The sequence below is a fragment of the Actinomadura sp. NPDC023710 genome (assembly GCF_040639875.1).
Classification (GTDB): domain Bacteria; phylum Actinomycetota; class Actinomycetes; order Streptosporangiales; family Streptosporangiaceae; genus Spirillospora; species Spirillospora citrea.
On the sequence record NZ_JBFAGB010000001.1, the window covers coordinates 173015 to 229555 of the forward strand.

The 56541-nt window shown below is 72.2% G+C and carries 52 protein-coding genes (2 of these 52 only partly in view); 33 read left to right on the forward strand and 19 right to left on the reverse strand.

Going from position 1 to position 56541, the window contains the following annotated elements; translation table 11 throughout:
* A protein-coding gene (locus tag AB0H37_RS00800; protein WP_360610402.1) for a bifunctional metallophosphatase/5'-nucleotidase crosses the window boundary here: on the reverse strand, nucleotides 1–74 show its start. The gene continues 1606 nt to the left of window position 1, outside the view; 74 of the gene's 1680 nt are visible here — the first part of the coding sequence; its start codon is at nucleotides 72–74; the stop codon falls past the left edge of the window.
* 159 nt (nucleotides 75–233) lie between these two features.
* Here AB0H37_RS00800 and mshD point away from each other — a divergent pair, with 159 nt between their 5' ends.
* The 5 genes from mshD to pstB all read left to right on the forward strand — a co-directional run bounded on the left by mshD (nucleotide 234) and on the right by pstB (nucleotide 5439).
* Nucleotides 234–1097 (forward strand): mycothiol synthase, encoded by an 864-nt coding sequence (mshD, locus tag AB0H37_RS00805; protein ID WP_360610732.1) that lies wholly within the window; start codon nucleotides 234–236, stop codon nucleotides 1095–1097.
* Between the two features lie 404 nt (nucleotides 1098–1501).
* Nucleotides 1502–2605 carry a phosphate ABC transporter substrate-binding protein PstS gene (pstS, locus tag AB0H37_RS00810; protein ID WP_329095789.1) on the forward strand — a complete coding sequence of 368 codons (1104 nt, stop codon included), beginning with the start codon at nucleotides 1502–1504 and terminating at the stop codon, nucleotides 2603–2605.
* Between the two features lie 92 nt (nucleotides 2606–2697).
* On the forward strand, nucleotides 2698–3678 hold the full coding sequence (gene pstC / locus AB0H37_RS00815; RefSeq protein WP_229810225.1) for a phosphate ABC transporter permease subunit PstC: 981 nt from the start codon (nucleotides 2698–2700) through the stop codon (nucleotides 3676–3678).
* Nucleotides 3675–4580, forward strand: a complete 906-nt coding sequence (gene pstA / locus AB0H37_RS00820; protein WP_329095787.1) for a phosphate ABC transporter permease PstA — start codon at nucleotides 3675–3677, stop codon at nucleotides 4578–4580. Before pstC ends, pstA begins: the two co-directional genes overlap by 4 nt.
* 82 nt (nucleotides 4581–4662) lie before the next feature.
* Nucleotides 4663–5439 (forward strand): phosphate ABC transporter ATP-binding protein PstB, encoded by a 777-nt coding sequence (gene pstB, locus AB0H37_RS00825; RefSeq protein WP_179832263.1) that lies wholly within the window; start codon nucleotides 4663–4665, stop codon nucleotides 5437–5439.
* 108 nt (nucleotides 5440–5547) lie between these two features.
* On the opposite strand, the gene AB0H37_RS00830 is transcribed toward pstB, so the two are convergent.
* Both AB0H37_RS00830 and AB0H37_RS00835 read right to left on the reverse strand, forming a co-directional pair.
* Nucleotides 5548–5898 carry a hypothetical protein gene (locus AB0H37_RS00830; RefSeq protein ID WP_329095783.1) on the reverse strand — a complete coding sequence of 117 codons (351 nt, stop codon included), beginning with the start codon at nucleotides 5896–5898 and terminating at the stop codon, nucleotides 5548–5550.
* Nucleotides 5899–5936: 38 nt separating this feature from the next.
* The gene (locus tag AB0H37_RS00835) at nucleotides 5937–6386 is read right to left on the reverse strand and encodes a DUF6069 family protein (RefSeq protein ID WP_360610405.1); all 450 of its coding nucleotides are present in this window, start codon (nucleotides 6384–6386) and stop codon (nucleotides 5937–5939) included.
* 123 nt (nucleotides 6387–6509) lie between these two features.
* Here AB0H37_RS00835 and AB0H37_RS00840 point away from each other — a divergent pair, with 123 nt between their 5' ends.
* The gene (locus AB0H37_RS00840) at nucleotides 6510–6995 is read left to right on the forward strand and encodes a MarR family winged helix-turn-helix transcriptional regulator (RefSeq protein WP_329095779.1); all 486 of its coding nucleotides are present in this window, start codon (nucleotides 6510–6512) and stop codon (nucleotides 6993–6995) included.
* 20 nt (nucleotides 6996–7015) lie between these two features.
* On the opposite strand, the gene AB0H37_RS00845 is transcribed toward AB0H37_RS00840, so the two are convergent.
* Complete coding sequence (locus tag AB0H37_RS00845) at nucleotides 7016–7483, reverse strand: MarR family winged helix-turn-helix transcriptional regulator (protein ID WP_360610407.1); 468 nt, start codon at nucleotides 7481–7483, stop codon at nucleotides 7016–7018.
* A gap of 186 nt (nucleotides 7484–7669) precedes the next feature.
* Here AB0H37_RS00845 and AB0H37_RS00850 point away from each other — a divergent pair, with 186 nt between their 5' ends.
* A complete protein-coding gene (locus AB0H37_RS00850; RefSeq protein ID WP_360610409.1) occupies nucleotides 7670–8485 on the forward strand; it encodes a hypothetical protein in 816 nt (271 codons plus the stop codon).
* Nucleotides 8486–8497: 12 nt separating this feature from the next.
* On the opposite strand, the gene AB0H37_RS00855 is transcribed toward AB0H37_RS00850, so the two are convergent.
* Nucleotides 8498–9544 (reverse strand): LacI family DNA-binding transcriptional regulator, encoded by a 1047-nt coding sequence (locus AB0H37_RS00855; protein WP_360610411.1) that lies wholly within the window; start codon nucleotides 9542–9544, stop codon nucleotides 8498–8500.
* Between the two features lie 31 nt (nucleotides 9545–9575).
* On the opposite strand from AB0H37_RS00855, the gene AB0H37_RS00860 reads away from it, so the two are divergent.
* Complete coding sequence (locus AB0H37_RS00860; RefSeq protein WP_360610413.1) at nucleotides 9576–10778, forward strand: MFS transporter; 1203 nt, start codon at nucleotides 9576–9578, stop codon at nucleotides 10776–10778.
* Here AB0H37_RS00860 and AB0H37_RS00865 read toward each other — a convergent pair.
* A complete protein-coding gene (locus AB0H37_RS00865) occupies nucleotides 10715–11431 on the reverse strand; it encodes a response regulator transcription factor (RefSeq protein ID WP_179832271.1) in 717 nt (238 codons plus the stop codon). The genes AB0H37_RS00860 and AB0H37_RS00865 overlap by 64 nt on opposite strands.
* 221 nt (nucleotides 11432–11652) lie before the next feature.
* Between AB0H37_RS00865 and AB0H37_RS00870 the strand changes: the two genes are divergently transcribed.
* The 10 genes from AB0H37_RS00870 (at nucleotide 11653) to AB0H37_RS00915 (ending at nucleotide 16803) form a co-directional block, all read left to right on the forward strand.
* Entirely contained in the window at nucleotides 11653–11907 is a 255-nt protein-coding gene (locus AB0H37_RS00870; RefSeq protein WP_179832272.1) for a MoaD/ThiS family protein, read from the forward strand.
* Nucleotides 11908–12019: 112 nt separating this feature from the next.
* Nucleotides 12020–12730: a DUF2993 domain-containing protein gene (locus AB0H37_RS00875; RefSeq protein ID WP_179832273.1), complete on the forward strand. Its 711-nt coding sequence runs from the start codon at nucleotides 12020–12022 to the stop codon at nucleotides 12728–12730.
* Between the two features lie 46 nt (nucleotides 12731–12776).
* Nucleotides 12777–13292 carry a sigma-70 family RNA polymerase sigma factor gene (locus tag AB0H37_RS00880; protein ID WP_329095768.1) on the forward strand — a complete coding sequence of 172 codons (516 nt, stop codon included), beginning with the start codon at nucleotides 12777–12779 and terminating at the stop codon, nucleotides 13290–13292.
* On the forward strand, nucleotides 13289–14026 hold the full coding sequence (locus tag AB0H37_RS00885; protein WP_360610417.1) for an anti-sigma factor: 738 nt from the start codon (nucleotides 13289–13291) through the stop codon (nucleotides 14024–14026). Before AB0H37_RS00880 ends, AB0H37_RS00885 begins: the two co-directional genes overlap by 4 nt.
* Nucleotides 14027–14250: 224 nt before the next feature.
* On the forward strand, nucleotides 14251–14538 hold the full coding sequence (locus AB0H37_RS00890) for a thioredoxin family protein (RefSeq protein ID WP_229810252.1): 288 nt from the start codon (nucleotides 14251–14253) through the stop codon (nucleotides 14536–14538).
* A gap of 117 nt (nucleotides 14539–14655) precedes the next feature.
* Nucleotides 14656–14721 (forward strand): putative leader peptide, encoded by a 66-nt coding sequence (locus tag AB0H37_RS00895; protein WP_360610734.1) that lies wholly within the window; start codon nucleotides 14656–14658, stop codon nucleotides 14719–14721.
* A 77-nt stretch (nucleotides 14722–14798) separates the two neighbouring features.
* On the forward strand, nucleotides 14799–15236 hold the full coding sequence (locus tag AB0H37_RS00900) for a DUF4395 domain-containing protein (protein ID WP_360610419.1): 438 nt from the start codon (nucleotides 14799–14801) through the stop codon (nucleotides 15234–15236).
* Nucleotides 15233–16072, forward strand: a complete 840-nt coding sequence (locus tag AB0H37_RS00905) for a sulfurtransferase (protein ID WP_179832278.1) — start codon at nucleotides 15233–15235, stop codon at nucleotides 16070–16072. Before AB0H37_RS00900 ends, AB0H37_RS00905 begins: the two co-directional genes overlap by 4 nt.
* Before the next feature lie 28 nt (nucleotides 16073–16100).
* Complete coding sequence (locus AB0H37_RS00910) at nucleotides 16101–16409, forward strand: DUF1416 domain-containing protein (RefSeq protein WP_179832279.1); 309 nt, start codon at nucleotides 16101–16103, stop codon at nucleotides 16407–16409.
* 211 nt (nucleotides 16410–16620) lie between these two features.
* Nucleotides 16621–16803, forward strand: coding sequence for a hypothetical protein (locus tag AB0H37_RS00915; RefSeq protein WP_179832280.1), 183 nt, complete (start codon nucleotides 16621–16623; stop codon nucleotides 16801–16803).
* Between the two features lie 136 nt (nucleotides 16804–16939).
* Here AB0H37_RS00915 and AB0H37_RS00920 read toward each other — a convergent pair whose 3' ends face one another.
* Nucleotides 16940–17761, reverse strand: coding sequence for a hypothetical protein (locus tag AB0H37_RS00920; RefSeq protein WP_329095761.1), 822 nt, complete (start codon nucleotides 17759–17761; stop codon nucleotides 16940–16942).
* A 193-nt stretch (nucleotides 17762–17954) separates the two neighbouring features.
* Nucleotides 17955–19382, reverse strand: coding sequence for a DUF1266 domain-containing protein (locus tag AB0H37_RS00925; protein WP_179832282.1), 1428 nt, complete (start codon nucleotides 19380–19382; stop codon nucleotides 17955–17957).
* A 238-nt stretch (nucleotides 19383–19620) separates the two neighbouring features.
* Here AB0H37_RS00925 and AB0H37_RS00930 point away from each other — a divergent pair, with 238 nt between their 5' ends.
* Nucleotides 19621–21054, forward strand: coding sequence for an LCP family protein (locus AB0H37_RS00930; protein WP_360610422.1), 1434 nt, complete (start codon nucleotides 19621–19623; stop codon nucleotides 21052–21054).
* A 170-nt stretch (nucleotides 21055–21224) separates the two neighbouring features.
* The gene (locus AB0H37_RS00935; RefSeq protein WP_329095756.1) at nucleotides 21225–22199 is read left to right on the forward strand and encodes a glycosyltransferase; all 975 of its coding nucleotides are present in this window, start codon (nucleotides 21225–21227) and stop codon (nucleotides 22197–22199) included.
* Between the two features lie 54 nt (nucleotides 22200–22253).
* Here the strand turns inward: AB0H37_RS00935 and AB0H37_RS00940 are convergent, their stop codons facing one another.
* Both AB0H37_RS00940 and AB0H37_RS00945 read right to left on the reverse strand, forming a co-directional pair.
* A complete protein-coding gene (locus tag AB0H37_RS00940) occupies nucleotides 22254–25574 on the reverse strand; it encodes a hypothetical protein (RefSeq protein WP_360610425.1) in 3321 nt (1106 codons plus the stop codon).
* Between the two features lie 105 nt (nucleotides 25575–25679).
* Nucleotides 25680–27173 carry a sulfatase gene (locus tag AB0H37_RS00945; RefSeq protein WP_329095751.1) on the reverse strand — a complete coding sequence of 498 codons (1494 nt, stop codon included), beginning with the start codon at nucleotides 27171–27173 and terminating at the stop codon, nucleotides 25680–25682.
* Between the two features lie 116 nt (nucleotides 27174–27289).
* Between AB0H37_RS00945 and AB0H37_RS00950 the strand changes: the two genes are divergently transcribed.
* Nucleotides 27290–28774, forward strand: coding sequence for a family 43 glycosylhydrolase (locus AB0H37_RS00950; RefSeq protein ID WP_360610427.1), 1485 nt, complete (start codon nucleotides 27290–27292; stop codon nucleotides 28772–28774).
* On the opposite strand, the gene AB0H37_RS00955 is transcribed toward AB0H37_RS00950, so the two are convergent.
* From AB0H37_RS00955 to AB0H37_RS00970, 4 genes are read right to left on the reverse strand one after another with little or no spacing between them, the layout of a single operon-like run.
* Nucleotides 28756–30312: a glycosyltransferase family 39 protein gene (locus tag AB0H37_RS00955; protein ID WP_360610429.1), complete on the reverse strand. Its 1557-nt coding sequence runs from the start codon at nucleotides 30310–30312 to the stop codon at nucleotides 28756–28758. The two genes, AB0H37_RS00950 and AB0H37_RS00955, sit on opposite strands and share 19 nt — an antisense overlap.
* On the reverse strand, nucleotides 30296–31294 hold the full coding sequence (locus AB0H37_RS00960) for a glycosyltransferase (RefSeq protein ID WP_329095745.1): 999 nt from the start codon (nucleotides 31292–31294) through the stop codon (nucleotides 30296–30298). Before AB0H37_RS00960 ends, AB0H37_RS00955 begins: the two co-directional genes overlap by 17 nt.
* A complete protein-coding gene (locus AB0H37_RS00965; RefSeq protein ID WP_360610431.1) occupies nucleotides 31291–32505 on the reverse strand; it encodes a hypothetical protein in 1215 nt (404 codons plus the stop codon). Before AB0H37_RS00965 ends, AB0H37_RS00960 begins: the two co-directional genes overlap by 4 nt.
* Complete coding sequence (locus AB0H37_RS00970) at nucleotides 32502–33827, reverse strand: hypothetical protein (RefSeq protein ID WP_329095741.1); 1326 nt, start codon at nucleotides 33825–33827, stop codon at nucleotides 32502–32504. The genes AB0H37_RS00965 and AB0H37_RS00970 overlap by 4 nt, the downstream gene beginning before the upstream one ends.
* A gap of 134 nt (nucleotides 33828–33961) precedes the next feature.
* Between AB0H37_RS00970 and glf the strand changes: the two genes are divergently transcribed.
* The 8 genes from glf to AB0H37_RS01010 all read left to right on the forward strand — a co-directional run bounded on the left by glf (nucleotide 33962) and on the right by AB0H37_RS01010 (nucleotide 45987).
* On the forward strand, nucleotides 33962–35131 hold the full coding sequence (gene glf, locus AB0H37_RS00975; protein WP_360610434.1) for a UDP-galactopyranose mutase: 1170 nt from the start codon (nucleotides 33962–33964) through the stop codon (nucleotides 35129–35131).
* On the forward strand, nucleotides 35128–37173 hold the full coding sequence (locus tag AB0H37_RS00980; RefSeq protein WP_329095738.1) for a glycosyltransferase: 2046 nt from the start codon (nucleotides 35128–35130) through the stop codon (nucleotides 37171–37173). The genes glf and AB0H37_RS00980 overlap by 4 nt, the downstream gene beginning before the upstream one ends.
* Nucleotides 37170–38039 (forward strand): ABC transporter permease, encoded by an 870-nt coding sequence (locus AB0H37_RS00985; protein ID WP_360610436.1) that lies wholly within the window; start codon nucleotides 37170–37172, stop codon nucleotides 38037–38039. Before AB0H37_RS00980 ends, AB0H37_RS00985 begins: the two co-directional genes overlap by 4 nt.
* Before the next feature lie 3 nt (nucleotides 38040–38042).
* Nucleotides 38043–38873 carry an ABC transporter ATP-binding protein gene (locus AB0H37_RS00990; RefSeq protein WP_360610438.1) on the forward strand — a complete coding sequence of 277 codons (831 nt, stop codon included), beginning with the start codon at nucleotides 38043–38045 and terminating at the stop codon, nucleotides 38871–38873.
* Between the two features lie 63 nt (nucleotides 38874–38936).
* The gene (locus AB0H37_RS00995; protein ID WP_329095734.1) at nucleotides 38937–41612 is read left to right on the forward strand and encodes an HAD family hydrolase; all 2676 of its coding nucleotides are present in this window, start codon (nucleotides 38937–38939) and stop codon (nucleotides 41610–41612) included.
* Nucleotides 41602–42699 (forward strand): class I SAM-dependent methyltransferase, encoded by a 1098-nt coding sequence (locus tag AB0H37_RS01000; protein WP_360610440.1) that lies wholly within the window; start codon nucleotides 41602–41604, stop codon nucleotides 42697–42699. The genes AB0H37_RS00995 and AB0H37_RS01000 overlap by 11 nt, the downstream gene beginning before the upstream one ends.
* A 119-nt stretch (nucleotides 42700–42818) precedes the next feature.
* On the forward strand, nucleotides 42819–43709 hold the full coding sequence (locus AB0H37_RS01005; protein WP_179832295.1) for a class I SAM-dependent methyltransferase: 891 nt from the start codon (nucleotides 42819–42821) through the stop codon (nucleotides 43707–43709).
* Nucleotides 43710–43953: 244 nt separating this feature from the next.
* Nucleotides 43954–45987 (forward strand): hypothetical protein, encoded by a 2034-nt coding sequence (locus tag AB0H37_RS01010; RefSeq protein WP_360610443.1) that lies wholly within the window; start codon nucleotides 43954–43956, stop codon nucleotides 45985–45987.
* 16 nt (nucleotides 45988–46003) lie between these two features.
* On the opposite strand, the gene AB0H37_RS01015 is transcribed toward AB0H37_RS01010, so the two are convergent.
* Both AB0H37_RS01015 and AB0H37_RS01020 read right to left on the reverse strand, forming a co-directional pair.
* Entirely contained in the window at nucleotides 46004–46192 is a 189-nt protein-coding gene (locus AB0H37_RS01015; RefSeq protein WP_329095726.1) for a DUF397 domain-containing protein, read from the reverse strand.
* Nucleotides 46183–46992 (reverse strand): helix-turn-helix transcriptional regulator, encoded by an 810-nt coding sequence (locus tag AB0H37_RS01020; RefSeq protein ID WP_329095724.1) that lies wholly within the window; start codon nucleotides 46990–46992, stop codon nucleotides 46183–46185. Before AB0H37_RS01020 ends, AB0H37_RS01015 begins: the two co-directional genes overlap by 10 nt.
* Before the next feature lie 141 nt (nucleotides 46993–47133).
* On the opposite strand from AB0H37_RS01020, the gene AB0H37_RS01025 reads away from it, so the two are divergent.
* The gene (locus AB0H37_RS01025; RefSeq protein WP_360610446.1) at nucleotides 47134–47532 is read left to right on the forward strand and encodes an ATP-binding protein; all 399 of its coding nucleotides are present in this window, start codon (nucleotides 47134–47136) and stop codon (nucleotides 47530–47532) included.
* A gap of 19 nt (nucleotides 47533–47551) precedes the next feature.
* Here the strand turns inward: AB0H37_RS01025 and AB0H37_RS01030 are convergent, their stop codons facing one another.
* Nucleotides 47552–48496 carry a LysR family transcriptional regulator gene (locus AB0H37_RS01030; RefSeq protein ID WP_360610448.1) on the reverse strand — a complete coding sequence of 315 codons (945 nt, stop codon included), beginning with the start codon at nucleotides 48494–48496 and terminating at the stop codon, nucleotides 47552–47554.
* A 176-nt stretch (nucleotides 48497–48672) separates the two neighbouring features.
* Here AB0H37_RS01030 and AB0H37_RS01035 point away from each other — a divergent pair, with 176 nt between their 5' ends.
* Complete coding sequence (locus tag AB0H37_RS01035; RefSeq protein WP_360610450.1) at nucleotides 48673–49365, forward strand: phosphotransferase; 693 nt, start codon at nucleotides 48673–48675, stop codon at nucleotides 49363–49365.
* 80 nt (nucleotides 49366–49445) lie between these two features.
* Complete coding sequence (locus AB0H37_RS01040; RefSeq protein WP_360610452.1) at nucleotides 49446–52451, forward strand: ATP-binding protein; 3006 nt, start codon at nucleotides 49446–49448, stop codon at nucleotides 52449–52451.
* Nucleotide 52452: 1 nt separating this feature from the next.
* Here AB0H37_RS01040 and AB0H37_RS01045 read toward each other — a convergent pair whose 3' ends face one another.
* Together AB0H37_RS01045 and AB0H37_RS01050 are read right to left on the reverse strand one after the other, a co-directional pair.
* Nucleotides 52453–53205, reverse strand: coding sequence for a hypothetical protein (locus tag AB0H37_RS01045; protein WP_360610455.1), 753 nt, complete (start codon nucleotides 53203–53205; stop codon nucleotides 52453–52455).
* Between the two features lie 448 nt (nucleotides 53206–53653).
* Nucleotides 53654–55333, reverse strand: a complete 1680-nt coding sequence (locus AB0H37_RS01050; RefSeq protein ID WP_360610457.1) for a hypothetical protein — start codon at nucleotides 55331–55333, stop codon at nucleotides 53654–53656.
* A gap of 357 nt (nucleotides 55334–55690) precedes the next feature.
* Between AB0H37_RS01050 and AB0H37_RS01055 the strand changes: the two genes are divergently transcribed.
* Nucleotides 55691–56541: the 5' portion of a MurT ligase domain-containing protein gene (locus AB0H37_RS01055; RefSeq protein ID WP_329095712.1), read on the forward strand. It continues 400 nt past the right edge of the window; the window shows 851 of its 1251 coding nt (coding positions 1–851); the start codon lies at nucleotides 55691–55693; its stop codon lies beyond the right edge, outside the window.

The window sequence follows — 56541 nt, forward strand, 5'->3', positions numbered from 1 at the left end:
GCGGGTTGCGCGGCCACGCCCACGACCGTCAGCCCCGCCGCGGCGCAGGCCAGGAAGGTGCGTCGTCGAATCATGCTCAGGACGCTAGATTCGCCCGGCATACGGTCTCCGGCGGCCTGATGACGTTTCCATGACGAATTGATCAGGGAGGCGATGTTGATCAGGGATGATGCGGATCGGGGCGTTCGCCTGGCGGGTGCCGGCCTCGGCATAGGGTGTGGACCGTGAGTGAGCTGCGGGCGCGCGGGACGCTGGGGAACGCCGAGGTGGCCGGGGCGCTGGAGGTGGCCGGGGCCGCGACCGAGGCCGACGGGGTGGGGCCGCTGTCGGAGCACGCCCTGCTGGCCCTGCGGGGCGGCCGGTCCGGGCTCGCGGTGACCGACGGCGGGACCGTCGTGGCCTACGCCCACGTCGATCCGGCGTCCGGGGAGGAGCCCGCGGGCGAGCTGGTCGTCCATCCGGAGCACCGGCGCCGGGGCCACGGGCGGGCGCTGCTGCGCGCCCTGCGCGGTGAGGCCGGCGGTCCGCTGCGGGTGTGGGCGCACGGTGATCTTCCGGCCGCCGCCGCGCTCGCTTCCGCCGAGGGGATGGAGCGGGCCCGCGCGCTGTTCCAGCTGCGGCGCCCGGCGGCCGAGCCGCTGCCGGAGCCGCGCGCCGCCGAGGGCGTGACGATCCGCGCGTTCGAGTCGGGCCGGGACGAGGGCGCCTGGCTGGAGGTGAACGCCCGCGCGTTCGCCGACCACCCGGAGCAGGGCGCCTGGACGGTGGACGACGTCCGCGAGCGCGAGGCCGAGGACTGGTTCGACCCGGCCGGCTTCTTCCTCGCCGAGCGGGACGGGCGGCTCGCCGGCTTCCACTGGACGAAGGTGCACCCGGGCGGCGTCGGGGAGGTCTACGTCGTGGGCGTCGACCCGTCCGCGCAGGGCCTCGGACTCGGCCGCACGCTCACCCTGCGGGGCCTGCACCACCTGCGCGACATCGGCATGGACCAGATCATGCTGTACGTGGACGAGTCGAACGCCGCGGCCGTCCGCCTCTACGAGTCCCTGGGCTTCACCCGCCACGCCGTGGACGTCATGTACGCCACCACCACGTAAACGCCCACGACACCGACAGCACCCCCCTCACCCCACGCGAGCGCCTGACGCCGTGTGGGTCCGGCGCCGTGTGAGACCTGCCGATGAGGTTCTTCAGGGCCCCGTGAGTCGCCCGTCAGCTGGAGAAACCCGCGGTTACCCGGATGCCGGTAGCTCAACCCTGCTCAGGGTCGTCTCGACCGGGATTTTGGGCTGGTGAGCTGCGATGTTAACCCGGCGGCCACGGCAAATCGGGGCATTCTTCGCAACTGTGCTCGTCTGCGTTCATGCGCCGTTCACCTGGATCGGGGCGGCTGGTCACCTCGCCTCCCTAGCGTCGCATTTGACGGCGAACCCGTCGTCCGGTCGACATGGGCCGGGGCGGCTGGGGAGACCCGCCCGACGAAACTCAAGGAGACCCTCCGGTGAAGAACGGTTCCCGACTCGCTGCCCTGGGCGGTGTGGTCGTAGCGGGGGCGCTGGCCCTCTCCGCCTGCGGGAGCGACAACAACACGACGGCGAGTTCGAGCGCTGCGCCGTCCGGCGACATCGACTGCGCGAAGGCCAGCGTCAACGCTGCCGGGTCGAGCGCGCAGAAGAACGCGATGGAGGAGTGGACGAAGCTCTACTCGTCCAAGTGCGCGGGCGCCAACCTGAACTACAACCCGAGCGGCTCGGGTGCGGGCATCCAGGCGTTCACGAGCGGCCAGGTGGCGTTCGCCGGCTCCGACTCGTCCCTCAAGCCCGAAGAGGCCGCCGCCGCGCAGAAGCGCTGCCAGGGGAGCAACGCGCTGAACCTGCCGATGGTCGTCGGCCCGATCGCGGTCGTCTACAACGTGCAGGGCGTGGACGGCCTCAAGGTCTCGCCCGAGACGCTCGCGGGCATCTTCTCCGGCAAGATCAAGACCTGGAACGATCCGGCGATCTCCAAGGAGAACGACGGCGCCAAGCTGCCGTCCGGGCCGATCAAGCCGATCTACCGCTCGGACGAGTCCGGCACCACCGAGAACTTCACGAACTACCTGCACACCACCGCGCCGAAGTCCTGGACGTGGGAGAAGGCCAAGAAGTGGCCGAACGCCACCGGCCAGGGCGCGCCGAAGTCCGACGGCGTCACCAGCCAGGTGAAGAGCACCGCGGGCTCGATCTCCTACGTGGAGATGTCGTACGCGGAGAACAACAAGCTGCAGACCGCGCAGGTCAAGAACGGCGCGGGCGAGTTCGCCGAGCTGTCGCCCGACAGCGCGTCCAAGGCCGTCGCCGGGGCGCAGGTCGTCGGCACCGGCAACGACGTCGCGCTGAAGATCGACTACGCGACCAAGGAGCCGGGCGCCTACCCGATCGTCCTGGTCACCTACGAGATCGCGTGCGAGAAGGGGCTGCCCTCCGAGCAGAGCGGGTTCGTCAAGTCCTTCCTCACCTACACCTCCAGCGCGGACGGCCAGAAGATCCTGACCGCCAAGGGCTACGCGCCGCTCCCGCAGAGCGTGCTGACCAAGGTCCAGGCGTCCGTCAAGGCGCTGTCCTGACAGCAGAAGACGGGAACCGCAGCCCCGCCGCCGAGATCATCGGCGGCGGGGCCGACGCGGGTTCCGGCGACATGATCGAAGGAGGACGTCCCGTGACGAGCGAGACCGGTGTCGGCGCGGCCGCCGGCGTCGACCGCCGTGCCGCCGCGAAGCGGATGAGCACCGGACGGGCCGGAGACAAGATCTTCGTCTCGGCGGCCCGCGGCTCCGGCATCACCGTGCTGCTGATCATGGCCGCGATCGCGGTCTTCCTCGTGTGGAAGGCCGTTCCGGCGCTGCAGGACAACAAGGCGAACTTCCTGACCGCCGAGGAATGGAACCCGAACGCGACGCCGCCGCGGTTCGGCATCGCGCAGCTCGCGTTCGGGACGGTCGTGTCGTCGCTGCTGGCGATGCTCATCGCGACGCCGGTCGCGGTCGGCATCGCGCTGTTCATCTCCTTCTACTCGCCGCGGCGCCTCGCCTCCGGGCTCGGGTACGTCGTGGACCTGCTCGCGGCGGTGCCGAGCATCGTCTACGGGCTCTGGGGCCTGGTCTTCCTGTCCCAGCACATGGAGGGGATCAGCACGTTCCTGAACTCGGTCCTCGGCTGGATCCCGCTGTTCGGGGGCGACTCTCCCGGCAAGAACTCGATCTTCACCGCCTCCGTGGTGCTCGCGATCATGATCCTTCCGATCATCTCGTCGATCTCCCGCGAGGTGTTCCTGCAGGTGCCGCGGCCCAACGTGGAGGCCGCGCTCGCGCTCGGCGCCACCCGCTGGGAGATGATCCGGATGGCGGTGCTGCCCTACGGCCGCTCCGGCATGATCGGCGGCGCCATGCTCGGGCTCGGCCGCGCCATGGGCGAGACGATCGCGGTCGCGATGGTCCTGACCTTCGTCCCCGGGATCAACATCCACCTGCTGGAGAACGGCGGCGCCACGTTCGCCTCCAACATCGCCAACAGCTTCGCCGAGGCGTCCACCACCGGGCGCGGCGCCCTCATCGCCTCCGGCCTGGTGCTGTTCGTGATCACTCTGCTCGTGAACATGGCCGCCCGCGCGGTCGTCGCGCGCCGGAAGGAGTTCGTGTGACCGCCGTCTCCACCCGCAAGCCCGACCCCGGTGCCCGGCTGGCGCCGGTGTCCGCCGGGCGCAAGATCAAGGACCGGGCCGTCCAGAGCCTGGTCTACCTCGCGTTCGCGCTGGCGCTCGTCCCGCTGCTGTCGGTGCTGTGGACCGTGGTCGTGAACGGCGCCGGGCGCCTCGACCCGACGTTCTTCCAGTTCTCGATGAACGCCGTCAGCGGCAGCGACGCCGGCGGCGGCGCCTACCACGCGATCATCGGCACGCTGGAGCAGGTGCTGATCACCAGTCTGATCGCCGTGCCGATCGCCGTGCTCACCGCCGTCTACCTGGTGGAGTACGCCGGCAACGGGCGGCTCGGCAAGGTGATCAGCTTCACCGTGGACGTGATGACCGGCATCCCGTCCATCGTCGCGGGGCTGTTCGTGCTGGCGCTGTGGCTGCTGACGTTCGGCTTCGACTTCTCCGGGCTCGCGGGGTCCCTCGCCCTGACGATCCTGATGATCCCGACGGTGGTGCGGGCGACCGAGGAGATGCTCAAGCTCGTCCCGAACGACCTGCGCGAGGCGTCCTACGCGCTCGGGGTGCCGCGCTGGCGGACGGTCTGCTTCGTCATCCTCCCGACCGCGATGACCGGCATCGTCACCGGCGTCATGCTCGCCGTCGCCCGCGTGATGGGCGAGACGGCGCCGCTGCTGCTCACGATCTTCTTCACCAAGGCGATCAACAACGACCCGTTCAACGGCGCGCAGGCGTCGCTGCCCACCTTCATCTGGGAGCAGGCCGCCGATCCCAACCAGAACTCGATCGACCGGGCCTGGACGGGGGCGCTCGTGCTGATCGGGATCATCATGCTGCTCAACCTGGTCGCCCGGGTCGTCGCGCGGCGCAAGTCGCCCGCGGGGCGCTGATCCCCCCTTGGTCCGACAGCCGCATTCGCAGAGCCCGCTGATTTTGCAGGGCCGCTGATCCAGAGAAAGGAACCCTGACCCCATGGCCAAGCGGATCGAGGTATCCGGGCTGCACGCCTACTACGGCGGCGTCCACGCCATCGAGGACATCTCGATGACGGTCGAGCCGCGCTCGGTGACGGCGTTCATCGGACCGTCGGGCTGCGGCAAGTCCACGTTCCTGCGCACCCTCAACCGGATGCACGAGGTCATCCCGGGCGCCCGTGTCGAGGGCAAGGTCATGCTGGACGAGGAGGACCTGTACGACTCGTCCGTCGACCCGGTCGCGGTGCGGCGCGTCGTCGGGATGGTGTTCCAGCGGCCCAACCCGTTCCCCACCATGTCGATCTACGACAACGTGGCGGCCGGGCTGAAGCTGAACGGCGTCCGCCGCAAGGGCCGGCTGGACGAGGTCGTCGAGGAGTCGCTGCGCGGGGCCAACCTGTGGAACGAGGTCAAGGACCGGCTCGCCAAGCCCGGTGCCGGCCTGTCGGGCGGGCAGCAGCAGCGGCTCTGCATCGCGCGGGCCATCGCCGTCCAGCCCCAGGTGCTGCTGATGGACGAGCCGTGCTCGGCGCTCGACCCGATCTCCACCCTCGCGATCGAGGACCTGATCGAGAAGCTGAAGACGCAGTACACGATCGTGATCGTCACGCACAACATGCAGCAGGCGGCGCGGGTCAGCGACCGCACCGCGTTCTTCAACATCGCGGGGACGGGCAAGCCCGGCAAGCTCATCGAGATCGACGACACCAGCAAGATCTTCGCCAACCCGGAGCAGAAGGCCACCGAGGACTACATCACCGGCCGCTTCGGCTGAGCCTCGCCGCGGTCCGCCCCCGGAGCCGGTCTCCGGCTCCGGGCTGTTCGTCCGGGCGCGGCGGGGCGCTTCGCCGTTTCCAAGGCGTCCAGGGACGAGGCCGGGAATCTAGTCCGGCCGGGCGTGGGCGGGGCAGAGCGTCTTGATCCACGCCCGGCCGGTCTCGCTGCCCGGCTCGCCGCAGACCTCGCAGGTGCGGCGGGACTCGTCCCGGGCGGCCCGCAGGATCGCACTGACCCGAGTGCCGAGCTCGCGGGCGATGCCGAACTCGCCGGTGACGGGGTCGACGTATGCGCCCAGGTTGACGTCCAGCATGCCGTACTTCTCCTTGACCTGGGCCACCTGGTAGTTCGGCAGCACGGCGACGAGTTCGGCGTGGGTTCGCAGCAGGATGCCGCGCCACCCGGGTCCGACGAAGTCGAGGTATTCGGGTATCTGTCTGTCGGCCAGGTTCGTCATGGAAACCGATCCTGCCCGAAGTGCACCGCCGGGCGCCGTCATCGCCTGCTCCCGCTGTCGGCGCGGCGGAGCGCGGCCGTCCGCCAGAAGACGGGGATGAGGACGGCTCCGACGGCCACGTGGGTGAGGGCGAGCACCGCTTTGCTCCCGCCGGAGGCCTGCACGCTGATGATCGGCAGGAACGACACCGCGAGCAGGGTCAGGGCGGCGGCGGTCCAGAGCCGGGCCGCCAGCCGCGTCACCCGCTCCAGCGCGGCCAGCAGCGCCCAGCCGAGCAGTGACGGGGCCAGCGCGAAGACGCCGACGGCGGCCGCCCCCAGGTCCTGCGGCTCCTGTCCTTCCTGCTGGACGACCAGGTCGTGGCCCAGCAGCGGTTCCCCGACCGCCCAGATCGCCAGCGCGGCCGCGACCGCACCCGCCACGGCGAGTGCCCGCGCACGTCGTGGACTCCCGAGGCCGGCGCGCCCGCCCGTGCTCGCTCGCGTCATCGCCACGTCTCCTTCAGCTGCTCGATAGTTCAGATCCTGAAGTTTTGCCGTTCGCCGGGGAGCGTAGCATTTACTTCAGGACCTGAACAGTTCATCGGCTAAAGAGACGGCTATGCTGGCCGCATGAGTCCTGATGCCGGCAGCGGCACCGGAACCGGTGCCGACACGGATGCGGATGAGGTCGTAGCCGAGCTGAGCGGCCTGGTCTTCGAGGTCACCGGGCGGCTGCGCGCCCAGTTCAACGCCGCCGCGGCGGAACTCGGCCTTCCTCCGGCTCAGGCGCTCGTCCTGACCAACCTGTCCGGCCCCGCCCCGATGCGTCAGCTGGCCGACTGGCTGTCGTGCGAACCGTCGAACGTCACCGGCATCGTCGACGGCCTGGAACGCCGCGGCCTGGTGACCCGCAGACCCACCCCGGGCGACCGCCGCGTCAAGCTCGTGGTGCTCACCGAAGACGGCGAGGACAAGCGCCGCCAGTTGCGCTCCAGCACCAACGCGCTGGCCCGGACCGTCTTCGAACTCCCCGGCCCCGACCAGAAGCACCTCCGTGACCTGCTGGCACGCGTCTTGGCCGGCCCACCGGCAGGCGCAGACGCGGAATCCGGCTGAGACGCGAACCCGCAGCGCGGCTAGGGCGCGGTGGGGGTGGTGTTCTGGATCATTCGTTGGAGCACCTTCAGGGTGGTGACGTAGTCGGCGTCGTCTATGCCCTGGTGGATGCGGGCGCGGATCTCGGGCGCGTGCCGCTTGATAGCGGTGCGGGCCTCCTCGCCCGCTTCGGTGATCCACAGGCGTCCTTCGCCGTCGCGGGTCAGCCGGCCGTGCTCCAGGAGGATCTTCGCCTCCGCCTCGAGGTCGTCCTCCGGCCTCAGGTAGGACGTCATGGCCTGCCGGAGTTCGGGGACGGTCATGCCGTGGCCGTCGGGGGAGAGGTCGTGCTTCGACAGATTGCGGAGCAGCCAGAACTGGGGTTGGGTGAAGCCCAGTTCGGCCTGCCTGGCTCTGGTGAACGCGATGAGGGCTTCGTAGGCCACTCCGGTCCAGTAGGCGGCAGGCTGGGCGGCCAGTTCGGCGTCGGAGGGCTGTTCGGTCGTCATGTGCGGTGTCCCCCATCGGATGTTCGCTGATACGGGGACCGTAGGACCTGAAGTTAAGTCGAGGTCAAGGCGCCGAGGGCCGCCCCGTCGCCGAGGACGAGCGTCATCGTGGCGAGCGTGTTGCGGGAACCACTCCGGTTCCCCAAGCGTCGGACGGCCGGAAAACGTCCGACGAGAAGGAGCGCCGTGTTCGACCAAGTCTCCACCGACGTGCCGCCGCCCGACGAACTCTGGGCCCAGGGCGTGGTCAAAGCCATGATGGCCCCCTACCTCGACGACTGTTCCGGACAGGTCCAGGTGGACGACGGCAGCCTGCGCACCGAGGACATCGGGAACGGCTACTGGGCCCTGCGCTGGGTGGAAGGCGGCCGGGCGCTGCTGTACGGCTACGACAACGAGGTCTCCGACACGCACATTCAGGACCTGCCCGTCGACCTGCTCGCCGGAGGCCCGGCGTGGCTGCCCTGGGAGTGGCTTCGGGACCTTCTGGTGAACGAGGACTACTCCGTGGCCTTCCTTCGCTGGTGGGACGGCTCCTGGGACGGTCCACCGCTTCCCGAGCACGTGGACGACGGGCTGTCCATCATCCTGGCCGACGGGGCCGAGCGCATGGACGAGCTCATCGACGGGGAAGGCTCCCCGTCGGCGCTGGCCTACCAGGACCTGATGCGCGCGGTGACCGCCGGGAAAGTCGAGCGTCCCGCCGTCCAGGCGCTGCTGGCGGCACTGGGCGTGCGGGAGGCCGACCCGCGCGAGGCGCTCGATGTGGCCGCCCGGGCGGGTGTCACCCGGGAAGACGGGCTGGTGGAACTGCCCGCCGGCCACGGCGAACCGTCCGATCGCTGGGTCCCGGTGTTCTACCACGACCACCTGCCCACGGTGACGGCCATGGCGAAGCGCGAGGGCATCGAGATCGCCGAGCTTCCCGGCTCCGAGCCGCCCACCCTGAAGGCGCCGCCCCGCTTCTGCTTCAACAGCACGCACGAGCCCTCCGGGGCCTGATCACCCCCGTCGTCAGGGGCGGGTGCTGGTTCTGCGGATGAGGGACCACGCCGGTGTCCGGGGGGCAGGCCGACCCAGAGCGATCAGGGCGCAGGAAGCGCCTTGGTCGCGCAGGGACTGGGCGACCGTGGTCAGCCCCAGTCGTGCCGCCACCGCCGCGTCGTCCCAGCCGGTTATCGCCACGTCGTCGGGGACGGTGCGGCTGGCGGCGCGGGCCGCGCGGACGACTCCGGACGCCTGCTGGTCGCTCATCGCGGCGATCGCGTCGGGTGGTTCCGCGGAGGCCAGGAGAGTCGCCGCGACCCGCTCCGCCTCGGCGGCGTCGTTGCGCGCGCATACCGCGATGGTCACGTCCTGCCAGGGGATGCCGGCGGCCTCGGCCGCTTGCCGGTAGCCCTCCAGGCGTTCGCGCGTCACGGGGAAGGTGACGCCGGGGAGCGCCGCGCCGTTGGTGATCGCGGCTCTCCGGTCCCGGGAGAGCGGGAAGCTCACCAGGGCGGGGCGCTCGGCGCCTGCCCAAGCAACGGCGCCGATCGCGCGGGCGGCCGCGCGGTTGTCGATGCTCACCAGGCCCATGCCGCCGACGGCCGGGCCCCCGTGGACCGCCGCGGGGCGTCGCGTCGCCCGGACGGCCGCCAGGACGGGATCGTCGTCGGACGTGGTCCACACGATGAAGCCGTCGACGGCGGCGTCGGCGATCCGGGCGACGTCGTCGGCGGCGCCCGTGATGGGGACGATGGTCATGCCGCAGCCGTGATCGGTGCAGACGTCGGCGACGCCCGCCAGGAAGGACACCGCCTCCGGGTCCTCGAAGGCGTAGCTCAGATGCTCGCCCAACACCACGCCGAGCGTGCGGGTGCTGCCTCGGCGCAGGGACCGGGCGCTCGGGTCGGGGCCGGCGTAGCCCAGTTCGTCCGCTGCGGCGAGCACCTTCGATCTGGCCTGGTCCGAGACGCGGTTCGGGCGGTTGTAGGTGTAGGAGGCGGTCATGACCGATACGCCTGCCCGCTCCGCCACCTGGGCCAGGGTCACGCGCTTCGCGCCTCCGGACGCTTCCATGGCCTCATGCTAGCTGTGTATCGTTACACACATGAATGTCGGGGCGTCGTGGCGCGCGTTCGTGGGGTTCGCTGCTTTCGGGGCCTTCTGGGGGGTGTGGGGCGCCTCGGTGCCTCGGGTCCAGGAGCAGGCGGGGATCGGGGACGGCGCGCTCGGCTTCGCGCTGCTGTTCGTGGGAGCGGGCGCCCTCCCGGCGATGCTGCTGACGGGGCGGGCGCTGGACCGGTGGGGGCCCGGGGTCGCGGGCGCGGCCGTCGTGGCGTTGGGCGGGGCCGGAGTCGTTGTGGCGTTCACGGCTGTGAACCTCGCCGGCCTGTGCGCGGGGCTTGCCGTGGTCGGCGCTACCAGCGGGGCGGCCGACGTGGGCATCAACGCGGCCGCCGGGCGGGCCGAGAGAGTCGGCGGGAGGGCCGTCATCACCCGTGCCCATGGTGTCTTCTCGGGTTCGGTGGTCCTTGCGAGCCTTGCCAGCGGGATGGCATCGTCGCTGCCGCTCGTGGTGCCGTTCATGGTGGCGGGTGGGGCCTGCCTGGCCGCTGGGGTGTGTCTGTGGGCGTCTCCTGGGGGCTTCGTCGTTCAGCGTGAGGCGGTGGCGCCATTGGGGCGGCACCGGGTCGTCCCGTTGCTGCTGATCGGGGTGCTGGGAGCGCTCGCCTTCGCCAGTGAGAACGCGCATCAGAGCTGGAGCGCGGTCTTCGTCGCCGACGAGCTGCATTCGGGTGGGCTCAGCGCTGTCGCGCCTGCCGTCTTCGCGGGGACGGTGGCGATCACGCGATTCTCGGTGGGCGGGGTGAGAGCCGTCCGCGGGGTCCTTCTCGCGGGGGCGGCGGGGGCCGCGGGCGGGGCCGTCGTCATCGCGGTCGCGCCCACGCTGGTGGTCGCCGGGATCGGGCTCGCGATGGCCGCCACCGGAACCGCCGTTCTGTTCCCCACGCTGCTCCGCCTGGTCGCGCAGAACGTTCGGGACGACCACCGGGGGCGCGCGACGTCGGTCTTCGCGACCGTGTCCTACCTGGGGTTCCTCGCCGGGCCGGTCTATGTCGGGCTCTGGGCGGACGCCGTGGGGCTGCGCGGCGCCATGGTCGCGGTCGCGGCGATCGCGGCCGTCCTGTTCGTCCTGACTCCGGTGCTGCTCCGACTCGGCGGCTTCGCCGGTGGGGAGCAGAGCGGTCAGGCTCGGGCGGGGGTCTTCTCCTCGGCGTCGCCCGGGCGGTGGTCGGGGACGAAGCGGTAGCCGACGTTGCGGACGGTGCCGATCAGGGACTCGTACTCGGCGCCGAGCTTGGCGCGGAGGCGGCGGACGTGGACGTCGACCGTGCGGGTGCCGCCGAAGTAGTCGTAGCCCCAGACCTCCTGGAGGAGCTGGGCCCGGGTGAAGACGCGGCCCGGGTGCTGGGCCAGGTACTTCAGCAGCTCGAACTCCTTGAACGTCAGGTCGAGGACGCGGCCGCGGAGGCGGGCGGTGTAGGTGGCCTCGTCGATCGTGAGGTCGCCGCTGCGGATCTCTCCCGGGACGTCGTCGGCCTCCGTGCCCGCCGCTGCCCGTCCGACGGCCAGGCGGAGGCGTGCCTCGACCTCGGCGGGGCCGGCGGTCTGGAGCAGCACGTCGTCCAGGCCCCATTCGGAGCTCAGTGCGGCGAGCCCGCCCTCGGTGACGATCGCGAGCAGCGGGCAGTCGAGTCCGGTGGTGCGCAGCAGGCGGCACAGGCCCTTGGCCTGGACCAGGTCACGGCGGGCGTCCACCAGGACGATGTCGGCCGGTGGAGCGTCGATGAGCGCGGACCCCTCGGCGGGCGCGACGCGCACGGAGTGCAGCAGAAGTCCCAGCGCCGGCAGTACCTCGTCCGAGGGCTCCAACGCGTTGGTCAGCAAGAGCAAGCTGCTCAAGTGCCGCCTCCCGTCTCTGAAAAGACGTAGGACCCGGGCGGCCCATCCCCAAGACCGGCGCACGGCCGGCGGCTCGAAGACGAGGTGGCCATGCAGGGCCTTTCGGATGAACTCCATGGCCTCGTCGCCCGGATCCCTCACCCCTGAGCATAACCGAGGTGCCGCCATCGGCCATGGCCCGACCTGGCCGGACCGTGTCCGCGAGATGAGAGCCTGTATCCATGGCCAAGGGAACGATGCGGTACTGGGCGGCCGCCAAGGCCGCGGCAGGGACGCATGAGGAGCCGTACGACGCGGCGACGCTGGCGGACGCGGTCGCCGCAGCCAGGGACGGGCGCGGCGACGAGTTCGCCCGGGTCGTCGGGCGGAGTTCGTTCCTGGTCGACGGGGACCCGGTCGGGACGCGGCCGCACGCGTCGGTGGCGCTGCCGGAGGGCGGGGTCGTGGAGGTGCTGCCGCCCTTCGCAGGTGGTTGATCTCACAACGGAGTGATTTTCCGGGCTTCGGGGTCATTCTCCGGAGCGACCCTTTCTGGGCGGTTTGTTCACTATCGTGTGGCGAACGCATGCCGCAGGCCTAAGGAGACACATGCGGAAAGTACTGCTGGTCCTGCTGATCCTCGTGGCCGCGGGTCTGGTGGCCGCGGACCGGCTGGGGGTCAGGGTCGCCGAGGACAAGATCGGCGAGCAGGTGGCCGCGCAGTACAACCTGCAGGAGCGGCCGGACGTCACGATCCACGGCATCCCGTTCCTGACGCAGGCGGTCGGCGGCGAGTACAAGCACATCGAGGTGGCCATCGGCGACTGGACGCAGCAGGGCGTGACCGTCACCGGCGTCAAGGTCGACATGCGGGGCGTCGACGCGCCGCTGTCGGAGGTCACCAAGGGCAGCGCCGCCGACGTGACCGCGCGCACCGCGACCGCCTCGGCCGTCGTCCCCTACGACGTGATCCAGAAGCAGGCGCCCAAGGAGGTCAAGCGGATCGGGCCGAAGGGCGACGACCTGTCGGTCGACCTGACCGGCAACGTCCTCGGTCTCCCGGTGAACGGCACCGCGGTCGTGGAGGTCGAGCCGACCGCCAAGGGCATCGCGATCTCGCCCGTGTCGGTGGGGTCGAACGGCGCCGCGCAGATCCCGCTGGCGCTGGTGAAGCGGCAGCTCACGTGGGTGGTGCCGGTCTCCGACCTGCCCGTCGGATCGCGGATCAGCAAGATCGAGCCCACGGCGGACGGGCTGCGCGTGGCGGCGACCGCCCAGAACGTCCGGTTGAACGATCTCCAGGCGCCCGCGCAGAAGTAATCCCGGAGACCGTGAACCGGTCCGGGGGAGCGTACGTGACAGTGGTGTGGGACCGACCGCCGACGAGGGGCTGCTTCGCGCCCTGTACAGCGAGCACGGGGGCGCCCTCCTCGGCTACGTCCTGCGGCTGACCGGTGGAGACCGAACCCAGGCAGAGGACGTCGTGCAGGAGACGCTGCTGCGCGCTTGGAAGCACCCGGAGGCGCTGGCGGGGCGGCCCGTCCGGCCGTGGCTGTTCACGGTCGCGCGGAACCTCGTCGTGGACGCGCACCGCGCGAGGCGGGCCCGGCCGCCGGAGACGGGCATCGACGAGCACGTCCTGATGACCGCCGACGGCTCCGACGACATCGACCGGGCGCTGGAGTCCTGGACGGTCGCCGAGGCGCTGGCCGGGCTCAGCCCGCCGCACCGGGCCGTCCTGGTCGAGACCTTCTACCGGGGCCGGTCGGTGGCGGAGGCGTCGAAGGCGCTGGGAATCCCGCCCGGCACGGTGAAGTCCCGCACCTACTACGCGCTGCGGGCGCTCAAACTCGCGCTGGAGGAGCGGGGGCTGGCGCCATGACCGACTGCACGGAGGCGCGCACCGCGCTCGGGTCCTACGTGCTCGGCGCGCTCGATCCCGGCGAGCGGAGCCGGCTGGAGGCCCACCTGGAGGAATGTCCCGCGTGCCGCGACGAGCTCGCCGGGATGGCCGGCCTTCCCGCGATGCTCGGACGGGTCGACGAGGCGCAGCTCGAACGGGTCGCCGGGCCGCCGCCCGAGCTGCTGGACGGGCTGCTGGCCAGGGCGGCCGAACGGCGGAGGGGACCGCTCGGACCGCTGGGGCGCCTGGCCGGCGGGCGGGCCGCGGGGTGGGCCCCGACGGCCGCCGCAGCGTGCCTGCTGCTGATCGCCGGGGGCCTGTTCGGCGGCCTGCTGTTCCCCTCTCGGACCGGCGGCACGGACGGCCCGGACGTCAAGCCGCCGCCGTCCGCGTCGTCCCCCGCGCCGGTGGTGGCGGGCGAGCGGATCACCGCGGAGGACCCCAGGAGCTCCGTCAAGGGCTACGTGGTGCTCCACCGCAAGGCGTGGGGGACCGAGGTGGAGCTGCACCTGGCCGGGGTTCCGAAGGGGTCGCACTGCCGGTTGCTGGTGATCGCGCGGGACGGCCGCCGGGACGCGCTCGGCAGCTGGTACGTCCCGTACGACGAGGGCTACGGTGAGTACCGCGGGTCCACGATGTTCCCGCGCGGCCAGCTGTTCTCGTTCGAGATCGTCGGCCTGGACGGGCGGCCCCTCCTCACGATCCCCACCTGACCGGGGCGGCCGGGCGGGTAGAGGGCGGCAGGGAGAGAAGGCGGGCCGCGGGAAGAATGCGCAGGCCCCGGAGGTTGTTGCTGTCGATGATCGGAGCATTGACCGCAGCCGGCGTCCTCCTCGCGGCCACGGTGTTCGGCCTGGTGAGGCGGCGCCGTGACGGGGTGCTGCGCGCCCGGCGGGAGAAGGGCGGGCAGGTGGGCGAGACCGTCGGCCCGGACGACATGGGCGCCGAACTCGGCGACAAGGCCACGCTGCTGCAGTTCTCCAGCGCGTTCTGCGCGCCGTGCCGGGCCACCCGCCGCGTCCTCGGCGAGGTGAGCCAGATGGTGGAGGGCGTCGTCCACGTCGAACTCGACGCGGAGGCGCATCTCGACCTCGTCCGGCGGCTGAACGTCGTGCGGACGCCGACCGTCCTCGTCCTGGACGCCGCCGGCCGCGTGGTCCGGCGCGCCGCCGGCGCGCCCCGCAAACCCGATGTCATCGCCGCTCTGGGGGAGGCCATCAGATGAGCCGCAGCCTCATGACCTGCGCTAAGACGATTGTCACTGTCTCGCAAGGCGAGACGGATGTGACAGCCCGTGGATTGTCGGCTTAACATCGTGTCCGTGCGTTACTGGACAGAGCAGATGCTCACGAAGCGCCGCGCGGTGGACTTCTGCCGCCTGGCCGCCTCGCTCTGTCGCATGGCCTGAGGCATCGAGCCCGTCCGCCCCCGAGCATTTCTCCTTCTAGCTCGTACGCACGCTTCCACTCCGCCAGGAGCACCCCGATGCAGGTCGATCCGCGTGGGCCGCGCTTCGGCGCCTCCGTCACCACGGCCGTCCTCGTCGTGGTGCTGGTGACCGGAAGCTGGGCACTGCTCGCCGCTCAGGCCGTCGTGTTCGCCATCGCGACCTTCCTCGGCCTCCGGTACGCCCCGTACGGACTCGTGTTCAAAGTGCTCATCCGCCCCCGTCTCGCTCCGCCCAGGGAACTGGAGGACGAGGCCCCGCCCCGCTTCGCGCAGGGTGTCGGGTTCGGCTTCGCCCTCCTGGGCACGGTCGGATACGCGACGGGGACCTCCTGGCTCGGCATCGGTGCCACCGCCCTCGCACTGGCGGCGGCGTTCCTGAACGCGGCGTTCGGGTTCTGCCTCGGCTGCGAGATGTATCCGCTCTTCCGCCGCATCACCGCGAAAGTCCGCTCCGAAGGGAAGGTTCCCGCATGAGCCGCTCAGACGTCCTGGTGGACACCGACTGGGTCGAGGCCCACCTTGACGACCCCGGGCTCGTGCTCGTCGAGGTCGACGAGGACGTGTCCGCCTACGACAAGGGCCACATCCGTGGCGCCGTGAAGATCGACTGGAAGACCGAGCTGCAGGACCCGGTCCGCCGCGACTTCGTCGACAGGACCGGCTTCGAGCAGCTGCTGTCGAGCAAGGGCATCGCGAACGACGACCTCGTCATCCTGTACGGCGGCAACAACAACTGGTTCGCCGCGTACGCGTACTGGTACTTCAAGCTGTACGGCCACGACAAGGTGAAGCTCCTCGACGGCGGCCGCAAGAAGTGGGAGCTGGACTCCCGCGAGCTGGTCACCGACGTCCCGAGCCGTCCCGCGACCGACTACAAGGCCAAGGACCAGGACCTGGCGATCCGCGCCTTCCGCGACGAGGTCGTGGACGCGATCGGCAAGCAGAACCTGATCGACGTCCGTTCGCCGGACGAGTTCAGCGGCAAGCTGCTCGCCCCGGCGCACCTGCCGCAGGAGCAGTCGCAGCGCGCCGGCCACGTGCCGACCGCGGCCAACATCCCGTGGTCGAAGGCGGCCAACGACGACGGCACGTTCAAGTCCGACGAGGAGCTCCGCGCCCTCTACACCGAGGCCGGGGTCGACCTGGGCAAGGACACCATCGCCTACTGCCGCATCGGCGAGCGCTCCTCGCACACGTGGTTCGCGCTCCGCGAGCTGCTGGGCCTGGAGAACGTGAAGAACTACGACGGTTCGTGGACCGAGTACGGCTCGCTCGTCGGCGTGCCGATCGAGCTCGGCGCAGGCAAGTAAGTCCCGCAGCACCACACTTGGAGGAACCATGACCCAGGGCTGCGCAGCGCCCGAGCAGACGGCGCATCTTCCGGCGACCGTCGACCTGACCCACGAGGCCGTCATCCAGGGGACCGTCACGCGTGACGGCGCCCCGGTGTCGAGCGCCTACGCCCGCCTGCTCGACTCGTCCGGCGAGTTCACCGCCGAGGTGGTGACGGGCGAGGAGGGCGTGTTCCGCTTCTTCGCCGCCGACGGCGACTGGACGGTCCGTGTCCTGGCGGCCGGCGGTGTGAGCGTCGACGCCGGCGTCACCGCGAAGATCGGCGAGGTCGCCGGTCTCGAAGTCACGATCTGACCCGCGCCAGGGTCCCTGAACCCCGCCGTCCCCGATCGGGGACGGCGGGGTTCGTCCGTTAACGGCATCTCCACCAGCTGTTCCCGTGCTCTTCGCCCCACCCGGTCTGCCCCGACCCGCGGGTGGTGGACGGTCTTCTCTTGCAGGTCACAAACCAGATCAGAGGGTGCGGCCAACGGCCGCTTCCTCTCACGAGGTCAGGAGAACCCTGATGAGAAAGATCAAGATCAAGATCGCCGCGGGGAGCGAGAGGGAGACCGATCGGCTCTGCTGGGCGGTCATGGAGAACGTCCACGCGGCCATCGCTCCTCACGAGAGGGTGACGAGCACGGCGCACCGGGGCCGGGCCGGCGGCAGGAAGGCCACGCTGACCTTCGAGGTCGAGAGCGGCTGAAGCCGCTGCAGGCGGTACCCCACTGTTGGTCCTTGCCCTCTTCCGAGTGCGAGGACCAACTTCTCTTTCGGGCCACGGTGCGCGGCCCCCGCCGGGGCAGGGCGGCCGGCGGGGTCGCCCGCCGCCCGGCCCGGGATCAGTTGCTCCAGAGCAGCGTGTTGGTGACCTCGACGCCGAGTTCCCCGGCGGTGGCGAAGACGCTGCCGGTGCGGTCGCCCGTCGGGCCCCCGCTGGACCAGTACGACTGGGCGTAGATGACCGTGGACCCCTGCGCCCAGGTCCGCGTCCAGTACGCGGGGTCGGCCTTCGGCTGCGGAAGCCCGCTGGCGTCCGACGGGGTCAGCAGCTTCGGCCAGCCCTCCTGGTTCGTGTAGCCCTTGACGAGGGACGCGTCCGTCGAGGTGGCGAACTTCAGGATCGAGACCGAGGTGATGATCTGCTTGGACGGGCTGGCGTAGACGGCCGAGTACATGCTCCCGACGCACGGGTGCCGGCTCAGCGCGGGCAGCAGCACGGAGTTCGCGCGGGTGGTGCACGACTCGGTGCGCGTCCCCGCCTGCGTGAACACGTTGCCCTTCGCCGTCGTGATCGTCCGCTTCAGGACGCCGGCCGGGTCGACCGCACCGCCGATGGAACTGGTGGGCGAGGGCTCGGTCGTCGGCTGCGACGTGGACCCGTAGGACGGGATGCGCGTCGTGGACGGCAGCGACACCGGCCGGACCGGGTCGTCGTCATCGCCGCCGAAGACGAGGACGGCGCACGTGCCCGCGACGGCCACGAAGAGGACCGCGCCGACGACGAGCAGCCACACGAGCGTGCTGCCGCCGCCGCGCCGCGGGGGCGGGTACGGGGGCGGGAAACCGGGGCCGCCGGGCATCGGGGGCGGGCCGGCGTGTGCGGCAGGCGGCGGGAAGCCCGGCCGACCGGGCTGCTGGCCGGGCCAAGGTGGGGGGTTCATGGTCGCTCCGGGCGGTTCACGTGCGGGGTGCCGACTGAGGTCGGGCCAGACTACGTGAGGTGAATGGTGATTTCATGGCAGATTTCCCATATACAGATGACCGTGCCGATGCAACCGTTCCGCGGCAAGGCTTCGGGGACGTGAGAGATAGATCACGCACCCGAGCCCGTTGCGGCGGGCGACGAATCCCGGACTAGGCCCAGTCGCGGGTGAGGTCCAGGTCCCAGGGGACGAGGTTCCACGGGCTGCGGGGCTCGGTGGCGAGTTCCTCGATGAGCTGCTCGTACTCGGCCTGCGCCTTGCCGCCGCCGCCCGACCAGAGCAGGCGGCCCTGCAGGTAGCAGGTCGCCATGTCCCGCCAGGACGCGTACCGCCGCTGGATGTCCAGGGCGAGCGGGAGCATGCGGTCCCAGCAGTACTCCTCGGTCAGCCAGCCGACGATGTGGCCCCACCGGTAGAGCATGAGCGCGCGCCCGTAGTCCCAGATCAGGAACCGCCCCACGTTGGCGCGCAGCGCCGGGTCGGCGAGGGCCTCCAGCCGGTGCAGCTCCTCCGTCGCGTGGTTGCGGTCGTTGAAGAGCTGGTGGAGGAACAGCGCCAGCTCGGCGCCCTCCTCGCTCGCGTCCGCGCCCGGCTCGTCGCGCAGCAGCGGCGGGACGAGCCGCGCGTACGAGCCGCCCTCGTCCCCGTACCGGACGCGGACCAGCTCGATCAGCCGCTCGACGAACGGGGGCTCCAGCCGGTCGCCGGCGATGAGGCCGTCGACCTCGCGCAGCAGCGACTCGTACTCCCGCCGCGCGGCGAGGGGCCGGCCGGCGAGGTGCGCGTCCTGCGTGAAGTCGGCGCGGTGCCCGTCCTGGACGAGCCAGTTGACGGCGCCGAGCAGCTGCTCCAGGTCGTAGGCGCCCCAGGGGTCCTGGAGCAGGTCCTGTGCGGCGCGGCGGTCGGCGGCCGCGGCGGACGCGCCGGGCGCGGCGCCGAGCCGGTCCATCCGGAACCCGTTGACGGCGCCATAGGGGGCGCCGGCGGCGATGATCCAGCGCTGCACCGGGGTGAGGTCGCTGCCGTGGGTGAGGACGCCGTTCAGGTCGGGGGTGGAGATCAGCTCCCAGAGCCGCCGCTGGAACTCCTCGGCCTGCCGCTCCTCGCTGCCGAAGAACCCGGCGAGCTGCTTGCGCAGCGACGGGTGCCGGACGTAGAGCCGCCGGAAGAACCTGCCGTTCTTCCACACCAGGTGCTCGGGGCGCAGGTCGCCGAAGGGGATCCGCGTCCGCCGGTGGACCATCGCCTGCTCGGCGAACCGCAGTTCCAGGTCCGACCAGAGACCGGCGAGCGGGGTGAAGCGCAGCAGCAGGACGAACCCGGCCACCAGGGCCAGCAGGACGGCCCCGGGGGCCAGCGCCCACCGCGCCTGGTCCTGCAGCCCGGTCAGGGACAGGACGGCGCCGGTCAGCAGCAGTGACACGCCGCCCGCCCCGAAGCCGAGGAACCAGCCGGTCGTGAGGATGAGGGACCCCTCGATGCGGAGCACCGACTCCTCGTCGTCGAACTCGAACGACCCCTCGGCGAGCGTCCCCTCGACGGCCCGCTCAAGTGCGTCGAGCTGACCGGCCTCTTCCATGGGCAGGACCGTACAGCATGCCTTACGGGTAGATCATCTACTCCGTGCCCCGTATGCGGCGGCCAGGGTGCGGAGAACCGCTTTGGGCTGCGGCGTTCCGTTCTGTTGCATCTGACGTCGCGGTGGGACGACGTGTCAAGCGATGCCCCGCGCCCGCGGACCGGCGGCCGCGGGTGCCGGCGTCCTCTTTCCCGGGACGCCCCATGGCGCATGTCCAATCTGTGCTGAAATGTTCCGGATGCAGCGAGCCGTCGCGCCACCGCCCGTGTACTACGCGGCCAGCGCCCCGCCGCCACCGGAGCCGCCGGTGCGGGGGCGCCTGTGGCGCATGCTCGGCTGGGTGTCGATCGGGCTGTCGGTCGTGCTGGTGGCGGGCAGCCTCACCACCTACGGGTTCTGGCGGCGGCTCGACGGCCAGATCGACCGCGAGAACGTCGACGGCAAGCTCGGCGAGCACCGGCCGCCCAAGCTGAACAACTCGCTGAACATCCTGATGATGGGCTCCGACAGCCGCGCCGGGGAGAACGCCCGCTACGGCACCGAGGCCGGGCAGCGCTCCGACACCACGGTCCTGCTGCACATCTCGCCCGGCGGGCAGAGCGCCATCGGCGTCAGCTTCCCGCGCGACTCGATGGTGCAGATGCCGCCGTGCAAGCGCAGGAACGGCACGACCGTCCCGGCCCAGTTCGGGATGATCAACGCGGCGTTCTCCAACGGCGGTCCGGCCTGCACCTGGCGGACGATCGAGTCGCTCACCAAGATCCACATCGACCACTACGTCGAGGTCGACTTCGCCGGGTTCAAGCGGGTCGTGGACGCGCTCGGCGGCGTGGAGATCTGCGTCCCGAGGCGGATCGACGACCCCAAGGCCGAGTTGCACCTCAGGGCCGGCCGGCAGACCGTCCGCGGCGACCAGGCCCTCGGCTACGTCCGCACCCGCTACGTCCTCGGCGACGGCTCCGACCTCGACCGGATCAAGCGGCAGCAGGCGTTCATGGCCTCGGTCGTCAAGAAGGCCACCGACAAGGGCATGCTCACCGACCCCGGCCGCACCTACGCCTTCCTGTCCGCCGCCACCAAGTCCATCAAGGCGGACAACGGGCTCACGCTGTCGGTGATGCAGAAGCTCGCCGGATCCCTGGGCGGGATGAGCGCCGGGAAGGTTCGCTTCGTCACCGTTCCCGTGCAGGCGTTCCCGCAGGACAAGAACCGCGTCCAGTTCGCCCAGGCCGCCGCCGAGCCGCTGTTCCGGGCCATCCGGGAGGACAACAAGCTCCCGCAGCCGGAGCCCGTGGCCGCGCAGAACCAGGTCCAGCCCGTGCCGCCCGCGCAGGTCAGGCTCGGCGTCTACAACGCGTCCGGCACCGGCGGCCTCGCGCAGCGGACCGCCGACCAGCTCGCCGAGCGCGGCTTCCAGGTCGTCAAGGTCGGCACCGCAAGGAAGGCCATCGCCCACACCCAGATCCTCTACGGCGCGGGCGCGGAGCGGCAGGCCGCCCGCGTGGCGATCGCGGTCCCCGGCCACCAGTCGCGCCCGTGGGCGTCCGCCAGACCCGGCTACGTCTACCTCGTCGTCGGCAGGGACGGCGCCACCCTGCGGGGGCTGGGCCCGATGGTTCCGAAGGTGGCGGGCGAGATCCGCGCCGACCGCGATATCTGTGCGCGGACCTGATTCCGCACCGAACCTGATATAGCCCTCTATCACCGGTATCTTGGCCCGCGCCAACCATCAACCGTTTCAAAGCGTCCCATCTAGGACGGCGCCCCCTACCCCCGACCAGGCCCGCCGACCCGCCCCCGCATGGGTGCCCCACGGCCGCCACGCTCCCCCGGAACGGACGCATGCAGCCCGAACCCTTCACCCTGCTGATGACCGTCTACGGCGGTGATCGGGAGGAGCATGTCCGGGACGCCTTCCGCAGCGCCGTCCACCTGCAGACCCTCCGCCCCGACCAGGTCGTCCTCGTCCAGGACGGGCCGGTCCCGCCCGCTCTCACGTCCGTCCTGCGCGAACTCGTGAGGATCAGCCCGGTCGAGGTCACGTTCGTCCACCTGGAGCACAACCGCGGCCTCGGCCCCGCCCTCGACGCCGGCCTGCACGCCGCCCGCCACGACATCGTCGCCCGCATGGACGCCGACGACTACTCGATGCCGCACCGCTTCCAGACGCAGGTCCCGCTGGTCCGCGCGGGCGCCGACCTCGTGGGCGCGGGCCTGCTGGAGTTCGGTGCCGACATCACCGACATCGTCGGCCGCCGCACCCCGCCGAGCGACCCCGCCGACATCGCGCGCTACTCCCGCCTCCACGACCCGTTCAACCACCCCACGGTCGTCTACCGGCGCAGCGCCGTCGTCGCCGCGGGCGGTTACGGCGACCTCCCCCTGATGGAGGACTACTGGCTGTTCGTCCGCATGATCGCGGCCGGCGCGCGGATGGTGAACGTCGCCGATCCCCTCGTCTACTACCGTGTCGGCGACGGCGCCTACGAGCGCCGCGGCGGCCGCGAGTTGCTGCGCTCCGAACTTCGGCTGCAGCGCGAGATGCGCCGCGAGGGCTTCATCTCCCAGCCCCAGTACTGGCGCAACGTCATGGTCCGCGGCGGCTACCGCCTCGTCCCCACGCTGATCCGCAAACCCTTCTACCGCGCGGTGGTCGCCCCCTACGGCGCCCGGCGCAACCGACTGCGCGACCGCGGCAGGGCCCGCACGACCCCTGGCCCGGCCCTCCCCTACATCCCCCGCCACGCGCGCCCGGCGGGCGACGGGCCCCAGCGGCTCCCCGGGCTGGACGCCGCCCCGCCGCAACCGGAGAAGTAGCGGGGGGCGGCGCGCGGGTTCACCGCACGGGCCGGGTCACGACAACAGGCCGGGTCACGGCACGGGCCGGCTCCACAGGACGGGCTGGCCGCCGCCCGAGTCGGCGCTGCGGCCCACCCCGAGCAGGGTCTTCCCGAAGGCCGCGAGGCCGGTGATCTCCTGGTCGCCGACGCCGCCGAGGCCGGTGCCGCCGGGCGTGGAGGCCTGCCAGGACGAGCCGTCCGCGGACGTCCACGACACGACGTCGGTCGCGCCCGCGCGTCCGGTGGTGCCGGTCGCGGCGAAGCCCTTCGGGGTCGCGGCCAGCGCGGTGACGCCGACGGTCGTGTCGCCGCTCGGCGACGGCAGGGGGCGCCACGTCCTCCCGGCGTCCGTGGACACGTAGCCGAGCCAGTCGAGGCCCTTCGGGGTGGCTGCGACGCCGGTGGCCACGAGCGTGCCGCCCTTGGCGGCGACGTGCGTGAGGTGGCCTTCGGTCACTCCGGCCCCGGGAAGCCGGAGTTCCTGAAGCGTCCAGCGCTTGCCGTCCGGCGACAGCCACACCGACGGGTGGTTGCCCTTGCCGTCCCGGCTGCCGCCGACGGCGGCGTATCCGAACGCCCCGGACGTGACGTCCAGCATCCAGCGGCTCGCGGTCTTGGTGCCCGCCATCATCTTCGGGTCCGCGCCGGCGCCCCGCGCCCAGTTCTTCAGGTCGGACGAGTACCAGGTCGCCACCGAGTAGCCCTGCGTGCCGACGACGACGTAACCGGCCGAGCCGGCCGCCGCGGCGTAGGTGACGGGCGCGCCCTGCTTGTCCGCCGCGAACGCGGGCGCGGTGTCGGCGGCCTGCCACGTCGCGCCGTCCTTGGAGGTGACGACGAGAGGGCGGCGCGGCGTGGACTGGTCGTAGCCGACCGCCAGCCAGCCTGCGCCGCCGGCGGCGACGTCGTCCAGCCGCTGCGGGCCGGGCCGGGTGAACGCGGCGCCGAGCCCTTGCGCGGCCTTCCAGGACGCGCCGTCCTGCGACGACCAGACGGCGGCGTCACCGCTCGCGCTGCCCACCGCGACCGCGAGGCCGTTGGTGGCGGCCACGGAGCGCACCGCGTGGTCGGGCCGGACGGCGCCGGGGATCTTCGCCAGGTCGACGGGGACCGCGGTGCCGTCCGCGTCCCACACGCCGAGCATCGGGTCCAGGTCGCCGCCGCCGGGCTCGCGGCCGACGAGCACCGTCTGGCCGCCGGCCGCCGCAGCGCCCAGCACCTCCCGGCCCGCCTTCGACTCGGCGGAGCCCGCCGCCTTCCAGGCGGTGCCGTCCGCGCTGCGTGCGAGCAGCACGTCCGTACCCCGGACGACGACGGCCGTGAAGCCCCGACCGTCGGAGACGATCCCGCTCGTGCGCTGGTAGCCGGCCGGCTCCAGCTTCCCGGTCTTGGTCCATGACCTGCCGTCCTTGGACGTGAAGGCCTGACCGAAGAGCTTTCCGGACGCCGACATCTCGCGCATCGCCAGGAATCCCGACCCGCCGCCACCGCCGACCATCAGGCCGCGGCTGCCCTTCGGCGCCGGCACCTCCGACGACGACCACGTCCGGCCGGCGTCGTCGGAGCGCCAGAGCTTCCGGTAGGGACCCGGCTTCTTGGAGTCGGGCGTGATGAGCCCCTCCAGCAGGATCACATCGCCGTTCGCCGCGGCCTCCACCAGGGAGAACCCGCCGTTCTCGACCTGCAGGCCGATCTGGTCGCCGACCCGCGCCTCCCACCGGCGCCCGTCGCTCGACAGCCACACCGCCGGACGCGCGTCGCTGAAGTCGCCCTTCGGGGAGTTCTCGCCGACGGCGAGGAACCCGCCGCCGGTGCCGACGATCCGGGTCACCCGGTCGTGCGGGCCGAAGACGTCGCCGACGGCGTCGGGCTGGCGGCGCCACTCCTTGCCGTCCTTGCTGGTCCACACGGCGCCGCCGCCGTCGGCCCGGCTGCCGACCGCGACCCAGCCGCGGCGCGACGCGCCGACCGCCTCGGGGACCCCGCCGGGCGGCGCCAGGCCGCCGTCGGTGTCCTGCTGGTCGACCGACTCGAAGGTGCGTCCGCCGTCGGCGGAGACCAGGAACAGGCCGCGGGAGTTCTGCGGGTCGGTCTCGCCGCCGACCGCGACCACCGTCGAGCCGCGCGCCGCGACGCCGGTGACCTGCTGGTCGCGGCCGTCGGTGCGGGCCGCGGCGTCCACCGGGAACAGCGCGCCGGCGAGTTTGGCGCCCGCGCCGCCGCCGTCGTCGTCGCCGCCGATCAGGCCGGGCACCACGAGCACGCCCGCGGCGACCAGCGCCACGGCGGCGAGCCCGCCCACGCCGATGAACAGCGGCTTCTTGATGCTCCTGCGGGGACCCCCCGTGCCGCGCGGCCCTCCGGTCCGCCACGGCTCCTCGATCGCCGGCGGGGGCGCCATCGGGTGGACGGCCTCCGGCCCGGGGGGCGGCGTCCCGGGGATCTGCTGCGCCCACGGGAACGGCTCCGCCGCCGGAGGGGCGTGCGGGGCCGGGGGAGCCTGCGCGCCAGGGATCTCCTGCGCGTAGGGGAACGGCTCGTGGGACGGGCGCGCGGGAGTGCCGGGGATCTCCTGCGCCCACGGGAACGGCTCGTGGGCCGGGGGGCTCTGCGAGGGCGCGGCCTGCGGATGCGCGGCCTGGTGATGCGCCGCCTGAGGATGCGCGGGCTGCGGGGGTACGGGCGGCATCTGCTCGATGCGGGTGACGTCCGCCATGTCCTGCCCGTAAGAGGGAGGAGGCTGGGTGGGGAACTCGGTCCTCGTCACGTCCGCCGCGTCCTGCCCGTAGGAGGGAGGCGGCTGGGTGGGGATCTCCGTTCGGGTCACGTCCGCCATGTCCTCCTCGTAGGAGGCGGGCGGCGGGAGGGGGATCTCCGTTCTCGTCACGTCCGCCATGTCCTGCCCGTAGGGGGAGGGCTGCGGGGCGGGAGCGCGGGTGGACGTGGCCGGAGCGTCCGCGACGGGAGCGGGCAGGACGGGCGAGGCCGCCTCCTCGCTCGCGCCGCCGCCCTCGCCGGCGGTCTCCGCGGGCCGGTCGGCCGCCGGCTTCTGCCTCTTCGGCAGGATCATCGTCTGGTTGATGTTGGGGTCCATGACGGTGCGGTCCGCCATGTCCGCGTCCGGATCGTCCTCGGGGGAGTCCTCGGGGAAGTCCTCGGGCGCGTCGCCGTCGTCGGGATCGTCGTCGGGATCGTCTTCGAGGTCGTCTTCCGGGTCGTCCACGGGGAGCAGCGGGCCGGACGAGGCGTCCTGGTCGTCCAGCCAGCCCGATGGGGGAGGCGTCTGCGCCGGCTGCCCGGGTTCGGGACGCTCACCCTCGTGGTCGTCATCCGGCATTCCGGTTGGAGTCACGCCCTCTCCCAGCTTCCGGTCACTCTGCACGTCTCACCCTGCACATCGCCCTGGCGCGTCCGCAGTCGTCAGCGATGATAGCGGCGCATAAAGGACGGAACTCCGTCAACGGCTCCGGCCTGCGGGGGTACAGCCGGAACCCGTGCAGTGGGTCAGCGCGTACAGGAGGTCGGACAGGTGGCGGCGCCGCTGCTCCGGCAGCCCGGCGGCGATGTTGTTCAGCTCGTGCGGATCGCGGACCCGGTCGTAGTACTCGCTCTCCCCGCCGGAGTACTCCACGTACAGCATGTCGTCGGTGCGGATCGCGTTGTAGGTGGTCGGCGAGCCGGGCGCGGAGTCCTGCCGGTCGGGGTCCAGCGGGGACGGCGGCGGCTTGACGTGCTCGACCAGCGCCGACTCGCGCCAGCCGGCCGGTGCGGCGCCGCGCAGGAACGGGGCGAGCGACCGGCCGTCGGTCGTCGCCGGCGGGCGCACGCCGGCCAGTTCCTGGAACGTCGGGGCAAGGTCGGTGTTCTGCGCGATCTCGCCGACCCGGCGCCCGGCGGGGACCCCCGGTCCGACGACGACGTAGGGCACCCGGATGTCGGTGTCGAAGGCGGTCATCTTCCCGCCGGCCAGCCTGTGCTCGCCCAGGTGGAAGCCGTTGTCGGAGCCGAACACCAGGTAGGTGTCGCGGTCGAGGCCGCGCTCCTTCAGCGCCGTCCGGATACGGCCGATCATCTCGTCGACCGACTGCACCATCCGCACCCGGTCGCGGAAGCCGTCGTCGATGCGGCGGACCCCCGGCCTGCGCAGCTTCGGGTGCGACCGCAGCCAGGACGGCTTGTCGCGGATGTCGGCCTCGTTGAACGACGGCGGCCGGGGCGCCGTCAGGCCGCCGAACAGCGCGGCGTGGCGCGGCGCCGGCACGAACGGCCCGTGCGGCGCGAACGTCGCGATCTCCATGAAGAACGGCCGCCCTGATCCTGCGGACCGCTGGACGAACTCGACACCCTTGTTCGCCAGCACGTCGGTCAGGTAGTCCTGCGGCCGGGCGCCGTAGTGCACGAGCCGGCCGTTCTCGTTCAGGTTGTAGTCGTACTCGGGATAGCCGTTGCCGCTGACGTGCCACTCGTTCCATCCCGGCGGCACGTACGGCTTCGTGTCGCCCTGGGTGTCGTTGGGCTGGTAGCCGTTCATGTACTTGCCCAGCAGCGCCGTCCGGTAGCCGGCCTTCTGCAGGGACGGGGCGAACGACGCCTGCTCGCCGCCCTTGTCCTTGAAGACCTCGAAGCCGCCGTCGGGCGGGAAGTTCGTGCGGACTCCGGTGTTGTGCGGGTACCGGCCGGTGAAGATCGTGGCGCGCGACGTGCAGCAGAGCGAGTCGGCCATGATGAAGTCGTCGAAGGTGAGCCCGTCCCGCTGCATCCGCAGCACCTGCGGCATGTGCGCGACGAGGTTCCAGGACAGGTCGTCGGTCAGGACGAACACGATGTTCGGCTTCTTCGGGGCCTTCGTCGCCTTCGGCGCGGCACGCTCGACCGGCTGGAGGAGGCAGCCGCTCGTCCCGAGGACGGCGAGAAGGCACAGCACGGCCGCCAGCCGCCGATGTCGGATCAACGTCCGTGTCCCCTCCATGATGAGATCGCCGGGCAAGCGTAACGATCCGGACGCCGGTCGCGCAGGCGGCGCCCGTTGGCCGTCCCGCCTCGGTTGTTGGCATGATGCGGGGTGCCATGAGGTGGACCAACCGCGACCCGCGGGCGCTCGCGCCGCTGCTGCCGCTGGTCGCGGGGGCCGCGATCAGCGCCCTGGTCGCGCTGGTCGTGTGGCTGGCCGTGACGGTGGCCCCGCAGTCCGACGGGGCGGGCGCCCGCCCTTCGACCGGTCCCGGCCGGACCGGCCCAGGCGCGTCCGCGGGCGCGCCGCCGCCGAGCCCGGCGGGCTCTCCGGCGGCGATCGACCCGCCCGGCTACTCGCCCGCCGAACCGGTGATCGACGGCTCCTTCGCCGATCCCACCGTGATCAAGGTGGCGGGGACGTACTTCGCCTACGGCACCAACAACGCGGACGCGACGATGCCCGTCGCGACGGCCCCGTCGCCGACCGGGCCCTGGAAGGTGGCGCCCGGCGACGGCCTGGCCCGGCTCCCGGCATGGGCCGCCGGAGGCTGGACCTGGGCACCCGAGGTCGTCCCGCCGCGCGAGGCGTCGGGCACGTACGTGCTGTACTTCTCCGCGCGCCGCAAGGACGGCGACGAGCAGTGCATCGGGGTCGCGACCTCGTCCTCGCCGGCGGGTCCGTTCGTCCCGCAGGAGGGCGAGCCGCTGATCTGCCCGCTGGACCTCGGCGGCGCGATCGACCCCGCCTCCTACATCGAGCAGGACGGCGCTCGCTACCTGCTCTACAAGACCGACGACCAGAAGTCGGCCGCGATCCACCTCATCAGGCTGAGCCCGGACGGGCTGCGCCCGGCCGGCCCGGCGAAGCAGATCATGGGGCGCGCGGCGGACGAGCCCGTCCTGGTGGAGGCGCCCGACCTGGTCCGGCGCGGCGGGAAGTACGTGCTGCTGTACTCGGCGGGCTGGTACTTCAAGTCGAACTACCAGACGCGCTACGCGGTGGCCTCGTCGATCGAGGGGCCGTACGCCAAGGGCGGCCCCGTCCAGTCCACCGGCCTGTACGGCGGGAAGGTCGAAGGGCCGGGCAGCGCGGACGTGTTCGGCGACGACACCGGCGACTACCTCGTCTTCCACGGCATCCTCGACTACCGCGGCGGCTCCAAGGTGACCCGCGGCATGTACGTCGCCCGCCTCGGCTGGGACGGCGCACGGCCCGCGGTCCGGGGCGTCCCCGTCCGGTACGAGGCTGAGCGGGGGCGGCTGAACGGCTGCGTCTCGGCGCTGGGGCGGCCCAACGCGTCCGGCGGATCGGCGGTCGGCCCCTTCGCGCGCGACGACTGCCGCGTCGAGGTGCCCGTGTTCGCGCCCACCGCCGGGAGCTACTCGGTCATCACCCGGTACGCCAACCGCTCCGGGCGCGACTCCGACCTGGAGATGTCGGTGAACGGCTATGCCGCGACGTCCGTGCGGCTGCGCGCCACGACGGGCGCCGACTGGCCCTCAGTCACGGCGACGGTGGAGCTGGCGGCGGGCTGGAACACGATCGGCCTGCGCCGCCTGGACGGTCAGGGGCAGGTCGACTACCTGGAACTGCGGTAGGGGCCCGTACGCTCGAACAGGACGAGCCAGCCGCCCCGGTAGGTCCACGTCCCGGCCTTCCGCCAGGGCCCGGCGGACTGCACCGCCCGCTCCCGCCGCTCGATGATCGGGCCGTGCGGGTCGAGGGACCGGTGGTTCATCACCCACACCCGGTCCGTCCGGGCGAGCCTCGACGGCAGTTCGCGAGGGAGCAGGTCACGGCCCTTGAGGTTGGCGGCCGCCACCGGGTCCGTGCTCACGCCGGCGTCGAGCAACCGTCCGAAGGCGTCGGGATAGGTGGCGGCGCTCCACCGGGCGCTCCCCGCGAGGTAGACGATGGCGTCCCCGGGCCGGGCCCGGGCGCGGACGACGTCGGCGGCCGCGCGCATGTCGTCGGGACGGCTGTCCTGGTGGCGGATGTAGTCGTGGGCCCGGAGGGACGGTGCGGCGAGTACCGCCGCCGCGGCGGCCACCAGTACGGCGCGAACGGCCAGCCCGGCACGAGCGGGCGGGTGGCGGACGACGGTGAACGGCGCGGCCAGGCCGGCGCCGACGAGCAGCGCGACCGCGGGAAGGCAGTAGGTCGTGTACCGGTAGTAGAAGACCGGGTCCGTCACGCTGGAGGCGAGGAGCAGCAGCACGGTCGGCACGAGCGCCCAGGGGAGCGCGACGGCGGGCAGGGAGGCCGTGCGATGCGGGATCGAGGCGCGACCCAGGACGCTCGCCACCGCGCCGAGCAACGCGAGCGCCACGACCGGCGCGACGAGCGCGCGATCCCCGGTCAGGAACTGGAGTTGCGCCCACGCGACGTCCCATGACGGCCGGGGAAGCCACTTCACCTGGCGTTTCTGATCCTGCGCCGCGAGCGCCAGCACCACGAGCGGGGCCGTGGCCGCCGCCGCGGACGCCAGCCAGCGCAGCCACACCCCGGCCTTGGGACGGGTCAGCAGAAGTGTCACGCCGTGCGCCGCGAGCAGCAGGGCTCCGTCCAGATGCAGGAACCCCAGCACCGCGACCGCGGGGGCGTAGCCCGCGAACCACCGCCACCGGCGCCCCTCGTCCCTGTCGAGGGCCCGCACGAGCAGGTAGGTGGCGAGCACCGCGACCGCCGCTGTCAGGGCGTAGGAGCGCGCCTCCTGCGCCCACCGGCTCGTCTGCGGACCGGCGGCCCACGCCAGTCCGGCCGCGAGCCCGGCCGGCGGCCCGAGGCAACGCCGGCCGATGACGGCGAGGCCCGCGGCGGCCGCCGCCATGGCGAGCGCGCTGGGCAGCCGCAACGCGAGCGCGCCCGTCCCGAACACCGCCACCCACGGCTTCATGAGGATGTAGTAGAGGGCGTGCACGAGGTCCAGGTGGGGGAAGACGCGGAGCATGTCGCCGTAGGACCGCGTCGTCATGCTGATCGTGGCGGCCTCGTCCAGCCACAGCGACGGGGTGCGGATGCCGACGAGCGCCACGGCGAGGGTCAGCGCGGCGCAGGCGAGCGGGGACGCCGGCCCCGTGAGCCGGCGCCTGCCGTGCGCGGTGTCGTTCCGCGGCCGGTCAGCCGTCGCGACCATGACCGCGGCCGTCGGGAGGCACCTCGACTTCGGTCTCCCGCAGGACCCCGGTCTCCCGCAGGATCGCGGCGGTCGGCCTCGGGCGGGTGAACAGGCCGTCCCTGACGCCGCGGACCAGCGCTCGGCGTAGCACCGCGCGGTCGGAGGAGCCGGCGAACGTGCGGGCCCAGCGCCGCGCCGTCGACCCCGCGTAGAGCGCGCGTTCCGGCGGTGCGAGCCCGCGGCTCCCGGTGAACAGCCAGATCTTGTTGCGCACCTCGTAGAAGAAGCGGTCGCCCGGGTCCGCGTCCGTCCCGCCGAACTCCCTGGTCTTGTGCACCACGACGCTCCCGGGGCAGAGCAGCCCGCGGCGCCCGCGCAGGAGCCGCGTCGTGAACTCGAAGTCGTCGTTCCAGAGGAAGTAGTCGGCGACCGGCAGCCCGCGCTCGCGCACCGCCGTCGCGTCCACCAGCGCGGACACGAAGGACGCGGACCGGATCGGCACGCAGTCCGCCGCGCGCGCGAGCCGCGACTCGGCGGCCGTCGCCCGCGGCTTGGGGCGGGGGGTGTTCATCGGGTGGTCCCGGCCGTCGGTCCAGACGACCCGGCTCGCCACGAGCACGGGCGGCCCGTCCTCCCCGGCAGCGGCCTTCCGACGTGCGTCCAGCAGGGCCTGGAGGGCCTCCGGCTCGGGCACGGTGTCGTCGTCCAGCAGCCAGAGCAGGTCGGCGCCGCCGCCCATCCCCCGGGCCATGCCCGCGCCGAACCCGCCGGCGCCACCGATGTTGCGGGGCAGGGCGAGCAGGTCCGCGTCGGGGAACCGCTCGGCGACCATCGCGGCGGTGCCGTCGGCGGACGCGTTGTCGACCACGATGATCCGGTCCGGGGGGCGCGTCTGGGCGCCGAGCGCGGTCAGGGCCTCGTCGAGAAGGTCGCGCCGGTTGTAGGTGACGACGACCGCGGTGACGGACGGTCCGCCGCGGCCCCGCGGCCCCCCGTTCACGGGTTGCGCCTCCCCGCGGCCCGGCGCGCGGCGCGCTGCAAGGCCGGCGACGGCGAGGAGGCGGTCTCCATGAGCCGCTCCAGGTTCTCCTTCACGCCCGTCATCTCGCTGTGCAGGTGGGCGAGTCCGACGCGTTCGCGCGCCAGCGACAGCTCCTCCAGCAGGTGCGCCACCACCCCGACGGACGCGGTCGCGATCAGCTCCTCCGGGACGTCGCCGGGAAGCATCGCGGCCTCCGGGGCCCGGGACGTGGTCAGCTCGTCCAGGTCGCCGGCCACGTCGTAGCCGGAGGAGCGCAGCGACCCGGCCAGCTCCCGGGTCCGGCGTGCCGCCCAGTCGGCGTGCCGGGCGGGCAACCCCATCCGGGTGCGGGCCGTGTCGGCCGTCCCGCCGGTGAGCCGGGTCGATCCTCCGTGCCCGACGAGGTGCTCCTGGACCAGGCGCTCGTAGTCGCCGCCCAGTGCGGGGCCCATCCTCTCGTTCAGGCGGCGGAGCAGCTCCGCCTCGATCGCCGAGAGCGGCTCGTCCCCGGGGATGCCGCCGAGGTCGCACACCCCGTCCTCGATGCCGACCAGGGTCCGGAACCTGTCCCACATCACGTCGGCGCGACCGCCTGGCGGCGGCAGCGTCAGGACGTGGACGCGTTCCCGCGGCACCGCCGAACCCCAGGCCCGCAGCACCCGCACCGGGTCGTGCAGGCCCCAGAACATCTCCCCGTAGGGCTCCGGCGCGTCGATGCCGAGCGCGACGAGATCGTCGACGAAGCGCTCGAACGTGATGGTGTGCGCGTGCCGGATCTGCTCCTGCCAGTCGAGGATCAGCTGCCAGCCCAGGTCGCGGGTGGCGAGGACCACGTGCACCTCGGCCGGCTCCAGCGCCGAGACGGCCCGCTTGACCTGCTGTTCGGTCGCTCCGCCCAGCAGCGGCTGGGAGAAGACGACCGTGGGGCCGTCCCAGTCGCGGGCGCGCCGCACGACGCGGTCCCACGCGCCCTCCCAGGCCGGGTCCCGGTGGCCGCCCCAGCTCATCTCGCGCAGGTCCATCACGGCCGCGAAGTGCTCCTGCGGACCGGTGACCGGGAGGCAGACACCGGCGTCGCCCAGCCGCCGCCGGTTGCTCCACAGCGCTCGGTGCAGGAAGGCCGCCTCGGCCGTCGGCGCCCCGACATGCAGATAGACGGACTTACCGGGGTCCCCCATACGGGCGCTCACCTCGTTCTCGTCTCGGCGTCGGGCCGTTCCGTCCCGCCCTGGATCCTGCGATAGGCGCCGCGCAGCCGGAGCGCCGCCGGGTAGCGCTCCCGCGCCGTGCGTTTGGCCCGCTCGACGAACGGAGCGGCCTCCTGGACGAGCCGGTCCGTCGTGTCGAGCAGGTCGGCCGATCCCGCGCGCAGCATGTCGATCTGGTCGCGGACGGGGAGGCCGGCGCCGGGCACCGCCTCGGTCCGCTCCCGGCCCTCCTGGACGCGCAGCAGCAGCGCCGCGACCGCGTCGACGCCCACGTCCGCCATCTCCGCCCAGCGGGCCTCGTCGGGCGGCGGCGCGGGCGCGGTCCCGAGCGCGGCGCCGGACGCGGCCGAGGGCATCAGCTCGTACAGGTCGCCCACCACGTCGTAGCCCGCAGCGCGCAGCGCCTCGACGGTCTCGACGGCCCGTTCGGTGGCCCACGGAACATGCTCGCGGGGCAGTTCGATCCTGACCGGATACGGGCGTCCGGCCAGCACCTGCTGCGCGAGGAAGAGCTTGACGTCCTCGTTGTAGGCGTGCCAGCCGACACGGTCGCCGAGTGTCTCGTTGAGGCGCACCAGGAACTGCGTCTCGCTCAGCCCGAGCGACGGGTTCGCGAACGTCCGGGACAGGTCGTAGTCGTCCGGGGCGAGGCCGGTGGCCGCGCAGAAACGCCGCCAGAGCAGGTCGCGGGGTGCGCCGGGCCGGGGGAGGGTGACGACGTGGACCCGCTCGGGCGGCAGGTCCTCGCCCCAGCGGCCGAGCACCGCGACCGGATCCTGGAGGCCCCAGAACAGCCGCGCGCTCTCGTAGGCGCGCCAGTCCTGCCGCCGCAGCGACGTCACGAACTCGGTGAACGAGGTCGTGAAGCGGTTCTTGACGTCCTCCTGCCAGTGCGCCGGGATCTGCCGGCCGAGGTCGCGCACGGTGAAGACCACGTGAACGTCGGCGAAATCGAGGTCGGCCATGGCCTGGCGGATCCACCGCGGCCGGGCGGGCGCGAACAGCTCCTGCGAGATGATCACGGTGCCGGGCCAGTCGCGGGCCTCGGCGACGAGGTCGTGCCACGCGCCCCGCGTGGCCGGGTCGGACGCCTCGCGGAAGAACGTCCGCCGCAGGTCGAACGCGGCGCGGACGTGCGCGGCCTGGTCCCGGCCCGGGTAGAGGACGCCGTGCTCGCGCAGCCGGTCGCGGTTGTGCCACAGCACGTGCTGGAGGAACGTCGTGCCGCTCTTGGCGGCCCCGACGTGCAGGAAGATCGCAGGGCGCGCACTGTGCGCCGCACTGCCGGGAGTGGGTGGGGCCACCGCGATCCTTGGCTTCCTGCGCCGGTACCGAACGAACCCCGGGTATCTTAGCCGCATTCCGTACATAGGGATCCGGCCGGCGCCCCCGTGCGGCCAGGTCCCCGCCCCCGCACGAGTCGGATGGACGCCGTCCAGTGAACGTTGATCTCGTGGTGGCCGGTGCCGGGTTCTTCGGTCTCACGGTCGCCGAACGATGCGCGGCCGGGCTCGGCCTGCGCGTGCTCGTGCTCGACCGCCGCGACCACATCGGCGGCAACGCCTACAGCGAGGCGGAGCCGGAGACGGGCATCGAGGTGCACCGCTACGGCGCGCACCTTTTCCACACCTCCAACGAGCGGGTGTGGGAGTACGCGAACCGGTTCACCGCCTTCACCGGCTACCGGCACCGCGTGTTCTCCACCTACAAGGGCCGGGTCTACTCGATGCCGATCAACCTCGGCACGATCTGTGAGTACTTCGGCCGGGTCTTCACCCCCGACGAGGCGCGCGCGCTGATCGCCGAGCAGGCCGCCGAGATCCGCCGCCCGGCCAACCTGGAGGAGCAGGCGATCTCGCTGATCGGACGCCCGCTGTACGAGGCGTTCATCCGCGGCTACACCGCCAAGCAGTGGCGGACCGACCCCCGCGACCTGCCCGCGGAGATCATCACCCGGCTTCCGGTGCGCTACACCTTCGACAACCGGTACTTCGACGACACGCGCGAAGGGCTCCCGGTCGACGGCTACACCGCCTGGCTGGAGCGGATGGCCGACCACCCGGGCATCGAGGTCCGGCTGAACACCGACTTCTTCGACCTGCGGGACGACCTCGTCGGCAACGTGCCCGTCGTCTACACCGGCCCGCTGGACCGCTACTTCGACTACGCCGAGGGCGACCTCGGCTGGCGGACGCTGGACTTCGAGACGGAGGTCGTGCCGACCGGCGACTTCCAGGGCACCCCGGTGATGAACTACGCCGACGAGGACGTCCCCTACACCCGGATCCACGAGTTCCGGCACTTCCACCCCGAGCGTGCGGGCTACCCGTCCGACCGGACGGTCATCATGCGGGAGTACTCGCGGGCCGCCGCACGCGGCGACGAGCCGTACTATCCCGTCAACACCGCCGCCGACCGGGCCAGGCTGCTCGCCTACCGCGAGCTGGCCAGGCGCGAGGACGGCGTGCTCTTCGGCGGGCGGCTCGGCACCTACAAGTACCTCGACATGCACATGGCCATCGCCAGCGCGCTCACCATGGTCGACAACCGACTGCGTCCCCATTTCGGCGAGGGCTCGCGTCTCACTAGCGGAGGTATGGACGAGTGACCGAACACGCCGGGGCGTCCGAGCAGTCCGGCGCCGCCGGGCTGCGGGTCCTGCAGCGCGTCGTGATGCCGGTCGACCGCGACCTGGACGTCCTCAAGCTGTACGTCGAGGGCGAGATCGCCCGCGGAGCCGAGGCCCTCGCCGCCGAGAGGGCCGCCGAGGCCGGGACCCCGGCGGACGGGGCCGAGGGCGCCGGCAGGCGCAGCGTCGTCGTGCCGGTCGGGCGCCGGGTCTCGTTCGCGACCTACTTCAACGCCTTCCCGGCCAGCTACTGGCGTCGCTGGACGTCGGTGGAGGAGGTCGTGCTCCGGGTCCGGGTGAGCGGCCAGGCCACGGTCATCGTCTACCGGTCCAGTGCGAAGGGCCACGTCCAGCGCGTCGACTCCGTTCGCGTCGACTCCGAGACCTCCCGCGAGGAGACGTTCCGGTTGACGCTGGACCCGTTCATCGACGGCGGCTGGTACTGGATGGACGTGCTCGCCGGGGAGGGCAACGCCGTCCTGGAGCGGGCCGACTGGTGCGCCGAGACGAGCGCCACCGGGCCCGTCCGGCAGGGGCGGGTCAGCCTGGGCATCACCACGTTCAACCGCCCCGGCTTCTGCGTCGACCAGCTCGTCGCGCTCGGCGGCGCACCCGAGGCGCTGGAGGTGGTGGACGCCGTCTACGTCGTCGACCAGGGGACGCAGCGCGTCCGCGACGACGAGGGCTTCGAACGCGCCGCGACCCTGCTCGGACCGAAGCTGCACGTCGTCGAGCAGGGCAACCTCGGCGGCTCCGGCGGCTTCTCCCGCGCGATGGACGAGACCCTCAAGGCCGGGACCAGCGACTACGTCCTGCTCCTGGACGACGACGTCGTCACCGAGACCGAGGGCGTCCTGCGCGCCGTCGCGTTCGCGGACTTCGCCCGGACCCCGACGATCGTCGGCGGCCACATGTTCAACCTGTTCGTCCGCTCGCAGTTGCACGCCTACGGCGAGACCATCGGACGGTACCGCTGGTGGTGGGAGGAGGCCCCGCACACCAAGCGCGAGCACGACTTCGCCAAGCCCCCGGACCCGAGCCCCCGCGCGCGGACCAGCTCCGGCAGCCTGCTGAAGACGAAGTGGCTGCACCGCCGCGTGGACGTCGACTACAACGGCTGGTGGATGTGCCTCATCCCCACCGACGTCGTCCGCAAGGTCGGGCTGTCCATGCCGATGTTCATCAAGTGGGACGACGCCGAGTACTGCGTCCGCGCCGGCGAGGCGGGCTTCCCGACCGTGACGCTGCCGGGCATGGCCGCCTGGCACGTCCCCTGGCAGGACAAGGACGACGGCATCGACTGGCAGGCGTACTTCCACGAGCGCAACCGCCTGGTCACCGCCCTCATGCACTCGCCGTACGAGCGCGGCGGCAACCTGCTCAAGGAGAGCTTCATCATCTCGGTGAAGCACGCGCTGGCCATGCAGTACTCCACCGCCGAGCTGATGCTGTCGGCGATCGAGGACGTGCTGAGCGGGCCCGAGCACATGCACGCGGGCATCGGTTCGAAGCTGCCCGAGATCCTCGCGTTCCGCGCCGACTTCCCCGACGCCCGCAACCGCGCCAGCCACGAGGAGTTCCCGCAGGTCCGGCGCGCCAAGCCGCCGAAGCGCGGGCGCGGGTTCAAGCCGCCGCGCGGCACGGTGAACGTGCTCGCGAGCGCGATGCTCGGCACCGTCAGGCAGCTCCGTCCGGTCGAACCCGGATCGCGCGGCAACCCGCAGGCCGTCATCCCGCACATCGACCGGCACTGGAGCCTGCTGTCGCAGGTCGACAGCGCGCTCGTCTCCTCCGCCGACGGCACCAGGGTGGCCTGGTACCAGCGCGATCCGGAGCGTTTCCGGACGCTGCTGCGGCGCACGTCGCTGCTGCACGCCCGGCTCGGCCGCGAGTGGCCGGAGCTCAGCCGCCGCTACCGGGCCGCGATGACCGAGATCGCCTCCGCCGAGGCCTGGCGGGCGACGTTCGACGCCGCGGGCGGCGGGGACGCCGGCGGCCCCGCCGCGGGCGGGCCCGGATGACCCTCGCGCCGGTCCGCGCCGACGAGGGGCTGCGGGCGCCGGGAGGCGACGGCGGCCTGCGGCGGACCTTCCGGGAGAAGTACCTGCTGCGGCTGCTGGTGCGCCGCGAGCTCAGGGCCCGCTACAAGGGCTCGCTGCTCGGCCTCGGCTGGTCCTATGTGCGGCCGGCCGTGCACTTCGCCGTCTACTTCTACGTCATCGGCGTCTTCCTCGGCATGGACGACCGGGTCGAGGACTTCCCGGTCTACCTGTTCGCGGGCATGGTCCTGATCAACCTGTTCACCGAGACGCTGCACTCGGCGACCCGCTCGGTGACGGGCAACGCCGCGCTCGTCCGCAAGGTGTTCCTGCCGCGCGAGCTGTTCCCGACCGCGTCGGTACTGGTCTCGCTCGTCCACTTCCTGCCCGGGATGATGATCCTGCTGGGCGGGGCCGTCGCCTCGGGATGGCGGCCGTCCCCCGTGGAGCTCGGCGCGGCCGTGTACGGGTTCGCGATCATCATCGTCCTCGGCTTCGGGCTCGGGCTGCTCTGCGCGGCCGTGAACGTGTTCTTCCGCGACCTGGAGCAGGTGGTGGACATCTCCATGATCGTCATCACCTGGTCGGTGCCGATGATCTATCCCTGGACCCACGTCCGGACGCACGCGCCCGCGTGGGTGCTGGACCTCTACCTCGCCAACCCGCTCGTCAGCGCCGTCTCCCTGTTCCAGCGGGCCTTCTGGCTCCCCGGGACCCGCGGCGACTTCGCGTTCCCGCCCCACCTCTACGCCCACGCCGGCATCTCCCTGGCCGTCAGCGTGCTGGTGTTCATCGCGGGGCACGCGGCGTTCTCCCGCATGCAGGCGCGCTTCGCGCAGGAGATGTAGCCGTTGAACACCGCGCACCCGGCCCCGTCGATCGTCATCGACCGCGTCACGAAGAACTTCACGCTGCGGCACGCCCGTTCGATCAAGGAGATGAGCGTCCGCGCGTTCCGCGGGCAGCGCCTGTCGGACCGGTTCCGGGCCCTGGACGAGGTCAGCCTCACCATCGGCCAGGGCGAGACCGTCGCGCTCATGGGGCTGAACGGGTCCGGCAAGAGCACCCTGCTCAAGCTGATCTCCGGGGTGATGCGCCCCGACACCGGGTCGGTCCTCGTCCGGGGCCGCGTCGCCGGGCTGATCGACGTGGGCGCCGGCCTGCATCCCGAGCTGACGGGCCGCGAGAACGTCTTCCTCAACGGCGCGATCCTCGGCATGCCGCAGGCCGAGATCGCGCGCAAGTTCGACGCGATCGTCGAGTTCTCCGGCGTCGAGCGCTTCCTGGACGACCAGGTGAAGTTCTACTCCTCCGGCATGTTCATGCGGCTCGCCTTCTCGATCGCGGCGCACACCGAGCCGGACGTCTTCCTCATCGACGAGGTGCTGGCCGTCGGCGACCCGCCGTTCCGGGAGAAATGCCTGGACCGCATCCGCGAGCTGCGCGGCGAGGGCCGGACCATGGTCGTCGTCGCGCACGACATCAGGATGCTCGTCGGGCTCTGCGACCGCGGCGTCACCATGCGGCAGGGCCGGGTGATCTTCGACGGGCCGACGGAGGAGGCCGGCCGGCTGGTCCGCGAGGACCGCGCCGCCCGCCGCGCCGCCTCGCAGGCCGGGAGGGCGGCCGGCGCGACCGCCGCACCGGGAGTTTCCGGGGGAAACGGAGATCTCGGTGGATAGGGTGTCCCGAGCCGCGGCCGGGGGCCGCGCACGCCGGTGCAGGACGAGGGGAGAGGTGCGGCGTTGACCAAGCAGGAGTCCGGCAGCCCGGTGCTCGACGACGTCCACCGCGTCATAGCCGACCGGGCGTGCGCCGTCCTGTCCCTGGACATCTTCGACACGGTGCTGTGGCGCCGGGTGCCCCGTCCCACCGACGTGTTCGGGCTGCTCGCGTCCCGGATGCGGGACGCGGGCCTCTGCCCGCCCTGGGTGACGGACGCGACGCTGCGCCGTATGCGGATCGCCGCGGAGGACGCCGCCCGCCGCGGCCGCGACGCCCTCGGCACGGAGGTCTCGCTCTTCGACATCTGGCGCGCGATGCCGGACGGGATCTTCGGTGCCGCACCCCTGGAGGAGCTGGTCGAGGCCGAGATCCGGCTGGAGCGCGAGCTGACCGTCGTGGACCTGGACGTCGCGGAGGTCGTCAGGGCCGCGCGCGAGCAGGACCTCCAGGTCGTCCTGGTGTCCGACACCTACTTCACCGAGGACCAGCTCTCCCGGCTCCTCGACCGGCCGGAACTCGGGCCGCTGGACGGCGTGCGCGTCTTCCGCTCGAACCAGCACGGCACCGGCAAGGCGTCCGGCCTCTGGGAGATCGTGCTGCGCGATCTCGGCCGCGGCCCGGAGCAGATCGTGCACGTCGGCGACCACGAGATCGCCGACCACGAGGTGCCCCGCAAGCTCGGCATCCGCACCGTGCACTACCGCAGGCTCGACGACCCCTACCTCGACGTGCTGGGACGCGAGAAGGAACCCGTCCGGCCGTTCGGCGACCACGCCCCCGACCTGGACGACCGGCACGGCGACTTCGGCCTCACCAGCCTGCGCGCCAAGGCGGTGCACTCCGGCGTCCCGTTCACCACCTCCGCGCTGGACGTCGCGTGGCGCTACGGCGCGGGCGTCCTCGGCCCGGTGCTGACCGGCTTCGCCGAATGGGCGGCATGGCGGGCGCACGAGACCGGCACCCGCCGGCTGTGGTGCCCGATGCGCGAGGGCGAGCTGCTGTCCCGGCTGATCAACGAGGCGGCCGAGGCGCGCGGCTGGGACGTGCGCGCCGCCCCGGTGTGGCTGTCGCGGTTCACGACCTCGCTCGCCGGGCTCGACCCCCACGACACCGCCGCGGTGCACGCCTTCGTCCGCACCGGGTACCGGCTGACCGTCCGGCAGGCGCTGTCGGTCCTGGAGCTGCAGCCCGGCGACGTCCCGGGCCTCGCGACCGAGCTGGACACCGTCATCGACAACGGCGACATCGCCGAACGGGTCGCCCGCGCGCTGACCGAGACGCCGCACCTGTGCAACCGGCTCGCGGTGACCGTCACGGCCGCCCGCGAACGCATGATCAAGTCGCTGCGGGACGCGGGCGCCCTCGGCGACGACGCCCTCGCGGCGGGCGAACTGACGCTCGTCGACCTCGGCTGGGGCGGCACGATCCAGCGCCAGCTCGCCCGCGGCCTGGAGATCGCCCGCATCGACGTCAGGCCGGCCGGGCTGTACCTGGCCACCGACGGCAGGGCCGAGCGGGTCTTCATGGCCGGCCTGCGCGCCGAGGGCTACCTGGCGCAGACCGGGTACCCGGCGCACGTCGCCGCGACCGTCACCCGCAGCCCCGAGATCGTGGAGCAGTGCGTCAACGCGCTGTGCGGCTCCCTCATCGGCTACACCGAGGACGGCGCGCCGGTCCTCGGCCAGACGGCCGACTCGCCGTCCCAGAACGCCGAGCGCCGGACCGTGCAGGACGGCGTCCTGGCGTTCCAGCACATGTGGAACAGGTACGTCGCCGCCTCCGGCGGTGCCTGGCCGGACCTCGCCCGCCCGCCGGCGGCGCGGAACCGGCTCGCGCGCATCCTGGTGGCCGCGCTGGAGTCGCCCACCCCCGACGAGGCCGCCGTCTTCGGGAACTGGACCCACGAGGACAACTTCGGCTCGTCCCTGGTCACCACGCTGCTGCCCGCCGACCTCAAGGCGGCCGTCCCGTACCTGTCGCCGGGAGACCTCGGCGACCTGGACATGCGCGACTCGTTCTGGCCCGCGCTGATCGCCGCGTCCGACACCGGGCTCGGCGCCATGGCGAGGGCCGTCGCCGACGGCGCCATCGACGCGGAGGCGTTCGACCCGTCCGGCGAGAAGCACGAGACGCGGCTGCGGTTCCGGACGGCCGACGACCGGTGGCACGAGCCCATCCGGCGCCGCGTCCGGATCAACCACAACGGCCTGTCGTTCTCCCGGCTGTCGTTCGAGCACCACGACACGGTCGACATCTCGCTCGCGATCCCCGGCCGTCCCGCGATCGTGCGGGTCGACTGGATCGAGGCCAGGGTCATCGCGGGCGGGCGGCGCCGCGAGCAGGTGCTGCGCTGGGACAAGCCGGAGGACTTCGTCGGCCTGCACTACGCCGACTGCCGCTACCTCGGCGGCAACCTGATGGAGTTCGACACCTCCTACGCGGCCGTATGGCTCCCGCTGGCCCGCCGCGCCGGGGTGCCGGCGGTGTCGTCCGGGCAGATCACGATCGCTTTCGCGATGCTGCCCCAGTCGTCGACCGGCATGGCGCCGCGCATGCCGGTGGACCGGAGGGCCGAGCGGGCCGCCCGCGCCGCGCGGCTCACCGAACGCTTCCGCGCGGAGTACCGGACCGCCGGCGTCCGGGGCATCGCCGCCGGAGCCGGACGAGTGGCCAGGAGGAAGCTCGGTGACACGTGACTTCGGGGCGGCCGTGACCGGGTCCCCGGACGATCCGCACGAGCAGGCCCGCGCCGCCCGCGAGCAGCCTTTGCTGCTGCACTCGATGGCGGTGTTCCGCGAGCTGTTCGAGACGGTCTTCCGCTGCCGCGACGTCGGTGTCGTCGTCGAGGTCGGCGTGGAGTCGGGGCAGGTCAGCGCGTTGTACGCCGACCTCGGCGCGACTGTCCACTGCGTCGAGCCGGCGCCCGCCGAGGAGTTGCGCGCCGTCCTGGACGGCGACCCCCGCCTGAACCTCGTGGAGGGGCTGTCCCCCGCCGTCCTGCCCGACCTGCCGGTGGCGGACCTCTACATCCTGGACGGCGACCACAACCACGCGGTCGTCCGCGACGAGCTCGCCTGGATCATGGCGAACGCCCCGGACGCCGTGGTCGTCCTGCACGACGTGCTGTGGCCCTGCGGGCGCCGCGACTTCTACTACCAGCCGTCGCCGCTCGCGCCGCAGGACGCGCACCCGGCCACGACCGACGGCCCGACGGTGTGGCACGACGAGCTCACCCCGGCCGGGTTCGTCGGCGACGGCGCCTACACCGTGGCCGAGCGTGCGGGCGGACCGCGCAACGGCGTCCTCACGGCCGTCGAGGACGCGCTGGACGCGACCCCCGGCTGGCGCTTCGAGATCGTCCCCGCCGTCTTCGGCTTCGGCGTCCTCGCCAGGACGTCCGCCCCCGGCACGGACACCCTCTTCGAGGCCCTGCGCCCCTACACGTCCTCGCACCTGCTCGCCGCCCTGGAGAACAACCGCATTGCCCTCTACACCCGCGTCCTGCAACTCCAGTACGAGGCGACGGCCCGCACCGAGGACGCCACCCGGCTGACCGAGACCGTCAACGCCCAGCAGCAGGAGATCGCCCGCCTGACCTCCGAACTCGACCGCTCCAGAACGGAGCTGGCGGCACGGCGCCGGGAGGCGCAGGCGCACATAGAGGACCCCGGCCGGGCCGTGACCCGCGCGGCATCGGACCCCGAACTGGGCGAGGCGATGTCGCATCTCGGGCGAGCGCTCTCCGCCCGCCTGCGCAGGACGCCCCCGGGCCGGGCGCGATGACCGCGGCACGGTGCCGGCCGGGCTGACCGCGCTCGATGTGGTGACCTGCAGGCCATGGGGCCGCGCACCCGAAGTGGACGTCTCCAGACGTGCGACATATTCAGGCGAAGGAGCTGACGATGACGGACTACGTCGCGAGCGTGGCGATGCACGAGGGGACGTGGGGGACGTTCCTCGAACCTGACCCCGCCCTGGAGGACGCCGAGAACCTGCACGAGATGCTCGGCATCCCCATTCTGAGCGGGCACCACGCCGATCTCACGCTGTTCCAGGGGCGCAACTCGGTCTTCGACCGCATCGCGTCCCGGTCCAAGGAGGTCGACCTCGCCTACGAGGACCAGTGCAGTGCCCAGCACTACTACGACGTGTTCAGCTGCGTCGAGCGCGAGCACGGCACGCTGACCCGGCTCGTCGACGTCGGCGTGTTCATGGGCGGGTCCTCCTCCGTGCTCGCCGGCTGCGTCGAGCCGATGGGGCTGGAGCTCGATCTCGTCGACGCCAACTCGGTGTTCCTCCAGTTCGCCCGGGAGCGCGTGCGCCGCACCTTCCCGCGCGCCACGATGCGCGTCCGCATGTTCCATGGGGACCTGCCCACCTACGTCGCGAAGGTACTGCGCGCGGAGTCGGGTACCCGTGCGCTGATCCACCACGACGGGGCGCACGACTTCAACCAGGTCGTCAAGGACCTGAGCTCCCTGTACTTCGCCCGCGACCGGATCCACGGCGTCGCGCTCCAGGACACCCACCTGCGCGGCGAGATCGGTTACTTCAACTTCGTGGACGCGGCCGTCTACGCCATGTTCGGCGTCGACGTGAAGTACGAGGCGCTGGGCTCCCGGTACCCCCAGGGCTCGCCGGTGACCCAGCCCAACCAGTGGAACGGGAACTACTTCCTGGCCGACACGCCGGAGGGCATGTACGTCCCGTTCGACGGTGTGGAGTGGAAGTACCCGCATTCCATGATGGAGCTGGAGGCGTTCCTGCCGGTGAAGGCGCCCCCCGCCGGCTGACCGTGGCCGGATGCGGCCATCCGTGCGCGGCGGCGTGTCCGATCTTTCCCACGGGCTGACCTGGTGACCGATTTGACGAGCGAGACGGGTCGTCTCCGGGGCTGTTCCATTGAACGTGGCGCGGGAACGCGGGAAGCTCTTTACCCTGTGCTGTGTAGGAAACCGACCGTAAGCAACCGAACCGGCCACCCCCAGGCGTTCCCCACATTCCCGCGACTCCCAGGGGTCTCTCGACGTGACGGACATGGCGAGCGGGTCCGCGATGGCGCGGCTCACACAGGCCGACCGCGTCTACGTGGGCTGGCGCTACGCGCAGGTGCACCCCGACCCGGGGCCGCCCCCCGACCGGCCTGAGGAGCCTGCGCGGCCGCCGCTGCCGCCGCCCGCGCGGCGGCCCGGCGAGGACATGGCAGGAAGGCCGCTGCGCATCGCCTTCGCCGGCACGCTGGTGTTCGTCGGGCTGTTCCTCCTGTGCGGCGCCGCCGGGGTGATCCCGTGGGCGTTCGCCGCGGTGGCATTGCTGGCGTGCGTTGTCGTCCTCGCCATCACCGGCGGCGCGCTGTGGCGGGACGAGCGGGGCGTCCGCGAGCGGATCGCCCACGAGCGGGACGCGGAGGCGCGCGAGCGGGCCGCACGCGAGCGGGCCCGCAGGAAGGCCGACGAGGCCTACGCCAGGGAGCGGGCGGAGTGGGAGCGCCGCCAGTCGGCGTACGAGAGCCAGCGCGAGTGGTACCCGGTGGCCGTCCCGCCCGGAGTCGACCGGATGGACGTCGTGGGCGGGACGCTCGCCGGGTGGTCCGCGGCCGTCACGACGATGGGCGCGGCCAGGCTGGCGGTGGGCGCGCGGCTGACGGTCATCGACCTGTCCGAAGGGGCGGTCGCGCACGACCTCCTCCGGCTAGCGGCGAACCGCGGCGACGACCCGCTCGTCTGGGTCCTGCCCGCCGACCTGCCGCGCCTGGACGCCACCCGCGGCCTGACCCCCGAGGCGCTCGCCGACGTGCTGTCCCTGGTCGTCAGCGCGGGCGAGGAGGAGGGCGGCACTCGCGACCTGTCCTTCGACAACTCGATCCTGGAACGCCTCATCGAGGTCCTCGGCCCGGACACCACGATCCCCAGGATCACCGCCGCCCTGCGCGTCCTCGCCCAGGTCGGCGACCCCCGCGACGACCTGCGCAAGGGCCTGCTCACCGACGAGCAGCACGAGCGCATCGCGACGCTCTTCGGCCGCGACGCCACCGACCGCATCGTCGTCCGCCGCGCGTGGGCGCTGGAGGCGCAGCTCCGCAAGCTGGAGAAGCTCGCCACCGAGCCCGTCCGGCTGCCGCCCTCGCGCCTCCACGTGGTGTCGATGGACCGGCGCGCCGGGGTCCTCACCAACCGCATCCTCGGCACCTACGTGACGACCGCCCTCACGCACCGGATCCGGGAGGCCCCGCCCGGCGGCCGCTGGGACCACACGCTCTTCCTGTGCGGGGCCGAGAAGCTGCGCGGGGACGTCCTGGACCGCCTCATCGACGCCTGCGAGGCCACCGGGACCGGCCTCGTCCTCATGTACCGGTCGATCCCCGGCCACGTCCGCGAGCGCCTCGGCCGCCGCGGCCACGCCGCCGTCGGGTTCATGCGCCTCGGCAACCCCGAGGACGCCCGCGTCGCCGCCGAGCACATCGGCGCCGGGCAGCCGCTGCTCGTCGCCGAGATCACCGACTCGGCGGCCGAGACGCTGTTCGACGTCGCCGGCGAGACCTACGCCAGCACGGTCGCCTACGCCCGCCCGCGCGGCGACGGCCTCACGGATCCGGTCTGGTCGCCGCTGCCCGCCCCCGCCGCCGACGACTCCGTTCTCGTGGAGGGCATCAGCTCCGCGACCGCCTGGGGCCGTACGGTCGCCCGGCTGCGCCCCGACAAGCAGCGCTTCCGCGAACTCCTCGTCGAGCCCCCGCAACTCCAGGAGCTCCCGCCGACCGCCATGGTCTTCACCCACTCGGGCGCGACGGGCCGCCGCACCCTCCTGGTGGACGCGAATCCGGGCATCATCACGCTGCCGACCGCCCACTCGATGGAGTTCGAGGAGTACCTCCGCGAACAGCAGCAGACTCCAGAACAGCCCGAGGCCGATCCACCCGAGCCCCCAAAGCCCCCCGAACCCCCTGCTGCAGCGCGCCTCCCCAAGGCCCGCCACGCCCTCCCCAGAGGCACCACCCCCCGCCAACCCCGCAAGGTCCCACCCCTGAAACCCAACGGCCGCCACAAAGCCAACCCCCCGCCCACCCCCTGACGGAAGTCGGGGTGGGTCAGCGGGTTGTGGGGGTGGAGTTCACTGCGGTGCGCAGGGCCGTGCGGGTCAGCAGGAGGACGGGACCGTCCGGGTCCTTGCTGTCCCGCACCGCCACCCCGTCGGCCGCGCCCGCCAGCTCGACGCAGTTGCCGCCGTTGGAAGCGCTGTAGCTGCTCTTGCGCCACTTGATGTCCGTCAGGTCCATTTTTCCTGAGCCACCTTCCTGATTAGCTCGCGGGACATGTCTTCGGTGAGCGTGCGCGAGCGAAGCGCGACAAGCGTTCGTGCTAGCGCGGAAAGGTCTGTGGGGTCGTCGGTGGTGATGGCACGTATGGCTGTCTCGACATACGCGACCTCGCTTCGATCGTCCATCGTCGCGACCACGAATGCGCCTGTGTTGCCATCATGCTCGCCGCTTGTCAACACTACTTGAATCGTGACGTTGGGCAACATGCTGATCTCTATGAGGTGCTCAAGCTGTTCTCGCATCGTCTCAGCCGTGCCGACCGGTCGATAGAGGGCTTGTTCATCGATTAGGAGTACAAGGGTGGGAGCGGGGGTCTCTCCCTCCCTGGTGATGATCGCCTGGCGGCTGATGCGGGCCTCGGCGGCGTCCTTGTTGTCGTGCAGTATCGCCAACGCGTAGGTCTGGGTCTGTGCCAAGCCCGGAATCAAGGAGTGCTCCCAGCAGACGAGCATGGCCGCTTCGGACTCGACTTCGGGCCAGTCGAACCAGATCGGTACGGGGTGGCCGTTTCTGTTGAGGTCCAGCCAGAGTTTGATCAGCGCGCCGTCAGCCTTGAGGAGACGATCAACTGCGTCAACGAAGTCCCGAGTGGCTCGCCTGGTGCCGTTCTCGATGCGGCTCACCTGCGCCTTGCTGATGTTCATGTGATCAGCAATGGACTGTTGCGTGATCTCCTTTGCCTCACGCATCCGGCGTAGCTGGCCACCGAACGCGATCAGCGCGGGGGACTCCTTGGGGCGTTGACGTCGTGGAGGCATGAGCCGAAGTTTCCTTTCCCTGGTACCTCACCAGGACGGCCTTCCCGTTTCCAGTCGTCACCAAGATGATTTGGCAACAACACCATACCGAGAAACCTTGCTAATTGTGTGGTGTTCGCCACACAGAGTGAGGAGAAGGTCATGAGCGAGGCGGCGCGGCACAAGAACGAGATTGTGGTGAAGAACGACCTCGCGGTCGTCGCCGAGGTGCGGCGGTTCGTTCGGCTGGTCACCGGTCAGTGGGAAATGGACGATTTTGTGCCGTGCCTGGTGGCGAGCGAACTGGTCACCAACGCTCTCCGCCACGCGTCCGCGTCCGACGACGACGTGACGTTCCGGATCGGACGCACCGACGACGGCGCGCTGTGGATGGAAATCCAGGACGCGACCTGCGATCTGCCGCGCATCCAGCGCGCGGACGCCACCAGCGAGACAGGCCGGGGACTGTTCATCGTCGACCAGTTCGCACGCTGCTGGGGCGTCCGCCCCCTGGCCGGCAACGCCGGCAAGGTCGTCTTCGCAGTCCTCAACACCTCATGAAGACCGGCGAAGGGGCGGCCTATCCCCGTCCGCCCCTTCGCTTGCCATCCGGGAAGTGGGGGCGGTCGGGGGCGGGAAGCCATTGGGTGTGGGGGCGGTAGCGGTGTTCTACGTGGGCGATGAAGTGGGGGAGGTGCGGGTGGCGGTTCGCGTCGTGCCACATGAGGGACCAGGGGTAGGCCGGGGTGGGGGCGGTCACGGCGATCTGGATGACGTCCGGGTGGCCGGGGAACTGGGTCTTGTTGCCGAAGGTGATGAGGTCGGGGGAGGCGCCGACCTTTTCCATGATGTGGTCGCGGCCGAAGACCGGGCCCGAGGTGTCGATCTGGATGCCGAACTCTGCGCTGAGGTGGCGGTAGTAGTCCGCCCACTCGCTTTCGGGCGTGTTGCCGGGCATCCAGGCCGTCAGGCCTGAGAGTTCGTTCATCGGCACGTTGCGGTGTCTCGCTAGGCGGTGCCGGTGGCCGACCAGGATGGGGATGGGTTCCAAAGCGGCTGGGACGCGTTTGATCCCTGGTGGGAGAGGGGTGGTGACCCGGCCGAAGGCGGCGTCGATCGAGCCGTCGGTGAGGGCCGTCCAGCGTGAGCCGGTGCCGCGCGAGACGACGATGTCGACCTCGGCGTCGCCCATCTCGTAGAAGGAGCGGACCAGGTCGATGGGGGCCGAGTTGTGGCCGAGCACGTCGATGCGCAGGGCGCGGCGGCGGGCGCGCAGCATCGCGGTGGCCTGGTCGGCGAGGCTGATCAACGCTCGGGCCTGCGGGAGGAAGGCCGCGCCGTCCTCGGTCGGCCTGGCGCCGGCGCGGGAGCGGTGCAGGAGCGGGACGCCGAGGGCCGCTTCGAGCTTGGCGATCCGCTTGGAGACCGCCTGCTGGGTCATGTCCAAGCGGTCGGCGGCCTCGGTGAAGCGCCCGTCGTCGACGACGGCGAGGAAGGCTCGGACGGCACCGAGGTCCAGCTCCATCAACAACTCCTGGTTGTCGTGCGTTCGCGTGTCGGTTGTTGGCCGTTGCGGGTCTGTTTCGGGTCTGATGACGGTACCGAGTGGCGATGCGACAACCAGGAGGAGTTTAGGTGGCCCCGTCCAGCGAACCGCGCCCGTTCCCCCACACCGGCCGTGTCGAAGAGGAGGAGATTCCGTTGAGCGGGGGGCGGATCACCGAGGGGGTCGTCCGGGTCGGTGAGACGGTGCGGCGGCCGGTGGGGGCGCACTCGCCGTTCGTGCATCGGCTGCTGCGGCATTTCGAGGCGGTGGGGTGCGACGCCGCGCCGAGACTGCTCGGGACCGATGGTCAGGGGCGGGAGGTCCTCAGCTTCCAGGAGGGTGAGACCCGGACGGAGTTCCGCGCTCGGGACTGGGCGCCTGCCCAGATCAGTGCCGCGGCGCGGCTGCTGCGCCGGTTGCACGACGCGAGTGCGGGCGCGGCGATCGCGGGCGGTCGGGAGACCGTGTGCCACAACGACTTCTCCCCGCTGAACGTCACCTTCGTCGATGGTCTGCCCGCCTCCGCCTTCGACTTCGACCAGGCCGCGCCCGGGCCCCGTACGCGTGACCTCGCCTACGCCGCCTGGTTGTGGTTGTTCGGCGCCGATGCCGCCGGGCCTTTCGAGCAGCAGGTGGTCCTTTTGCGTACCTTTCTCGACGTGTACGGGCTTGAGGACGAGCGTCGGCGGGGCTTTGGCGCGCTCATCGTCGCCCGGGTCGAGGACGAGCTCGGCATGCACCAGCGTGCCGGACGGATCACCGCCCCCGGCTCCTGGCTGCACCACGAGATCGCCTGGCTGAAGGGACACGCCGGTGCCATTGATCACGGCCTGCGAAGCAGCCGGTGACGTGAGGGGCGAAAAGGGGAGGGCGGGTTCTTCCTGGAGGGGCATTGGCGCGGGGGGCGGGGGCGGGAAAGGATGCGGGGATGACTACGCCCCCTGGTTCGTCTGGTGCTGGCAGGCCGCCCCTCGGGTGGGGAGCCGGTGGGCCGCCGGCCGCCGTGCAGGGGACGTCCTTCGTGCTGCCGGGGCCCTGGTACCGGATCCAGGCGATTCCGGTGCCGCAGCGGGAGTCGTCCGCTGAGTGGGACTTCGTGAGCGTGCTCCCCGCGGCGTTGTCGGCGGCGCGGCTGGGGAGGCCGTTCGTCGTCGGGTGGCTGTCGGCGGGCGGCGGGGCGCCGCTGGAGTTGATCACGAACGCGGGGCCGATCGGGACGCCCGAGAGCGGGGCGGAGACGCATGGCCTGCTGTTTCCCAGCGGTGCGCGGGGCGTGCCGATCGGGGACGGTTGGCAGCGGCAGGCCGAGCGGATGGCGTGGACGCGGTGTCCGGGACGGCTCGCGCCGCAGGGGTCCGGGGCCGTCGGCGGGCCCGGGCTGTTCGAGGCGACGCTCGTCACGTTGATGGAGCGGCCGTTCGGGTGGTTCGTGGTGGCCGATCCGTGCGACGAGCGGCTGATCGACGTCGAGATGCGCGAGCTGCACCACGAGTTGCGGATGTTGCGGCGGGGCGAGGACGAGCATGCGCGGCTCGCGGTCGCGCGGGCCGATCGGCGGCTCGCCGAGCTGGACGCGTTCCGCGAGGCCGGACTCTGGCAGGTCCGGGTGGTCGCCGGCGCCGCGTCGCAGGCGGAGCTGGGGCAGATCGCGCCCGTGCTGGTCGGGTCCATGGAGCTGGGCCACCATCCGTACCGGTTGAGGTCGGGGCAGGGGAGCGGGTCTTTCGCCGAGATGCTGGGCCCGGGGACGGCGCCCGCGCCGGCGCGGCCGATGGGCGAGGCGGAGCAGCGGTTCCCGTTCACGGCGACGGCCGGGGCGCTGGCGGCGCTGGCGGGGCTGCCGCGGCGGGAGGTCCCCGGGCTGCGGGTGCTGGACGCCGGGTACTTCGACGTGACGTCCGAGACCGCCCCGGCGAGCGGCGAGGCGCAGATCGAGCTGGGCGCCATCCTGGACGGCCAGGACCGCGAGGTCGGGCGGTTCACCGTGCCCCGCTCGACGATCAACCGGCACGTGTTCGTCACGGGCGCGACCGGGGCGGGGAAGTCGCAGACCGTCCGGCATCTGCTGGAGCAGCTCACCCGGGCGGGCGTGCCGTGGCTGGCGATCGAGCCGGCGAAGTCGGAGTACGCGGCGATGGCGGGCCGCATCCAGGACCTCGGCGGGCCGGTCACGGTCGTCAACCCCTCGGACCCGGACGCGGTGCCGCTGTCGGTGAACCCGCTCGCGCCGGAGCCGGGCTACCCCGTCCAGGCGCACATCGACATGGTGCGGGCGCTGTTCCAGGCCGCGTTCGACGCCGAGGAGCCGTTCCCGCAGATCATGGCGCAGGCGCTGCAGCGCGTCTACGAGAACAACGGGTGGGACGTGGTGACGGGCGGGGGCGTGCCCGGGTCGCTCATCGAGCCCGCGGTGCCGACGCTGGAGCAGTTGCAGAACGCGGCGCTCCAGGTCATCCAGGACGTGGGCTACGGGCGCGAGCTGATGGCCGACGTGCAGGGGTTCGTGGACGTGCGCCTGCGGTCCCTGCGCATCGGCTCGGCCGGACGGTTCTTCGAGGGCGGCCACCCGGCCGACATCGGCGGGATGCTCCGCGACAACATCGTGCTCGCCATCGAGGACGTCGCGAACGACGAGGACAAGGCGTTCCTCATGGGGACGCTCATCATCCGCATCGTCGAGCACCTGCGGATGCGGGAGCGCAGGCGCGACCGCGCCACGGGATCGGTGCTGCGGCACGTCATCGTGATCGAGGAGGCGCACCGGCTGCTGCGCAACCGCGGGCCGGAGCGCGGCAGCTCCCACGCCGTCGAGCTGTTCGCCGGGATGCTCGCCGAGATCCGCGCGTACGGCGAGGGCATCATCGTCGCCGAGCAGATCCCGACGAAGCTCGTCCCGGACGTCATCAAGAACACCGCGCTGAAGGTGGTGCACCGGCTGCCCGCGTTCGACGACCGGCACCAGGTCGGCGCGGCGATGAACTTGGACGTCGACCAGTCCCGCGAGGTGGTGTCGCTGCGTCCGGGCGTCGCCGCCGTGTTCGCGGACGGCATGGACCGTCCGCTGCGCGTGCGGGTGCCGCTGGGCGAGGGCCGCGAGGCGGAGCTGCCCGGCCCGCCCCCGCCCGTGGACGGACGGCGCTCGGCGGCGTGCGGATGCGAGTGCCGGTCGGGGCGCGCCTGCACCCTGTACGAGCTGCGCGAGGCGGACCTGATCGCCGGCCATGCCGACTGGGCGTGGCTGCGCCTGTGGGCCGACACGCTCGTCCTGGCGCATGTGGCGAACCGCCCGATCCCGTCGGTCCCGCCCGAACTCGGGCGTGCCTGGTCGCGGCTCGCGGCCCGGCTCCGCGAGTGCGCGCTGGCGACCGTCCTCGAACGGGCGGTGTCCCGGCGGTCGCGGGGGGTGCGCACCGCCTACCCGCCGGCCGACCTCACCGCCGCCGTCGCCGAGGTCGCGCAGCGGCTGCTCGGCGGCGGCCCGCCGGCGTCGTCCCCCGGGCCGCAGTGGGTGGTTCCCCAGGTCAGGTGGCTGCACGAGCTCGACAGGCTCTTTCCCTACGGCGGCGACGCGCCCGACAAGCACGCTCTCGCGCCGCCCCTGGACTACCCGTTGCCCGGCCTCAAGCAGCCGCCGGACGCGAAGCTCGGCCACCGGCTCCGCGCCCTGCGCCGCCACCCGCTGTCCATGGAGCTGGAACGCAACCGTCCCATCGCCGCGACCGCCCTCTACGGCGACGACGACCAGTCGGGCTTCTTCCGGGACCTGGCCGTCGTCGCGATCGGATTCGACGAGGACGACCAGATCGAGCACGTCGCCGGGACGATGCGCGTCACCGGATGGCTGGAGCCCGTCCTGAGCTGGTACGACCGCTTCGTCACGCCGTTCGAGGACCCGTCCAAGGGCCTCGCGTTCCTCAACCCGCAGGCCGAATGACTCAGATGTCGCTCTCGGTGCGGGAGGGGAGGCCCGCCTGCTGGGCGACGGGGTTCCAGTAGCCGATGAACTCGCTCTTGGCGGAGCTGGCGCGCTGGTTGACGTCGGCGACCTCGCCCTCGGACGGGCAGCCGGGCGCTCCGTCCAGGTAGCGCTGGTTCGATTCCGTCGACGCCTCCAGGGCGCGGACGAGCGCGGCCTTCATCTCCGAGCCGTTGTCGAGCGCGCTCACGTCCAGGCCCCGCGCCGTCTCCAACTGGCCGCGGCGCGCGTCGAGGACGCGCCGCACGCCGTCGACCGGGCAGCCCTGGGTGACGACGGTGCCGAGGTCGGAACGGGTCCCGCCCATCTCCTCCAGCAGATCGTTCACGGCTCCGGCCTGGGCGTCGAGGTCGCCGCCGGCGGCGGGGCTGTCGGACGCGGACGCGACGCTCGGGCTCTGCCCCGTGGACGGCCCGGAGGCCGCGGGCGGCGACGAGCCCGACCCGCTCGGCCAGAACACGATGCCCAGCGCCACCCCGATCAGGAGGACGACCCCGGCCGCGCCCAGGAAGTAGGGCAGCGTGCTGCGCTTCGGCGGCGCCGGAGGCTGCCAGATCGCGGGCTCGGACCACGGGTCGGCCGCCCACGGCTCGGGGGAGAGGTGCGTCGTGCGCTCCTCGGAGGGCGGCATGTTCAGCGTGTGGTCGGGCCGCGCCTCCCACTGGACGGGGCTCTGGTCGGCCCACGGCGGCGGCGCCGGTTCCCACGGCACCGGCACCCCGCCCGGCCCGCCGCTCCCACCTGGCGGCCCGCTCCCGTAAGGCGCACTCCCGTACGGCGCGCGGTACGTGTCGCTCTGAATGGTCGGATCATCCGTGTCAGGCGAGCCTCCGCCCGGGGGGTCGCTGTAAAGGTCGCGGTAGGGGTCGTCCTGGGTGGCCGCGTCACCGGTGTCGGACGGATTTCCGCCTCGTGGCGTGCTGCCCATCGGTGTGCCGCCGTAGGGGTCGCGAGTCGTTTCGTCGTGGGTGGTCGCGTCGCCTGCCCTGGCCGTGTCGTCCAGGGCGGTCGCGTCGTCCGCGCTCGGCGGAGCGAGGAGCGCGTCGCAGCGCGCGCACCTGGGAGACGAAGAAGCGGAGTCGGTTCCGCAGTTCGGACACCGCATGACGGCCCCCTGCCCGGTGAGTTCGAACGGTCAGAGAATACTGCGTGACCGACCGTTACACCCGTTTCCAGCTTCGCTGCGGCTGATCGGTCTTCTTCGCGACCGGGTTCCACAGGACGACGAACTGCTTCTTCGCCGCCGTCGCGCGGCGTTCGGCGTCGGCGCGTCCGGGGACCTGCGCGGCGCTCGGCCGCGGCTTGCCCTTGCACTTGCGCTGGTTGGCCTGAGCCCATCGCAGCAGTACCTGGTCGACCTGAAGCGACGCCCCCAGCGCCTGGTTCAGCGAGCCGCGCAGCCGCTCCCCGTTCGCCAGCTTGTCGACCTTGAGGCCCTGCGTGCGGCGCATCTGGTTCGTGCGGCGCTGCGCGACCGTCTGGAACCCCTGGATCGCCTGCGGCAGCGTCTTGCACTTGCCGGCCCGGCCGAGCGCCCCGGCGAGGACCCGGCGGGTGTCGACGCTGTCGTTCAGGATCCCGTTCAGGGTCGCGGCCTGCTGCTTCGTCTCGGGCGGGATCGCGTTCTTCTGCGCGACCTGCTTCTGGGACGCCGCCGGGGAGGGGTCGCCGCCCGTCGGCGCGTCGTCCCCGGAGGGCCACACGACGAACGCGACGGCGCCGACCGCGACCGTGACGAGCGCGGCGACGCCGGCGATCAGCGGCTTGCTCGTCCCGCCCTTGTGCTGACCCGGCTGACCCGGAAGGCCCGGTCCGCCCGGCGGGAACTGGCCCGGCGGGTAGCCGCCGTACGCGGGATCGCCCGGCCCCATCGCGCCCATGGGCTGCATCCCGGGGCCCATCGGGCCCTGGTGCATGGGGCCTTGCTGCATGGGGCCTTGCTGCATGGGGCCTTGCTGCATGGGGCCTTGCTGCATGGGGCCTTGCTGCATGGGGCCTTGCTGCATCGTCTGCATCGGGCCGGGGCCCATGTTCCCCATACCGCCGCCCATGGGCCCCATACCGCCCATCGGGGCGGGAGCGCCCATGGGAGGGCCGGGGTCCATCCGCGTCTGGTCGAGGTCGTCGCCGAAGCCCTGGGCGCCGGGCATGGCCAGGCCCGTCCCCGCGCCGGGGGCGATCTGCGTCGCCTCCGCGTCCGGGAGGGCGGGGAACTGCGGGCCGCCGGGCGGCTGCTGCCCCCACGCCTGCGTGGCGTCGGTCTCCGGGGCCTCGGGCTTGCGCGGCTGCGCGAACCACGAGTCCGGGACGATCGACTCCGTCCGGGGGGCCTGGTCCTGGAGCCCGAACGAGTTCGACGGCGAGGGCGGGGCGGGCCTCTCCACGGCCTGCGTCACCTGCTGCCCGCTCGTCCACGAGGACGGTGCGGGCGGGGTGGTGAAGGCGCCGGAGTCGTCGTCGGCGTCGGGGTCGAACGCCCAGGCCGCGGTGTCGTCGGGGTCGTGGGACGGCAGCGGGGACGCGACGGCGGGCGTCGGCGCGGAGGCGGTCGCGGGCGGCTCCGCGGGCAGCCGGATCGGCGGCTCGGCCGACAGCCGGATCGGCGGCTGCGCCGGAGGCTCGGGCGTGCCCTGCGGGCCCGAGGCCCAGGACGGCGGCGCTGTCATCGTCCGGTCGCCGAACGTGTCGGCGCCGCCCGGCATGCCCGCCGGGGAGGCCTCCGCGACCGGCGACGCCAGCGGTACGGCGGGCCCGACCGAGTACACGTCGATCGGCGCCTCGCAGTGCGAACACTTGCCGAGCGTCCCAGGCGTGTCATTCCCGCACGTCGGACACTGCATCGCTCAGACCTCGCCTTATAGCCGCTTGCCCACGCTTGCGATCCAGGCCCGCCGTCCGGGGCGGGCACCGCTCCCCGCGATCATCAGCGGGGCTCCCGACAAAAGTAGTGGGTGACGCCGTTCTTGGACGCGTGGTTGGTAATCCGGCGCACCGCAGTCGGAGGTCGCACGCAATCACGACATGTCGGTACTGGTCAAGATTGGCGCCGGTGGTTTACCGGGATCGTTGTGATGCTGCTCACATTGTGCACCCGTGGTGTGACGGACGTCCCCCGAACCGCCCGGCACGCCGCGAGCGTCGCACGCAGCGGCTAGGCTCGGAGCGGTTTCCCGGCGCATCCAGAGAAGACGGAGTCCATGAGCGATCTTCCGCTGCGTTCGCAGCTGGCCGTCGCGCTCGGTCGTACGGCCGCCAAGATGTCCCGAATGGCGGGCCGCGGGGACGGTTCGGTGATCGGCGGCCGCGTCGGCCTCCGGCTCGACCCGGAGCTGCTGACCAAGCTCGCCAAGGACCGCAAGCTCGTCCTCGTCAGCGCCACCAACGGCAAGACGACGACGACCCGGCTGATCACCTCGGCCATGACCCCCCTCGGCGAGGTCGCCACCAACGCGTTCGGCGCGAACATGCCGACCGGGCACGTGTCCGCGCTGGCCTCCGCCCCGTCCGCCCGCTACGGCGTGCTGGAGTGCGACGAGAAGTACGTCCCGATGGTCCTGAAGGAGACCGGGGCGAACATCGTCGCGCTGATGAACCTCAGCCGCGACCAGATGGACCGCGCCGCCGAGATCTGGCTGCTGGCCGGCAAGTGGCGGCGCGCGCTGGAGGGGTCCCCGACCAGCCACGTCATCGCCAACTGCGACGACCCGCTGGTCACCTGGGGCGCGTCCACCGCCAAGAGCGTCACGTGGGTCGCCGCGGGCCAGCACTGGCGCGAGGACTCCTGGTGCTGCCCCGAGTGCGGCGGTCCCCTCGACCGGCAGGACACCGACGAGGACAGCGACTGGCGCTGCCGGCAGTGCCACTTCGCCCGCCCCCGTCCCGACTGGGCGCTGAGGGGCGACACGATCACCGCGCCGGACGGCCGTGCGTACTCGCTCACGGGCCTGTCCCTGCCCGGCCGCGCGAACCGCTCGAACGCCCTGATCGCCCTCGCGGTCGTCGCGCAGTTCGGAGTGCCGCCCGAGCAGGCCCTCCCGCTGCTGTCGCA

Coding starts and splice junctions, on each gene's coding strand:
- AB0H37_RS00890 (WP_229810252.1), top strand. CDS start 14,251: ATGGGCGCCGAACTCGGCGACAAGGCCACGCTGCTGCAGTTCTCCAGC.
- AB0H37_RS00955 (WP_360610429.1), bottom strand. CDS start 30,312: ATGGTCGCGACGGCTGACCGGCCGCGGAACGACACCGCGCACGGCAGG.
- AB0H37_RS00885 (WP_360610417.1), top strand. CDS start 13,289: ATGACCGACTGCACGGAGGCGCGCACCGCGCTCGGGTCCTACGTGCTC.
- AB0H37_RS00835 (WP_360610405.1), bottom strand. CDS start 6,386: ATGACGCGAGCGAGCACGGGCGGGCGCGCCGGCCTCGGGAGTCCACGA.
- AB0H37_RS00985 (WP_360610436.1), top strand. CDS start 37,170: ATGACCCTCGCGCCGGTCCGCGCCGACGAGGGGCTGCGGGCGCCGGGA.
- AB0H37_RS00920 (WP_329095761.1), bottom strand. CDS start 17,761: ATGAACCCCCCACCTTGGCCCGGCCAGCAGCCCGGTCGGCCGGGCTTC.
- AB0H37_RS01010 (WP_360610443.1), top strand. CDS start 43,954: ATGGCGAGCGGGTCCGCGATGGCGCGGCTCACACAGGCCGACCGCGTC.
- AB0H37_RS00870 (WP_179832272.1), top strand. CDS start 11,653: ATGGCCAAGGGAACGATGCGGTACTGGGCGGCCGCCAAGGCCGCGGCA.
- AB0H37_RS00935 (WP_329095756.1), top strand. CDS start 21,225: ATGCAGCCCGAACCCTTCACCCTGCTGATGACCGTCTACGGCGGTGAT.
- AB0H37_RS00840 (WP_329095779.1), top strand. CDS start 6,510: ATGAGTCCTGATGCCGGCAGCGGCACCGGAACCGGTGCCGACACGGAT.
- AB0H37_RS01005 (WP_179832295.1), top strand. CDS start 42,819: ATGACGGACTACGTCGCGAGCGTGGCGATGCACGAGGGGACGTGGGGG.
- AB0H37_RS01050 (WP_360610457.1), bottom strand. CDS start 55,333: ATGCAGTGTCCGACGTGCGGGAATGACACGCCTGGGACGCTCGGCAAG.
- AB0H37_RS01030 (WP_360610448.1), bottom strand. CDS start 48,496: ATGGAGCTGGACCTCGGTGCCGTCCGAGCCTTCCTCGCCGTCGTCGAC.
- AB0H37_RS01020 (WP_329095724.1), bottom strand. CDS start 46,992: ATGCCTCCACGACGTCAACGCCCCAAGGAGTCCCCCGCGCTGATCGCG.
- AB0H37_RS00845 (WP_360610407.1), bottom strand. CDS start 7,483: ATGACGACCGAACAGCCCTCCGACGCCGAACTGGCCGCCCAGCCTGCC.
- AB0H37_RS00905 (WP_179832278.1), top strand. CDS start 15,233: ATGAGCCGCTCAGACGTCCTGGTGGACACCGACTGGGTCGAGGCCCAC.
- pstB (WP_179832263.1), top strand. CDS start 4,663: ATGGCCAAGCGGATCGAGGTATCCGGGCTGCACGCCTACTACGGCGGC.
- AB0H37_RS00930 (WP_360610422.1), top strand. CDS start 19,621: ATGCAGCGAGCCGTCGCGCCACCGCCCGTGTACTACGCGGCCAGCGCC.
- AB0H37_RS01040 (WP_360610452.1), top strand. CDS start 49,446: ATGACTACGCCCCCTGGTTCGTCTGGTGCTGGCAGGCCGCCCCTCGGG.
- AB0H37_RS00925 (WP_179832282.1), bottom strand. CDS start 19,382: ATGGAAGAGGCCGGTCAGCTCGACGCACTTGAGCGGGCCGTCGAGGGG.
- AB0H37_RS00875 (WP_179832273.1), top strand. CDS start 12,020: ATGCGGAAAGTACTGCTGGTCCTGCTGATCCTCGTGGCCGCGGGTCTG.
- AB0H37_RS00910 (WP_179832279.1), top strand. CDS start 16,101: ATGACCCAGGGCTGCGCAGCGCCCGAGCAGACGGCGCATCTTCCGGCG.
- AB0H37_RS00855 (WP_360610411.1), bottom strand. CDS start 9,544: ATGGAAGCGTCCGGAGGCGCGAAGCGCGTGACCCTGGCCCAGGTGGCG.
- AB0H37_RS00860 (WP_360610413.1), top strand. CDS start 9,576: ATGAATGTCGGGGCGTCGTGGCGCGCGTTCGTGGGGTTCGCTGCTTTC.
- AB0H37_RS00900 (WP_360610419.1), top strand. CDS start 14,799: ATGCAGGTCGATCCGCGTGGGCCGCGCTTCGGCGCCTCCGTCACCACG.
- AB0H37_RS00915 (WP_179832280.1), top strand. CDS start 16,621: ATGAGAAAGATCAAGATCAAGATCGCCGCGGGGAGCGAGAGGGAGACC.
- AB0H37_RS00830 (WP_329095783.1), bottom strand. CDS start 5,898: ATGACGAACCTGGCCGACAGACAGATACCCGAATACCTCGACTTCGTC.
- AB0H37_RS01015 (WP_329095726.1), bottom strand. CDS start 46,192: ATGGACCTGACGGACATCAAGTGGCGCAAGAGCAGCTACAGCGCTTCC.
- AB0H37_RS00950 (WP_360610427.1), top strand. CDS start 27,290: ATGAGGTGGACCAACCGCGACCCGCGGGCGCTCGCGCCGCTGCTGCCG.
- AB0H37_RS01025 (WP_360610446.1), top strand. CDS start 47,134: ATGAGCGAGGCGGCGCGGCACAAGAACGAGATTGTGGTGAAGAACGAC.